Raw genomic sequence first — 56120 nt, 5'->3', positions numbered from 1 at the left:
CTCCATATCCGCAATGGCCGAAAATTGGGACTGTCCGCCGGGCCGACGATGGTAGACCACCAGCATCTGCGCCACCGCATGGGACAACGCCGTGCCGAAATCCTCTTCGATCATGGCCAACGCCATGTCGATTCCCGTGGTGACGCCGGCGGATGTCCAGATGCCGCCCTCTTTCGTGAAGATCCGATCGCCATCCACCTTCACCCGCGGGTACTCCCGCTGAAGACGGGTGGCGTATTGCCAATGCGTCGTGGCACATCGGCCATCCAACAGACCGCTCGCCGCCAAGATAAAGGCGCCAGTACATACGCTGGCGACGCGACGTGTGCCTTGGGCCACCAGGTGCTTCAAATAGCCGCACGTTTCGAGCAACGCCTGATCAGGGTATGCGCCCAGGCCTGCGCCCGTCACGATCAAGGTGTCATAGGCGGAAAACCCGGCCTTTTGCGTCGACACTTCCAGGCCGGACGAACTTGAAACGGGCCCTTCGACAAGCGAGATCACCTGGCAATGGTACGAGGCCCCGCCCAATAGCCGTCCGGCCACCTCGAAGGCCGCCAAGGGCCCCGTCAGATCCTGAATCTGAAAGTCGGGAAATACGAGAAAAGCGACGTCGCGCGAAGCGCGGGGCGCATGGGATGACATCCGGTTCATAACTCCCTTTCATCGCGGTCGAAAGCTGGCCAGGCCACGCATGAGGCAGAGGCACCGCGTCGCCCCGTGTCTATGGTGCACCGTATTCGCTATGTCTTGAATGACATATATCCCTCAAAAAACGACATCCCGATTCGCTGGATCCATATCGCTTCCGTGGGAGAGTCGATATGGCGCTAAAGGAGGGAAGTACGTCCTTTTGCCGCAAGGCCGCAATCCGGAGAATCTCTGTACGTTGCAAAAGCACACAACGACTTCGCGTCATTTTTCAAGGCGACACCTCACATGACACACACAACGTCCAACGACCCGGGGAGTGCGGCCGCATGACCCGCCAACGCCCACTCGGCCCCCCTGGAACCAAGCCGGTCATCCTGCGCGCCGCACTCGTGACAGCGGGGCTCGCAACCGCCGCAGCATGCATCTTGTCTCTACTGCCAGGCAAAGAATCGCAAGCGGTGGCTCCTGAAGCGCTTCCCGCGGTATCCATCGCAACACCGGTCCAGCGTACCGTGATCGAGTGGGATGACTATGTCGGCCGTTTTGAGGCGAGTCGCCGGGTGGAGGTTCGCCCCCGGGTCTCGGGGCAGATTGTCGAGGTTCACTTCAAGGACGGAGAAATCGTCCAACAAGGCCAACTGCTTTTCTCCATTGACCCCCGCCCCTACAAAGCCGCTTGCGCGGAAGCGCAAGCGGGCCTGGCAAGCGCAACGAGCGAGCTTGCCCTGGCTCGAGCCGACCTTGCGCGTGCGCAGCGGCTGGTGGGTGACAGCGCAATTTCAAAGGGCGATATCGATCAGTTGCGCGCGCGCGTGCAGGCAGGCGCCGCACACGTCGACGCCGCGCAGGCTCGCGTTGCCCTGAAATCGCTTGAGCTCGAGTTCACCGAAGTTCGCTCGCCCATCGCCGGCAGGGTTTCCGACCGACGGGTCGACCCTGGCAACTTGGTCGTGGCCTCGGAGGCCGGCAATGGCAGCTACATGACCACCATCAATGCACTGGACCCGATCTATTTTTCATTCGATGCCTCAGAAGCCCTGTACCTGAAAGCCATGCGCGCTCGAGAGCCGGGCGCCCCGCAAGCGCGGGTCGAAGTACGCCTGCAGGATGAGCCGGACTACACGTGGCACGGAAAGCTCGACTTCACCGATAACGGAATCGATCCCCGCTCAGGGACCATACGGATGCGCGCGGTGATCGAGAATCCCAAGCAGTTTCTGACACCGGGCCTGTTCGGAAACATGAGATTGGCGAGCGGACCCGGGGTGCCTGCCTTGCTGATTCCCGATGCCGCCATCCAGACGGACCAGACTCGCAAGACGGTCCTTACCGTTTCCGCCGAAGGCACCGTGTTGGTCAAGACCATTGAGCTTGGTCCGCTTGTCGACGGACTCAGGGTCGTTCGAGCCGGGCTCGCTGCAGACGATCGCGTGGTCGTCGCCGGTCAGCAACTCGCCATTCCAGGCTCGAAGGTGCAAGCCACGCCGGCAGCGGCTTCCCGCCAGACCGGAATGGCGAACTCGAACCCTCCCATTTCCCGCAGCACGCCGACATTCACGTCCTCGTGATGCGGCGGCAGTTGCCCCAAAGGAAACATCGTCATGCGCTTGTCGCGCTTCTTCATCACCCGCCCGATCTTCGCCACGGTGCTGGCGATCGTCATCACGATTGTCGGCGCGATCTCCTACTTCACCCTTCCGGTGGCCCAGTACCCGGACATCATCCCTCCCACCGTCGTCGTGTCCGCCACCTACCCTGGCGCGTCCGCGGAAACGGTCGCGGAGACCGTCGCGGCCCCGATCGAACAAGAAATCAACGGCGTGGAGAACATGCTTTACCAGTCCAGCCAGTCAACGGCGGACGGCAAGGTGTCCATATCGATCACCTTCAAAGTGGGCACCGATCTCGATGCGGCCCAGATGCTGGTTCAAAACCGGGTCGCAGCGGCGGTGCCTCGCCTGCCAGAAGAGGTGCAACGGCTAGGCGTCACCACCCGCAAGACGTCGCCAAGCGCGTTGATGGCAATCAACCTCGTCTCTCCGGACGGGTCGCTGGATCAGGCCTATCTTTCGAACTACGCCCTCACTCAGATACGCGACAGGTTGAGCCGTATCGAGGGCGTTGGTGAAGCCCGGGTCTTCGGCAGCCGCGAAGTTGCCATGCGCGTCTGGATCGATCCGCGCCGCGCTGCCGCGCTTCAGTTGACGGCGGGAGAGATTGTCGGCGCCCTGCGCGCCCAGAATGTGCAAGTCGCCTCCGGCGCCCTTGGCCAGCCGCCCAATCCGAGTTCCGATGCCTTCCAGCTCAATATCCGGACACAGGGGCGATTGAGCGAACCGGAGCAGTTCGCAGACATCGTCATCCGAACGGACCCTGCCGGACGCCAGACCCGCATTCGCGATGTTGCACGCGTTGAACTGGGCGCGGATGACTACGGCACAAATGCATACCTGTCGGGAAAGCCGTCCATCATGATCGGCATTTTCCAAAGACCCGGCACCAACGCACTTGAAACCGGCATCAACCTGGAACGAGAGATGCAGGCGGCGGCAAAAGCCTTTCCTGCGGGACTCGAATACCGGATCATGTGGAATTCGACGCGTTTCATCGCGCAATCCACCGAAGCGGTGCGGGAGACGCTTTTCGAAGCCGCGGCGCTGGTCGTGCTCGTGATCTTCGTCTTCCTGCAGAATTGGCGCGCCGCCCTCATCCCCGTCGTCGCCATCCCCATCTCCCTGGTGGGAACATTTGCGCTGCTTGCCTTATTTGGCTACAGCCTGAACAGCCTGTCGTTGTTCGGGCTGGTCCTGGCGATCGGCATCGTGGTGGACGATGCGATCGTCGTGGTCGAAAACGTGGAAAGAAATCTGGCGCTGGGCCTGACGCCGCTGGAAGCGGCCCGCACGTCCATGGACGAGGTTTCAGCCGCCCTGGTGGCCATCGTGCTGGTGCTGTGCGCGGTCTTCATTCCCACGTTCTTTCTGACCGGCCTGTCCGGCGCGTTCTACAAGCAGTTCGCGCTGACCATTTCCGGCGCAACGGTCATTTCGCTCATATTGTCGCTGACGCTTTCACCGGCATTGGCCGCGACCTTGCTGCGTGCGCATACGACGGTGAAAAGCAGCAACGGGCTCATCCGGCGCATGCAGCTTGCCGGTGACGGATTCAACGAACGCTTCGATCGACTCAGCGCCCGTTACGGTCAATTGACACACTGGCTGGTGGCGCATCCCAAACGCGTATTGGCGAGCTACGGCGGACTTGTTCTTGCCACGGCTGGAATCTTCTGGGTCACCCCGACCGGCTTCATTCCCGCCCAGGACCAGAGTTATCTGATATCGATCACGCAATTGCCGCCCGGCGCATCCCTGGCGCGCACCGATGCGGTGCTGCAAGAAGTGTCCAAGCGCCTGCTGACGATCGAAGGGGTCCGTGGCACGATCATGCTGCCCGGATACGACGCCGCATCGAACACGAATTCGCCGAATACCGCCACCGCCTTCATACCGCTCAAACCGTTTGAAGAACGCTCCCGGCCCGCCAGCGAGATCCTTGCCCAAGCGCGCAAAGCCGTCGCGGACATCAATCAAGCGAGAGTGCTCATCATTCCGCCGCCGCTGATCGACGGCATCGGGTCGGCAGGCGGCTACCGGATGATGGTGCAGGATCGTGCCGGCCATGGCTACAAGGCGCTGGGAACAGTTTCCGATCAGCTCATGGCAAAGGCGAACAGCACCGAAGGGCTGTCGCAGGTCTTCTCTTTCTTCAACACATCGACACCTCGGATCTTCGCCGACATCGACCGGCGCAAGGCAGAGCTGCTGGGTGTGCCCCCGGATCGGGTGTTCGAGGCGCTTCAGGTGTACCTGGGTTCATCCTACGTGAACGACTTCAATCTGCTGGGGCGCACGTTCCGGGTGATCGCCCAGGCTGAACAAGGCCAGCGCAACAGCGAGGCCGACATCGCAAACCTGAAGACACGATCCGATAGCGGCGCGATGGTGCCGATCGGTTCAGTCGCAACATTCAAAAGCGAAACCGGGCCATTCAGGGTCGTGCGCTACAACCTGTTCCCGGCGGTCGAGGTGGACGGAGACACGGCGCCCGGCTCTTCCACGGGCGCCTCTCTGGCCACCATGGAGAAACTGGCGCATCACGCGCTGCCAACGGGATATGGCTATGAATGGACCGGCATCGCCTTCCAGCAGAAGATCGCCGCAAACACGGCAGGCCTCGTGTTCGCGCTGGCGGTTGTCTTCGTGTTCCTGGTGCTGGCCGCGCAGTACGAAAGCCTTACGTTGCCGCTGGCCATCATCCTCATTGTACCGATGTGCCTCCTCGCTGCCATGGTCGGTATCAATATTCGCGGCATGGACAACAACGTACTGACGCAGATCGGACTCGTGGTGCTGATCGCCCTTGCCGCCAAGAACGCGATCCTCGTGGTCGAGTTCGCGAAGCAGGCCGAAGCGCAAGACGGCCTGAGCCCGGCTGCCGCGGCGGTACGGGCGGCCCAGACCCGACTACGCCCGATCCTGATGACGAGTTTCGCTTTCATACTCGGAACAGTGCCGATGCTCATGGCATCCGGTGCGGGCGCCGAGCTGCGGCAAGCGCTGGGAACTTCCGTCTTCTTCGGCATGGTCGGCGTCACCGTCTTCGGCTTGCTGTACACGCCCACGTTTTACGTCGTTTGCCGCAAGCTCGCGGATCGGCTGTCCCGCCGGTTTCGCGTCACCTCGTTGGAGCCGCGGCAGGAATGAACAGGAAATATCAAGTGATTCGATCTCACACTCTCTCGATGTTCGTCATGCCGCTTGTCCTGAGCGCATGCGCAGTCGGCCCGGACTACAAGGCGCCGGTCATTCCCACGTTGGCGGCGGGCCCGTTCCTGTCGCAGGACGATGCGACGACGTCAGACAGGACGCCCGTCTCGGCAGACTGGTGGAAGCTATACCACGACCCGGTGTTGGACGGACTGGTGCAAGACGCGCTTGCCGCCAACACCGATGTGCGCATGGCAGTGGCCCGGCTTGCCCGTGCGCGCGCCCAGCTACGGGAAACGTCCGCGGATCAACGACCGACCAGCGACCTTGGCGCCAGCGCAAACCGCCAACGACAATCCGCGATCCAATCTTCGCCCGAACTGGGTCGCGAGCATACTGTTGTCGATCTTGGCTTCTCGGTAGCATATGAAGTTGATCTTTTCGGCCGTGTCCGACGAAACGTCGAAGCTTCGCGTGGGGATTATCAGGCGGCGCAGGCAGAGCTGGATGCCGTACGGGTTTCAACCGTGGCGGCCACGACCCAAGCCTATCTGGGCGCCGCCAGCGCGGCCCATCGCCTGGCCGTGGCGCAGCAGATCGTCAAGTTGCTGGATCGATCGGTCAGCGTGACGGCCAGCCGGGAGCAAGCGGGCTTGACCACCCCTCTGGACACCGCCCGTATCGCTGCCCTGAGAGATCAAAGACGTGCCGAGATTCCACAGATCGTGACCGAGCGCCAGGCCGAGCTGTTCCGCCTCGCCTTGCTGACTGGCCGCGCGCCCAAGGATCTTCCCAGGGAGGCTGGCGCCCTGTCGGCGCCGCCCCGAATCCTGCAGCCGATTCCGGTAGGAGATGGCATGAGCTTGCTCGCGCGCCGTCCGGACGTGCGCGCCGCTGAACGGCGGCTGGCGGCCGAGACCGCGCGGATAGGCGTGGCGACATCGGCGCTTTATCCGCAGGTTTCCCTGGGCGCCTCAGTGGGGTCCACAGGGTTTGGTGTTGGCGACTTTTTTGGAGCTGGCCCTTTGCGCTGGCTGGCCGGGCCACTCGTCTCGTGGTCATTTCCGAACCAAGCGCTGATCCGCTCTCGTATCGATGCCGCGAACGCGCAAGCCCAGGCGGCGTTGGCGGCGTTTGACGGCACCGTGCTGCTGGCATTGAGCGAGACGGAAACCGCGCTTTCGAACTATGCCCGAAGCCTGGATCGCCAAGTGGCGCTGGCCGCCGCCCGGGACCAGGCGCAGAACGTTGCGCGGATCGTCCGGGCGCAAGCGCGAGAAGGACGCGCCGACAGCCTTGCCTTGCTGGACGCAGAGCGCACGTACGCCGACGCGCAGGCCGAACTTGCGCAAAGCGAGGCGCGGGTGGTGAATGCACAGGTCGACCTGTTCAAGGCACTCGGCGGAGGCTGGCAGTCTGGCGCAACGGACCGTGTCGTTTCCCGGTAGCCGGCGGTCTTACGCCAGCGGTTCAGGCATGCCATTGTTGAATGACATTGCCATGTTCGTGGAGGTTGCCAGGCGGGGGAACTTCAGCCTGTCAGCCACTGCGCTTGGCGTCCCGCCCTCGACGCTTTCGCGACGGGTGAGCGAACTCGAACGCGATCTGGGGGTGCAGTTGCTCCAGCGAAGCACCCGCAAGATAGGCCTGACCGAGGCCGGCGCATTCTACTTCGAACGCTGCCGTGACCTGGTCGATGAAGCGCGAGTCGCGCACGAACAGCTGCAAACGGACACTGCGCGTCCAGGGGGCCGACTGCGCGTATCGCTGCCGGCGTCATTGGCTCAGCATTTCCTCCCCGCAGTCATCAACGCCTTCCATGACCAGTATCCGGACATCCATTGTCAGTTCGAACTGGGCAATCAGCGTGTCGATCCCATCAGCAACGCCTTCGACCTGGCGCTACGCTTTGGCGAGCAGCCGAACTCCAGCCTGATTGCCCACACTATCAGTTCGATGACTCCACGCCTGTACGCATCGGCCGCATATATAGCCAGACATGGGCCTCCCGGCTCACCGACAGAGCTCACTGGCCATCAATGCCTTGTTGGCGCGCTGAGCGGCGAATGCGAATGGGAGTTACGGTCCGGGGTGCGAGTCGAGCGGATCAGGGTGTCGGGAAAAGTGGCGGCCAGCGACTCCGGCATTATTGGCGCCTTGCTCTCGGAGGGACTCGGCATCGGCCCGCTGATGAATTTCGAGGCAGCGCAGATCGGCCGCGGACAGCGCCCTCTCACTCCTGTCATGCGGGAATGGGCGTTGCCCCAGGTGCCTCTTTTCGCCCTGCTTCCTGCTCGGACAGTACCCGCACGGGTGAGGGCCTTCCTGGATTTCATTTACCCACACCTGCAGGAACGTTGAAATCGGAAGATCCCCAACTTGCGCTTGATGCCAGACGTGCCGATCAATGCGCAAGAGGTCCGCCCGTCGCATCGATCGCCATCGCGGCACTGACGAGAACAACAACGGCAATGGAAACCGCGAACACCCGGCGCGCCCAGCGCGCATCGTCGCGCGCCGAAAATCCGTCCATGGCCGTTTTGAGCCAGAGGATTCCGCTCAGCAGGACCACAGCGATATAGAGATTGCCCGCGTATCCCAACGCCGCGAGGGAAAGCGCGGCCACGAGAAACCCGACGATATACACGACAATCTGCCGCTTCGCTTGGCGACGCCCCTTTACGAGAGGCAAGACGGGAATGGACGCCGCCGCGTAGTCATTCCACCTGAAGATGGCGATGGCGTATGAATGGGGGACTTGCCATATCCCATAGATCACAAAAAGACAGAGCGCGGCCGAGTCGATCGTTCCACTCACCGAGCAATAGCCTACGACGGGCGGAACCGCTCCCGCCACGCCGCCCACCAGCGTGGCCTGAACCGATCTTCGTTTGAGGCAAAGCGAGTACAGGCCAACGTAGACGACATATCCGATGAACATCAACACCAGCGGCTGGCCTTGCCGCGTCGCGACATGCAAGAGCCAGAATCCGGCGGCGGCAAGAATCCCCGCAAAAGCCAGCGCTGAACCGAGGGAAATCCGGCCGGTTGCCATCGCGCGGGCCTGAGTGCGTTCCATGACGCGGTCGATGTCACGATCAATCACATTGTTGGCCGTGCATCCTGAGCCGATCACCAGGGCCACGCCCAGCATTACCAACGCGCCGTGGCTCACATCCACAACGCCGCGCGACGCCAGCAGATAGCCGCCGGCCAGGGTTATCAGGTTCCCGGCCACGATGCCAGGCTTGATCAACTCGAGATACGTTCGATACATAGATTGTCGCCGAGCCGCACTCGGCTGCGGACCAAAAGCATCCAAAACCAAGCTTTATAGCTTGCGAAGAGGATGGCTCAACAGTGAGCTATCGGACATGGACCCCGCGAATTCCGACAAAGCTGTCGGTCGATCCCGCTGATACCGCCACAAGCGCAACCTCCGCCCCCAAAAACGAACCGGCCCGCGCGAAGCGGGCCGGTTTTCCTGGAACGCCCCGGCCACTTGGCCCCGGGCGCCACGTATCAGGCTGACACCAGCTGCCAAGCCAGCCGCGCCGCCGCGCGGGCGCCGTGGCCATCCACGTCAAAACGCGGATTGAACTCGGCCAGGTCGGCCAGGCGCAGCTTGCCGCTGGCTTTCACCCGCAGCACGATCTCTTCGATCACCGCCATCGGCACGCCATAAGGCGCGGGCGCCGACACGCCGGGCATGACCGCCGCGGGCAGCACGTCCAGGTCGATCGTCAGGTACACGTGGCGCGCCCGGGCCAGCAACGCATCGACGTTGGCCAGCCTTGCCTCCAGGTGGCGTTCCTGCATGTCGCGGTCTTCCACCCAGATCGCGCCCACTTCGGCAGCCCGCGCATACAGCGCCGGGGTATTGGCCAGCCGCGACACGCCCAGGCAGGCGTACTGGAACGCCAGGCCCTGCGCCTCGCAGTAGTGCGCGATCTGGTCGAACGGCGTGCCCGAACTTCCCGGGCGGCCGGTGCGCAGGTCGAAGTGCGCATCCAGGTTCAGCACCAGCACGGGGCCGGCGTCGTCCCGGCCCGCCAACCAGCGCGCCAGGCCCTGGAAGCTGCCCCAGGCGATCTCATGGCCACCGCCCAGCACCACCGGGCGGGCGCCCTGTTGCAGCAGGTCGGCCACGGCAAGGCCCAGGCGTTCCTGGGCGTCTTCCAGCTGGTCGCCGTCGCAGGCCACGTCGCCCGCATCCAACAGGCGCGTCAAGCCGTGCGCCGGCAGGCCGGCCATGAACTTGCGGATGCCGGCCGGGCCGGCGGCCGCGCCGACACGGCCCTGGTTGCGCGCCACGCCGGCGTCGCAGGCAAAGCCCAGGATCACGGCTTCGCCCTTGGCGGCCGCCTGGCCCGCCGCGGATTCGACGATATGCGCCAGGCGGCGCGTGTCGCCGCGTTCGGCGCTATCGTCACGGGCGGTCCACAGGCCTTTGTCCAGTTGCGCCGTCGTCATGCCGCCCCCTGCCCTGCACTCAGCACCGCCTGCAGGAATTCGCGGGTGCGAGCCTCGCGCGGCTGGCTGAAGATGACCTCGGGCGGGCCCGATTCCAGGATCACGCCGCCGTCCATCACGGCCACCACGTCGGCCACGTCGCGGGCAAAGCCCATTTCGTGGGTTACGACCATCATGGTCATGCCTTCGCGGGCCAGCAGCTTCATCACCTGCAGTACTTCGCCGACCAATTCGGGATCCAGCGCGGACGTCGGCTCGTCGAACAGCATGACCTTGGGCTGCATCGCCAGCGCGCGGGCGATCGCCACGCGCTGCTTCTGGCCGCCCGACAGGCTGGCCGGCATTGCCGACATCTTCTGCGACAGGCCGACCTTGGCCAGCAGGTCGGCGGCCAGTTCGTTGGCCTCGTCGCGGCCCATGCCACGCAGCTTGCGCGGCCCGACCGTGACGTTTTCCAGCACCGACAGGTGCGGGAACAGGTTGAAGCCCTGGAACACCATGCCCACCTGCATGCGCAGCTGGTTCAGCTGGGCTTCGGGCAGCAGTTCGCCGTTGTCCTGCAGCGTCTGGCCGCAGATGTCCACGGTGCCGCCCTGCGCCACTTCCAGCCCGTTGCAGCAGCGCAGCAAGGTGCTCTTGCCCGAACCACTGGGCCCGATCACCACCACCACCTGCGACGGCAGCACGTCAAAATCGATGCCGCGCAGCACGGCGTGATCGCCGTAGGATTTTTCCAGGCCGCGGATGCGGATCATTTCTTTCGGGTTTCCGAAGTTCATTGCACCATCCCCCCGGCACGCAGGCGTTGTTCGATCTGGCGCAGGATCACCATGGCCACCGTGGTCAGCACCAGATAGATCAGCGCCACCACCAGATAGGTTTCCAGCGAGCGGTACGACACGCTGATGATCTTCTGCCCTTCGTGCATCAGGTCATGGATGGTCAACAGCGACACCAGCGCGGAATTCTTGATCAGCGCGATGAACTCGTTGCCCAGCGGCGGAATCATGCGCACCACGGCCTGCGGCAGGATGATGATGCGCATGGCCTGGCCCGACGACATGCCCAGCGAACGGGCCGCTTCGGTCTGGCCGCGGTCCACCGACTGGATCGCGCCGCGCACGATTTCCGACACATAGGCGCCGGAATACATGCCCAGGCCCAGCACGCCGCAGGCGAACGCCGGCAGCGTCACGCCAAACTGCGGCAGGCCGAAGAACCAGATGAACAGCTGCACCAGCAGGGGCGTGCCGCGAAAGAACAGCAGGTACGTGCTGCACAGGTTATAGATAATGCTGCGTTGCGGGTTGAGCCGGCCCACGCCGACCAGCAGGCCGATCACGCAGCCCAGCAGCAGCGCGCCGGCGGTCACCTCGATGGTGACCAGCGCGCCGCGCAGCAGCGAGTCGTAATCGGCAAAGACAGGGGCAAAGTCCAGGTTCATTTCGCAGGCGCCTCGAACCACTTGTTGACGATGGCCTGGTAGCTGCCGTCGGCCTTGATCTTCTTGAGCGCCTCATTCAGGCCGCGGGTGAGCTCGGGCTTGCTCTTGGGCACGGCGATGCCGTAGTCCTCGGTGGTGATCTGCTCGTCCAGCACGGCCAGGTCGGTCGTGCTCTGCGCGAACAGCTTGGCGGCGGGCTTGCCCGTCACCGCGGCGTCGGCGCGGCCGATCTGCACCAGGTTGAACATCTCCTGGTTCTTCTCGACTTCCACGCGCTGCACCGACGGGTAGTGTTCCTTCAGGTAGTTGACCGACTTGGTGCCGACCTGCACTGACACCTTGCGGCCGTCCAGGTCCTTCAGGCCCTTGATGTCGCCGCCCTTCCTGGTCAGGACGACCAGGCCGCCGGCGTAGTACGGGTCGGTGAAGTCCACCACCTTGCTGCGCTCGGGCGTGATGTAGATGGCGGACACCGCGATGTCGGCGCGGCCGGCCTGCAGGGCGGGAATCAGGCCCTTGAAATCGATGTCGATCCATTCGACCTTCTTGCCCATGGCGGCGGCCAGGGCCTCGACCAGTTCGATGTCAAAGCCCGTGCGCTTGCCGTCCTTGACGAATTCCATGGGCGGGAAGGTGGCGTCGGTCACGGCGCGAATGGTTTCCTGGGCGCAGGCAGAGCCGGCGGTCCAGGCCAGGCCCAGCGTCAGGGCGGCGGTCAGCAATGTGCGGCGAGTGGTCATGGCGGGTCCTAAAAGGAATGGATGGGTATGGGATTACGGCGATCGGTACGGGTAAGGCCGGCAGCGTCTAGAGATGAGGCAGAAATAGCAGGGACAGCAAGGAATTCGAAACGGCGCGGCGTCAATGCGCCTGCAACTTGGTGGAAATGCGGCGGGCCGCGGCCACGGTCAGGTCGATGAAGGCCTGCGTGCGCTGGCCGGCGCGGGTGGACGGGGCCATCAACGTAATGGAGGCCACCGCCTGGTGGGCGCGCTGGAAGATCGGCACGCTCACGCCCCAGACGCCGGCATCGACTTCGCTGTCGGTCACGGCATAGCCCAGGGCGCGGATGGCTTCCAGCTCGTCGGCCAGGCGCGCGACGTCCACGCCCGGCTCCCTGGCCAGCAGGGCCAACGCGGTTTGCAGGCGCGCGGCGGGCATGAAGGCCAACAGCGACTTGGCCGAGGCCCCGCGGGCCAGCGGCAGGCCACGGCCCTTGGTGAAGGAACAGCGCAGCGGATGCTGGCTTTCGACCATGTCCAGGCACACGGCCTGGTCCTTGACGGCCACCAGCAGGCCGATGGTCTCGCCCGACGCGGCGGCCAGCGCCGCCATGTCCGGCTGCGCCTCGTGGATCAGGAAGGAAGACTGGTCAAAGCCCCAGGCCAGTTGCACGCACAGCGGGCCGGGGCCGTATTCGCCATCGTGCTCGGCCACGAAGCCCCAGCGCTTGAGCAACCCGACCTGGCGGTACAGCGTGCTTTGGGCCAGGCCGGTCTTTTCCGCCAGCGCGGCGATGCTCAAGGGGCCGTCGTGCCGGGCAAGCGTGGCCAACACATATAAGACGCGATCCGCGCCTGCCCCAACCGACTGATCCGACATGAAAAAAGCACTCCCGGCATTGATGAAGCGCAGATTATCAATTTATGGCGTTTGAACCAGAAAATATTCCCATCCGATGAGAATACCCAGGGAAAACCCCGAATTTCATCGGCCAAAAAATCCCGGCCAGCGCCCCGCCGGACAAGCCATTCCCCAAAGAAAAAACCCGCCGGAGGGCGGGTTGTCACGACGCGGGCAGCCGGCAAGGCTCAGGGCGACGCGGGGGTGTCGTAGTTGTTCAGTCGCACGCCCGACACCCCGCCCACGCTGGGCGATCCCGGGGCGGCCTTGGGGCTGGCGTTGCCCGTGGCCGGCGCGGGTTGGGCCATCGGCGGCGGCGCGTCGACGGCGGCGGGCAGGCTTGCGGGGGCGGCGTCCTGCGTCGCCGTGGCATCGGCCGCATCCGGTTCCGGCTCAGGCGGCGCGCTGGCGCGGCGAGCGCGCTTGGCGGATTCCTGCTGGGCGATCAGCTGTTGCAGCTCGGCCGCCAGCGCGGTGGACTTGCCGGTGCGGGCCCAGTCCGAGGCATCCTGCCCCTTGGTGTCGCGTGTGGTGATGTCGGCGCCCGCCTTGAGCAGCAGGTCCACCATCGGCTTGTTGCCGGACAGCGCCGCCATCATCAGCGGCGATTCGCCGTTGGGCGCCGGCGCGTTCACCATCGCCTTGTTGTCCAGCAGCAGCCTGGCCATGGCCATCTGGCCCTTGGACGCGGCGTAGTGCAGCGGCGTCCAGCCCAGGCGGTTGACCTGGGCGCCGCGCGCCATCAGGCTGCGGGCACGGTCGACCTGGCCGGCGATGGCCAGGTACATCAGCGGGGTTTCGCCGGCCGGATTCTCGGCATTGACGTCGGTGCGCGGGTCGGCCGCCAGCACGTCGAACACCTTCCAGGCGCCGTCCACCACGGCCCGCATCAGGGCCGGCTGGCCATTGCGGTAGCGCTGGTTGGGGTCGGCGCCCTGCGCCAGCAGGGCGTTGACGTCGTCCGGGTAGTCATTGGCGACGTACACCCACCAGTCAGCCGGATTGGCCGCCTGCGCCATCGGCGCCGACAGGCCGAGGCACAGCGCCAGCAAGGCGTTGCGGCCATACGCAACAAGGCGGCGGGACAAGACGGTGCGGACGGTCATGGCACTCCTGATAATTGACTTTAAATAATTTAGATTAAATTATCTTTTTATCTTGTTGAAAAGATTAAAGAAATTTTCCGTTGAAGCCTTGGCGACCTCGGCCACGCTGATGCCTTTCAAGTCGGCGATCTTCTCGGCCACGTGAATCACCTTGGACGGGTCGTTGATCTTGCCGCGGTATGGCACCGGCGCCAGGTAGGGCGAATCGGTCTCGATCAGCAGGCGGTCCAGCGGCACCTTGGCAGCCACCTCGTGCACCACGTGCGCGTTCTTGAACGTCACGATGCCCGACAGCGAGATATGGAAATTCTGGTCCAGCGCCGCCTGGGCCACTTCCCAGGTTTCGGTGAAACAGTGCATCACCCCGCCTACCTCGGCCGCCCCCTCTTCGCGCAGCATGCGCACGGTGTCTTCGGCGGACGAACGCGTATGCACGATCAGCGGCAGGCCTACGTCACGGGCAGCGCGGATGTGGCGGCGAAAGCGCTCGCGCTGCCAGTCCAGCGGCTCGGACAGGCGGTAGTAGTCCAGCCCGGTCTCGCCGATGGCCACCACCTTGGGGTGGGCCGCCAGGCGCACGAGTTCGGCGGGTTCGGGGTCGGGCGTGTCTTCGTAATCAGGATGCACGCCCACCGAGGCCCACAGGTTGGCTTGCGGCTCGACCAGCGACATCAGCCCCGGCCACTCGGGCAGGTTGACGCTGACCACCAGCGCATGGGTCACCTGGTTGGCGGCCATCCGGTCGAGAATGGCCGGCAGGTCGGCGGCCAGCTCGGGAAAATTCAAATGGCAGTGGGAATCGACGTACATGGAATTCGGATTCGGGTTGCGCCGCCCGGGTAAGCCGGATGGCGGCGGGTTACGCCTGGCAGGATAGCACCACGCGCTGCAGCGTCGCGTGGGCGAAAAGCTTGGCATTCAAGGGGTGCGTGGCCAGCGCACGCTGGCGCGTCAGCCAGCGCGCCGATTCGGCCACGCGCGCGGTATTCATCCGCGCGGCCACCTGGGCGACTCCGGCGGCCAGCGCCGGAAAGTAACGCACCGGCGCACCGGCCGCGGCCAGCATCAGGTCCGTGTACAGGCGCTGCAAGGCGTCGATCCACTCGGTCGGCGCGGTCTTTTCCAGCGTTTCGGCCAGCGTGCCGACGTCGGGCGCCTGGCCCTTGGCCAGCGGGCCGATCAACTGGGACAGCCACGGCGGGCAGGCGGTTTCGGCGTGCTGTGCCAGGCGCAGCGCGGCCAGCGGCGCGCCGCCCGCAGCGGCCAGCCATTCGCGCGCCGGCTCCACGTTCTGGTCGCGCAGCCATTGCAGGGCGGTGTCCGGGTCCGGGGCCGGCAGCGGCAGGCGGCGGCAGCGCGACACCAGCGTGGGCAGCAGCCGGTCGGGCGCGTCGGCCACCAGCAGGAAAACGGTGTGCGGCGGCGGCTCTTCCAGCACCTTGAGCAGGGCATTGGACGACACCACGTTCAGCGCGTGGGCCGGGTATAGCAGCGCCACCCGCCAGCCGCCCCGGTGGGTCGCGGTGTTGAACCAGGATTCCAGCGAGCGGATCTGGTCGATGCGGATTTCCTTGGACGGCGCTTTCTTGGCCGCGCCGGTGGCCGGTTCGGCATCGTCGGACGCTTCAGCGGCATCAGCGCCCTCTTCGACCGCCACGGCCTCGGGCCGAATGCGGCGCAGGTCGGGGTGGTTGCCGCTGGCGAACCAGGCACAGGCGGCGCAGTGGCCGCAGGCCAGGCCGTCCTGCGGCGTTTCGCACAGCAGGCTGGCGGCGGCGGCAATGGCGAAGTCCAGCTTGCCGATGCCGGCCAGGCCGTGCACCAGCCAGGCATGCGCGAAGCGGTCGCGGTTGCCCAGCCAGGCCCGCGCGGTGTCCATCTGCCAAGGCAGGAACTGGGGCGCGCTCATGGGCGGGCTGCCACCAGCTCGCGCAGGCCGGCTTCCAGGTCGGCGCGGATTTCCGCAATGGTGCGGGTCGAGTCGATCACGCGGATGCGGCCCGGATCGGCCGCGGCGCGCGCCTGGTAGGCCGCGCGCGTGCGCTCGAAGAAGGCGGCGCCCTCGCGCTCGAATCGATCAGGTTCGCGCGCATCGGCCAGCCGCGCCCGCGCCACGTCCAGCGGCACGTCGAACAGCCAGGTGCGATCGGGCTGGCCCGCCTGCATCCAGGTTTCCAGGGTGGCGACGCGCTCGGCGCCCAGGCCGCGGCCCCCGCCCTGGTAGGCGTAGGTGGCGTCGGTATAGCGGTCGCAGACCACCCAGGCGCCGCGCGCCAGCGCCGGCTCGATGACTTGGCGGGCATGTTCGCAGCGCGCGGCAAACATCAGCAGCGTTTCGGTATCCAGGCCCATCGTGTCGGTCAGCACCAGCGCGCGCAGCTTTTCGCCCAGCGGCGTGCCGCCGGGTTCGCGGGTCGAGACGACCTCCAGGCCCTGCGCGCGCAGGAAATCGGCGATCCAGCCGGTGTGGGTGCTTTTACCCGCGCCGTCCACTCCCTCCAGCGTGATGAAGCGTCCGCGTGAGGTCATTGGTCTTGTCCTTGTGCTGGGGCCGGATCGGCATCCGGCGTCGAAGTGGAAGCCGGGGCCGGTGCGGCAGCAGGCGCCCCCGCCGGCGTCGGCGTCGGCGTGGCCGCGGCAGGCCGACCCGCCGGGGTCTGGCCCAGGATGTAGCGGGACACGTTGCGGTTGTGCTCGTTCAGGTTGACCGAGAACTCGCTGGTGCCGTTGCCCCGCGATACGAAAAACAGGAATCTATGCTGCTCGGGCTGCACCGCCGCCAGCAGCGCCGCCCGCCCCGGGGCCGCGATGGGCGTGGGCGGCAGGCCCGGACGCGTGTAGGTGTTCCAGGGTGTGTCGGTCTGCAGGTCGCGTTTGCGGATGCGGCCCTGGTAGGCGTCGCCCATGCCGTAGATGACGGTGGGGTCGGTCTGCAGCAGCATGCCGATCTTCAGGCGGTTGGTGAACACGCCCGACACGCGGCGGCGCTCCGGCCCGTGGCCGGTTTCCTTTTCGATGATGGACGCCAGCACCAGGGCTTCATAGGGCGTAGCCACCGGCAGGTCGGCCTGGCGCTTGGACCAGGTGTCGTCCAGGATGCGCTGGCCTTCCTGGTAGGCCCGGCGCAGCAGGTCGAAATCGGTGCTGCCCGGCGTGAAGATATAGGTATCGGGAAAGAACAGGCCTTCCGGATGCTTGATGCTGGACCCCAGGCGTTCCATCAGCGCTTCGTCGCTGATGTCGCCCAGCGTCTGCTTGACGTCCGGGTTCTCGCGCAGCGCCTGGCGGATCTGGCGGTAGGTCCAGCCTTCCAGGAAGGTGATCTGGCGCTGGGTCATGTCGCCACGCGCCATGCGTTCCAGCAGCAGCCAGGGCGTATCGCCATTGATGGCCTGGTAGCCGCCGGCCTTGATCAGCTTGTCCTGCTCGGAAAGCCGCGCCATCCAGACGAAACCGGGTTCCCAGACGGGGATGCCCGCGGCATTTAGCGCGCGCACGACGGTGCGCGGACTGCTGCCCGGGTCCACCACGAAATCGATCCTGTCGGCCGACAGATGCAGGGGTCGGTGCATCCAGCTCCAGGCGGCGCCGACCGCGGCGGCGGCGGCGGCCAGCACGAGCAGCAGGAAAGACCACAGGACGTAAAAACGGAGTCGCTTCTTCATAAGTGTGGGGAGTTTAATGGATCGCGCAGGCCTGTCGCGGCAAAACCAGGGTCGGAGCGCTTGTTGCACCCCTTTGGCCGTCCGGGACATGGGCCTCTGGCAGGGGGAAGACGGCTATCATCAAGCCTTTGATGACGAGTCACGGGCCTTTGCCGCCATGCATGCTTTCTATTCTTCGATCCCTGTGCGCGCAGAAGGTTGCGCCCAATGCGCGCCTTTGGAAGATTTTGCCGTATTCGCCGCCGCCGGCGCCGATGCACTGACCTTCCTGCACGGCCAGTTGACGCAAGACGTCACGGGCCTGCCGCTGGACGCCGCCCGCCTGGCCGGCTACTGCACCGCCAAGGGCCGCCTGCTGGCCACCCTGGTGATGTGGCGCGCCGCCCCCGCCGCCGACGACGCCCCGCAGCTCTATGGCCTGGTGCGCCAGGACCTGTCAGCCGCCCTGCTCAAACGCCTGTCCATGTTCGTGCTGCGCGCCAAGGTCAAGCTGGCTCCAGCCGCCCTGCAGGTGGCTGGGGTGCAGGCCGATGCCGCCCAGGTGGCCGCACTGGAAGCCGCCGCGGGCGCACTGCCGCGCGGCGCCTGGCAGCGCGTCGACCTGCCGTCCGGCACCTGGATCGCCGCGCCCTCGGCGGGCGCCGCCCTGCGCTGGTGGTGGATCGCCTCGGACGAACAACTGGCCGCCGCCGCGCCGTTGGCGGCCGTGCTGGGCCTGGCGCCGGCCGCCCAATGGCACGCCGCCGACCTGGCCGCCGGCATCCCCTGGATCACCACGGCCACGCAAGACGTCTTCATTCCGCAGACGGTCAACCTGGACCTGATCGAGGGCGTCAGCTTCACCAAGGGCTGTTACCCCGGCCAGGAAGTGGTGGCGCGCAGCCACTACCGCGGCACCGTCAAGCGCCGCATGGCCTACGGCACCATCGCCGACACCGCGCTGGCGGACGGCGCGCTGGCCGGCACCGACGTGTTCGATGCCACGCAGCCCGGCGAACCCACCGGCCGCGTCGTCGATGCCGCGGCCACGCAAGGCGGCGTCTCGGTGCTGTTCGAAACCACCCTGGCCGCACTGCCCGAAGGCGACCTGCGGCTGGGCGCGGCCGACGGCCCGCGCATTGCGGCCCAACCGCTGCCTTATTCCATAACGCCGTAAACGCGGCCCTACACCACGGTGCCGAACACGGCGCCCACGCCCGCCGTCACCGCCATGGCCAAGGCGCCCAGGATGGTCACGCGCAGCGCCGCCGGCCCCTTGGGCGCACCCCCGGCGCCCGCCGCCAGCGCGCCCAGGGCGGCCAGACAGGCCACCGACGCACCGATCACCCAGACGATCAACTGCGGCAGCGGCGCCACGGCGGCCACCGCCAGCGGCAAGGCCGCCCCGCCCGCGAACGAGGCGGCCGAAGCCACCGCCGCCTGGACGGGCCGCGCGCGGTTATGCATCGAAATGCCAAGCTCGTCGCGCGCATGGGCATCCAATGCATCGTGACGGGTCAATTGACGTGCCACCTGCCCTGCCAGGTCTGGCGACAGGCCACGGTCCACATAGATGCCTATCAGTTCTTCCAGCTCTTCGTCGGAATTGCGCTTGAGCGACCGCTGCTCCATGCGCAGGTCGGCGGCCTCGGTGTCGGCCTGTGATCGCACGGATACGTACTCGCCCGCCGCCATCGACAGCGCTCCGGCCACCAGGCCGGCCAGGCCCGAGGTCAGCACCGCGCCGTGGCTGGCCTGCGCCGCGGCGACGCCGGTGATGAGGCTGGCGGTGGACACGATGCCGTCATTGGCGCCCAGCACGGCGGCGCGCAGCCAGTTGCTGCGGAAGATGCGATGGTGTTCTTTCGAGGGCATTGCCGAAGACCTGTTCAGGGCGCGACAACGCTCGCGGCGAACCGCCGCGAGCGGGGATCAGCGCGGCGTCACGCGCACCGCGGTGAGCAAGCCTATCACGCAAAGCGTGGCTTGTTCGCCGTCATACGCATGCACCTCGACCTGGCAGACGGACAAGCGCTTGCCGGGCTTGACCACGCGGCCGCTGGCCACGTAGCGGTCGCCCTTGGCGGGCGCCAGGAAATTCATCTTGAACTCCGAGGTCAGCACGTCTTCGCCCGGCTGGAACAGGCTGAAGGCGGCATAGCCGCCGGCCGAATCGGCGATGGTGGTGGATATGCCGGCATGCAGGAAGCCATTCTGCTGGCAGAGATCCTGCCGGTAAGGCAGCACGATATCCACCCTGCCCGGCTCGACCACGTCCAGGCTGGCCCCGATCAGCTGCATGATGCGCTGCTGGTCGAAGCTGGCCTTGACGCGCTGGGCCGGGTCCGCGCAAGACGGATGCGCCGCCATGTCAGTCCTGTTCGCGCTTGACCAGGTTGACGATGCTGGAGAAGTCCAGCTTGCCCGAGCCGCCCGAGCTGTGCAGCGAATACAGGTTGCGCGCCAGCTCGCCCAACGGGATCGAGGCGCGCGCCGACAGCGCGGCCACGGCCGCCAGGCCCAGGTCCTTGAGCATCAGGTCCACGCCGAAACCGCCGGCATAACCCTTGGAGGCCGGCGCGTGTTCCATCACGCCGGGCCAGGGGTTGTAGAGCTCGGTGGCCCAGTTGCGGCCCGAGCTCTTGGCGATGATGTCCGACAGCACCTTGGGATCCAGCCCGTTGGCCACGCCCAGCGCCAGCGCTTCGGACGTGCCGGCCATCAGGATGCCGAGCAGCATGTTGTTGCAGATCTTGGCCACCTGGCCGGCGCCCGCCGGGCCCGCGTGGAAGATGTTCTTGCCCATCTTTTCCAGCACCGGCCGGGCGCGGTCCAGCGCGGCGACCTGGCCGCCCACGATGAACGTCAGCGTGCCGGCGGCGGCGCCGCCCGTGCCGCCGGACACCGGCGCGTCGATCATGGCGATGCCGCGCACCTCGGCCGCCTGGGCCACCTTGCGGGCCGAATCCGGCGCGATGGTGCTGCACTCGATGACCAGCGCGGAAGACGCGATCTTGCCCAGCAGGTCTTCGCCCAGGTACAGGCCTTCGACGTGCTTGCTGGCGGGCAGCATCGAAATCACCACCTCGGCGCCCTTGACCGCTTCCGAGGCCGACACGGCCGCCTTGGCGCCCGCATCGGTCAGGACCTTGACCGCCGCCGGCACCAGGTCGAACACCGTCAGGCTGTGTCCGGCCTTGACCAGGTTCAACGCCATGGGCGAGCCCATGTTGCCCAAACCGATAAACGCGATACTGCTCATGATGTCCTGTCTCCTGTTGCTATTGCTGTAGGTATGAAATCATCGTGTGCTGCGTAATGCGGGCCCGCCGCGCGTGCACGGCGGGCGGATGTCAGCGGCCTTCCTTGCCCAGGTCGTCCAGCGGATGCGGCTGGCCGTCGGGCCAGGGTTCCTCGAAGAACTTCTGCACCCAGGCCTCGCTGGCCATGTCCAGCGTCGCCGGGTTCCAGCGTGGCTTCTTGTCCTTGTCGATCAGCAACGCGCGGATGCCTTCGGCGAAATCGCCGTGGGTCGCGCAGTGCAGCGCCGCCACGTATTCGGTGCGGAACACGTCATCCAGCGACCGCAGCCGCATGCGTTGCTGCAGCGCAAACGACAAGCGCAGCGACCCCGGCGAACCGGCCAGCATGGTGGTCGCGGCACGCGCCAGCCACGGGTCGGCATGGTCTTTCAGGGTGGCCAGTTCTTCGACGATCTCGTCCAGGCGGTTGCCGCTGCACATGCTGTTGATCTGGAACGAATGCTGGCGCAGATGGCCGCCTTCCAGCGGGGTCTGCGGTTCCAGCGCGGTCAGCGCGCGGCGCAGCAGGCCATCGTTGATCGAGCGCGGCGGAATCGCGTCTTCGGCGCCGCCCGTGGCCTGCCCGGCCCAGGGCTGCTCTTGCAGCGATGCCAGCAGCTTGGGCCAGTCTTCGTGGTTCAGGCGGAAATCCGCCAACCCCGCGAAGAACGCGTCGGCGGTGTTCATCTGCGCCCCCGTCAGGGCCAGGAACACCCCGATACGGCCAGGCATGCGATTCAAGAGCCAGCTGCCGCCCACGTCGGGGAACAGGCCGATGGACACTTCCGGCATCGCCAGGCGCGACGATTCGCTGACCACGCGATGGCTGGCGCCCATCATCAGGCCGATGCCGCCGCCCATGACGATGCCATGGCCCCAGCACAGCACCGGCTTCGGATAGCTGTGGATGCGGTAGTCGAGCCGGTATTCGTGCTCGAAGAAGCGGCGCGCGTAGGCGTTGCCCCAGGGGCCCTTGCCCGCGTTCTCGGTCATGCTGCGGTACAGGCCGTGCAGGTCGCCGCCGGCGCAGAAGGCCTTGTCGCCCGCGCCTTGCAGCACCACCAGCGCCAGGCCCGGGTCGCGCGCCCAGGCATCCAGGCGCTCGGCCAGCAGGTCCACCATGTCCAGCGACAGGCCGTTCAGGGTCTGCGGCGAATTCAGCGTCGCAATCCCGAAGCGCATCCCGTTGGCGGCGGTTCTTTCTTCGAACAGCACCGGTGCAGTCATCTTATGTCGGCTCCTTTTTCCAACAATTGGCGGGCGATGATCACACGCATGATCTCGTTGGTCCCTTCCAGAATCTGATGTACGCGAGTATCGCGCACCAGACGCTCCAAGGGATAGTCCCGCAGGTAGCCGTAGCCGCCGTGGATCTGTTGCGCATCCAGGCAGATCTGGAAACCCATGTCGGTGGCAAAGCGCTTGGCCATCGCGCAGTAGGTGGCCGCGTCGGGCGCACCCGAATCCAGCTTGCAGGCCGCCAGGCGCACCATCTGGCGCGCCGCGACCAGGTGGGTGGCCATGTCGGCCAGTTTGAACTGCAATGCCTGGAATTCGGCCAGGCGGCGGTTGAACTGGCGCCGTTCGTCCATGTAGCGCCGGGCCGCGTCCAGCGCCCCCTGCGCCGCGCCCACCGAGCAGGTGCCGATGTTGATGCGGCCGCCGTCCAGCCCCTTCATGGCGATCTTGAAGCCTTCGCCCTCTTCGCCCAGCAGATTGGCGGCCGGCACGCGCACGTTCTCGAACACGATGGGCCGGGTGGACTGGCTGTTCCAGCCCATTTTTTCTTCCTTGCGGCCGTAGCTGATGCCTGCGCTGTCGGCGGGCACCGCAAAGGCGCTGATGCCGCCGGCGCCCTCGCCGCCGCTGCGGGCCATGACCACCAGCAGGTCGGTATCGCCGCCGCCCGAAATGAAGGCCTTGGCGCCGTTGAGCACGTAGTGGTCACCCTGGCGCTGCGCACGGGTGGACAGCGACGCGGCATCGGACCCGGCGCCCGGCTCGGTCAGGCAGTACGAGGCCAGCTTCTGGCCGCTGGCCAAGAGCGGGCCCCAGGCCTCGCGCAGGGCCGGCTGGCCCCACTTGCCCACCATCCAGGTGGCCATGTTGTGGATCGTCAGGAAAGCCGTGGTCGACGGGTCCACCGCCGCCATTTCCTCGAACACCAGCGTGGCGTCCAGGCGCGGCAGGCCCAGGCCGCCGATATCCTCGCTGGCGTAGATGGCGCAAAAGCCCATCTCGCCGGCCCGCGCAAACGCGTCTTTGGGGAAGATGCCTTCGGCGTCCCAGCGCGCCGCGTGGGGCGCCAGTTCACCTTGCGCGTAGTCGCGCGCGGCCTGCGCGAACGCGCGCTGTTCGTCGGTCAGTTCCAAGTCCACAGCCTGTCTCCTGGTGTTATGGGTATTGTCTGTTGGCGTTGCTGCCGTCTCGTGAACGCCAGCCTGCCGATTTTGACATGACGTTGACGTAAACGTAAGTGCGGTGACGTCAATGTTACGCCGGAAGCGCCGACGGAATTTGTCCTATTGATGACAATGTGGCGGCCGCGCGCCGGGCAAGCGCGCCCAGCCGCGGCCCGCACGTGCTGACTACAGCAACCCGGCCGGGCGCACCCGCCCGTTGCGGGCGGTCTTGGCACGCCGGTGCTCGGCCCGGCGGCGCCGCGATTCCTTCGGATCGAAGGACAGGCCGCGGTAGATCTCGACCCGGTCGCCATCGGCCAGCAGCGTCTGCGGCTCGGCCACGCGGCCAAACACGCCCACGCCACGCTCCCAGGGTTGCACCACCGGAAACGCCTGGGCGAAGCCGCTGGCTGCCAGGGCATCGGCAACCGTGGACCCGGCCGGCAGGCGCAACTCGCGCAGCCACACCTGGGCCGCCAGGGCATAACAGACGCTGACGCCGATCAGGCCGTCCGCGGACGCCTCATTCGCCATACTTGGCCTGCGCCCGCTTGGTGAAGGAATCGATGAAGCTGGTGGCGATGCGGTTGAACACCGGACCCACCACCATTTCCAGCGCGCGGTTCGAGAACGCGTATTCCATGGTGAACAGGACCTTGCACGCGTCTTCGGCCAGGGGCTGGAATTCCCAGTGCCCCACCAGGCTGGAAAACGGGCCGTCGACCAGTTCAAGGTCGATACGATCCGGATAGACGTGCGTGTTGCGCGTGGTGAAGCGCTGCTTCATCCCCGCGAAACTGATCAGGATGGAGGCCTGCATGCCGTGCTCGTCGCGGGTCTGCACCTCGGCGCCGCCACACCACGGCATGAACTCGGGGTACTTTTCCACGTCGGCCACCAGGTCGAACATCTGGGCGGCGCTGTAAGGCACCAGGACGGATCGCTGTACTTTGTGCATCGACTATCGCAAATGGCTAGAATGACAGGATTTTACCGGCACCGCGCCCTCCAGGCCAAAATGGCGGTATCCCGACGATCGCCGCGTCGACGGCAACGTTGGCCGCCCCGACAAGATGGGCCAAGAAGAAAGATGGGCAAAACAAGATGAGCATTATCGATAACCGCAAGGCCTCGCACGACTATTTCATCGAAGACCGCTATGAGGCCGGCCTGGTCCTGCAAGGCTGGGAAGTCAAGGCGATCCGCGACGGCCGCGTGCAGCTCAAGGAAAGCTACGTCATCGTGCGCGACGGCGAACTTTACCTGCTGGGCATGCACGTCAGCCCCCTGCCCACGGCGTCCACCCACATCCACCCCGACGCCATGCGCACGCGCAAGCTGCTGCTCAAGGCCGAGGAAATCAGCAAGCTGATCGGCAAGGTCGAACAACGCGGCTACACCCTGGTGCCGCTTAACCTGCACTACAAGAACGGCCGCATCAAGCTGGACTTCGCGCTGGGCCGCGGCAAGAAGCTGTTCGACAAGCGCGACACGGCGCGCGAAAAAGACTGGCAGCGCGAGAAAGAACGCATCATGAAGCACGACACCCGTGCGCCTCGCAAGGCCGACTGAGGGCCGGCTCACACTGCCCTGCGGCTCGCACCAGCCGGGATCGACCCCTAGGCCGCCACCGGCAGCGCGGGTAGCTCCGCCGCCGCACCGCCCGGCCCCACCACGCGGTTGCGCCCGGCCTGCTTGGCCGCATACAGCATGCGGTCAGCGCGTTCGAAACAGGCTTGCAGGTTTTCACCGGGCAGCCAGTCCACCACCCCCGCGCTGAACGTATACGCGATCGTGCTGCCGCCGTGCGCACAGGGGGTGCGCCGCACGGAATCCAGCAGCCGGTCCGCCACGTCCATCACCGCGTCGCTGCGCATGTCGGCAAACAGCACGCTGAACTCCTCGCCCCCTACCCGGCCCACGTGGTCGCCCGTGCGCAGCGTGGCCGTGGCCAGCAGGCCGAAATGGCGCAGCACCGCGTCGCCCGCCGCATGGCCATGGGTGTCGTTGATGCGCTTGAAATGATCGATATCCAGCACCATCAGCGCCAGCGGCCGGCGCGTGCGCAGCGCCTGGGCGCAATACCGTTCGGCCTGCAGCCACCAGGCCTTGCGCGACATCAGCCCGGTCAGGAAATCGGTGCTGGCCTCCTGTTCGCGGTCAGCCAGCATGCGGTCGTGGATGATCATGATGGTGCCCAGCGTCAGGCACGGCATCGCCAGCACGCCCAGCGTCATGAACAGGATGTTCCAGGCGGTGGGTTCCAGCAGCGACTGCGCCGGCGCCACGCCGGAAGCGAAGACCAGCGACCGCAGCCCGCAGGTCAGGCCCGAGATCATCGCCACCGACCACACGAAGTAATAGCTGTAGCGCGAGCGGTTCGCCGGCATGCCGCGGCGCACGCCCACGGCCACGCCGAACATGAAGCCCATCTGCAGCGTCGACATCGCCACGATGCGCGGCGCCACCTGGCTGTCGATATAGGTGTAGCCAGCCACCACCAGCCAGGCGACCGTGCAGGCCACCCCCATCAGATGACGCGGCACCCGTTGCCCCATCAGGCGGCGGATGCCGGTGTAATAGGCGCACAGCGCCGCCGCAATCAGGGCGTTGGGCAGCAGGATCGACAGCCAGCGCGGCGCCTCGGTGACCTGCAGGCCGAATAAAAAAAACGCCAACAGCGTAAGCAGGTTGGCGCGTATGGTCTCGGGTATCCCCGCCATGCCGCTGCGCGCCAGGGACCCCAGCACGCAAAGCGACAACACCCCCGCCAGTACTGCTATCGACAGCAAATGAACGGGAGCGATCATGGGCGGTGCGCCAGACGGCGCGCGGGTCAGGTGTTGCGGGTGGATTTCACGATGGTCATGGCGGACGCGATCATGCCGCCGACATCCGCCAGGTTGGCCGGCAGGATCAGCGTATTGCCTTCCTTGGCCACGTTGCCGAAGGCTTCGACGTAGCGCTCGGCCACCTTCAGGTTCACCGCTTCCATGCCGCCCGGCTGGCGCACCGCGTCGGCGACCTGCGTGATGGCCTTGGCGGTGGCTTCCGCAATCGCGAGCACGGCGGCCGCTTCGCCCTGGGCCTGGTTGATCTGGGCCTGCTTCTCGCCTTCCGAGCGGGCAATGGCGGCTTCGCGTTCGCCGGTGGCGATGTTGATCTGCTCTTGGCGACGGCCTTCGGACGCCGCGATCAGCGCGCGCTTTTCACGCTCGGCGGTGATCTGCGCCTGCATCGAACGCAGGATCTCATTGGGCGGGGTCAAGTCCTTGATTTCATAACGCAGCACCTTCACGCCCCAGTTCAGCGCGGCCTCGTCCAGCGATGAGACGATGTTGCTGTTGATGGAATCGCGCTCTTCGAAGGTGCGGTCCAGTTCCATCTTGCCGATGACCGAGCGCAGCGTGGTCTGCGCCAGCTGCGTGATGGCCGAGATGTAGTTCGACGAGCCGTACGAGGCGCGCATCGGGTCGGTCACCTGGAAGTACAGCACGCCGTCCACCTGCAGCTGGGTGTTGTCGCGCGTGATGCAGACCTGGCTCGGCACGTCCAGCGGGATTTCCTTGAGCGAATGCTTGTAGGACACGCGTTCGATGAACGGAATCACGAAGCCGGCGCCCGGCGACAGCACGCGGTCGAACTTGCCCAGTCGTTCGACCACCCAGGCATGCTGCTGGGGAACGATGGCGATCGCCCTGATGACGATCAGGATCGCCAGCGCGACGATGACGAGCAGGACGATAGTGGAAGTATCGATCATGATGTAGAGCCTCTTCTGGGGTGAATGCGGTGGCGCTCCTGCCCGCGATAGCCAGGGCGCCTGCTGCTGCCGGCTCCGCCTGGGGCGGGCCTGGGTCTTGCATGGAGGCCGCCCGCGCCGCAAGGTGTACTTGCCGCGAGGGGCCTCCTTTGAGGGGAATGCCTTCTTGAGGGTTCCTTGTCAGCGCGCGGCGCCGGCCAGGTCGCCCTTGGGCGTCAGGACCAGGCATGTGCCGCGCATTTCGGTAATGGTGTGTTCGCCGGCGTGGGCCGGTTGCCCCTCGGCCAGTTGCGCCTGCCAGTGCGCGCCGCGGTACCAGACTCGCGCCGAGCCGTCGGCGGCCCAGGCTTCGACCTTGACGGTCTGGCCGATGTCCAGGTTGACGTCCGCGTTGCGGGCGGCATTGACCTCGCGCTTTTTCAGCACACGCGTCTTGCGCAGCAGCAAGAGGCCCAGCAGCAGCACCACGCCGCAAGCCACCAGTTGCCATTCCAGGCCCGCCAGCAGCCACGCCGCGACGCCGCCGGCGGCCAGTCCCAGCGCCACCAGCAGCAAGTAGAACGTTCCCGTCGCCAGTTCCCCGATGAGGGCCAGCGCGGCCAGTCCCAGCCATATCCACATAGTTGAATTCGCCTGAAAGGATGAGTCGTTCAGCGGATTGTACGGATTTCCAGGACGCAACGGGGGGCATCCGGCCCCATTGCGGACAATTGCCTGGATTATGATGTGTGCTGGCGTTCGCCATCCGGCCCGATCCGGCGCCCGGCATCTTCAACGCATAAGCCTCCATGACCGCTGCAATACCCTCAGTCCGCCCCGTCCTCATCCTGCACACGGGCGACCCGGACGACACGCTCAAAAGCCAGTTCGGCGGCTATGCCGAACAACTCGCCCGAGCCTCCGGCCTGGCCCCCGACGCGCTCGACATCGTCGCCGTCCACAATGGCGAACGCCCTGGCGCCCCCGGTCGATACCGCGCCGCCCTCATCACCGGTTCGCCCGCCATGGTCACCGACCTGGAACCCTGGAGCGAAGACACCGCTGCCTGGCTGCGCGAAGCCGCTGCGGCCGGCCTGCCCATGTTCGGCATCTGCTACGGCCACCAGTTGCTGGCGCACGCGTTGGGCGGCAAGGTCGGCTACAACCCCGCCGGCCGCGAAGTCGGCACCCAGACCGTCGAACTGCTGCCCGCCGCCGCCGGCGACAAGCTGCTGGCCGGCCTGCCCCCCACGTTCCCCGCCCAGATGCTGCATGCCCAGACCGTGCTGCAGCCGCCGCCCGGCTCTGCCGTGCTGGCCCGCTCCGATCTGGACGAACACCAGATGATCCGAATCGGCCGCAATATCTTCTCGACCCAGTTCCATCCCGAATTCGGCCCCGACTTCGTGCGCGCCCACCTCGAACGCTTCGGCCGCCGCTATGCCGCCGAAAACCTCGACGTGCCGGGCCTGTCCGCCAACGTGCGGGCCACGCCCGTGTCCGGCGAACTGGTGCGCCGTTTCCTGGACGCCTACGCACCCGCCTGAGGCCCCGGTGCCGGGCAGCGCGCAATGCCGCCGTCCGGCCCGCAACAACCGGAGTGCGGCACGGGGCGGCCTTTGAGAACATACCCAAAAGCGCGTCAATTCCCGCGCCCAGGAGCCCCCTCATGACCCAAGCCGCCCCCTTGAGCAAACAGCACGCCGCCGCCGTCGAACGCGCCTGCCGCGCGCTCGAAGCCGAGCAGCCGCCCGACCTGAACACGCTGGCCGAACAGGCCGGCATGAGCCGCTTCCATTTCCATCGCATCTTCAAGGCGGCCACGGGCATCACCCCCAAGGCCTACGCCAACGCGCTGCGCGCCGACCGCGCGCGCCAGCAATTGCGGCAAGGCGCCAGCGTCACCGACGCCATGTACGGCGCCGGTTTCAATTCCAGCGGCCGCTTCTACGAGGCCGCGCCCGCCATCCTGGGCATGACCCCCACGGCCTTTCGCAACGACGGCGCCGGCGTCGAGATCCGCTTCGCGGTCGGCCAGTGCTCGCTGGGCGCGCTGCTGGTGGCCGCCAGCGACACCGGCATCTGCGAAATTGCCCTGCACGACGACCCCGAACAACTGGTGCGCAACCTGCAGGACCGTTTCAAGGCCGCCCGGTTGATCGGCGCCGACCGCGAATTCGAACAATGGATGGCGGCAGTGGTCGGCTTTGTCGAAAACCCGTCCGTCGGCCTGCACCTGCCGCTGGACGTGCGTGGCACTGCCTTCCAGCGCCGCGTCTGGGAAGCCCTGCGCGACATCCCCGTGGGCGCCACCGCCACCTACACGGACATCGCCGAGCGCATCGGTGCGCCCCGCGCCGTGCGTGCCGTCGCCCGCGCCTGCGCCACCAACAACATCGCGCTGGCCATCCCCTGCCACCGTGTCGTGCGCACCGACGGCTCACTGGCGGGCTACCGCTGGGGCATCGAGCGCAAGCGCGAACTGATCGAACGCGAAGCGCTGGCGGCCTAGGGCGGGTTGCTGGCGGCCGGCTTCCCGGCAGCCAGGTCCCGGACAGGCCAGGCCCTTGCTTGATTCCTGCCAGCTCAGTGCCTGGCCCCTACGCCGCAAACGCCGCCAGCACATCCAGCACCGCGCCCACCGCATCACCGGGGGCCGGTGCATTGCGATACGCCAGCGCCATCGGCCGCATGAGCGGCGGCGACAGCGGGCGAACCCGATCCGGCTCGTCGCCCACCTCTTCCAGCGGCAGGATCGCCACGCTCTGGTTCGCCGCGGCCAGCCGCTTCAAGGCCTCGGGGTAGCTCAGCGCCAGGTAGGGCCGCGGATTCAAGCCGGCCTGGCCAAACCATGATGCGATCAAGCCGTGCATCTGCGTGCCCGGCGCAAAGGACGCCCAGCGCCGGGTCGAGAGCCACTCGGGCGTGACCGTCTCCGGCGCATCCCAGTCTGGCGGCATCAGCGCCACCATGGGGTCGCTGCGCCAGGGCGCCAGCGTCACCCGCGCCGCGGCCGGCTGGGGGCTGGCGACGATGCCGATATCCAGCGTATCGGCCTGCAAGCGCAGCATCGCCTCGGCAGACCCCACCGCTTCCAGCTTCAGTTCCACCCCGGGATTGCGGCGGCCCAGCGCATCGAGCATCAGCGGCAGCCGCCGCATCCCCACGCCAGCGGACACGCCGACCCTCACCACGCCGCCCCCGCCTGCCGCGCAGCGGCGCACCAGGTCGATCAGGTCATCGCTGGCCGACAGCAGCTTGCGCCCCGCCTGCACCAGCGCCAGGCCCGCGGGCGTCAATTCGGCCTGCCGGCGACCGCGCGCGACCAGCGCGACCTGCATGCGCGCCTCCAGCTCTTTCACGTGCAGGCTGATGGTGGGCGGGGCCAGGTGCAAGGCCTGCGCAGCCGCGGCGAACGTGCCCAGGTCCGCAATGGCCACCAGGGTCTGGATCTGGTCCAGGTTGAGATTACGCATCAGTTTTTCTGACCAATCAGGTCAATAAAGTCAACTTTACGGATGCTAACCCATCGCCGAACATCCGGCCATGCACAACGACACCCCGCTTTCCCCCCAACGCGCCCCGGCCGAACAGACCGCCACGGACTTGCCGCCAGACCGTCCCGCCGGGCGCCTGCGACGCTGGGCAAGCGCTGCGCGCGCCAGGCTGGCACGCGCCGAGAAACGCATCATCGAACGCTTCAGGGTCCCGCCCAGCGGGGCCTGAAACCGGCCCCCGGATCGACCCTCCCCGATCCTTGGAACCGCCGTAAACGCACCTCCTGGAACAGACGCGAACAGCCATAAAAAAACCCGCGCCGAAAACGGCGCGGGTTTTGAAGATCGACTGGCGATTACTGCTTGGCCAGGCGCTGCCACGTATCGACAACGGTGTCGGGGTTGAGCGACATCGACAGGATGCCCTCGTCCTTGAGCCATTGCGCGAAGTCCGGGTGGTCGCTGGGGCCTTGGCCGCAGATACCCACGTACTTGTTGGCGGCCAGGCAAGCCTTGATCGCACGGCGCAGCATGAACTTCACGGCCTCGTCGCGTTCGTCGAAGTCGGCGGCCAGCAGTTCCATGCCGGAATCGCGGTCCAGGCCCAGCGTCAGCTGGGTCATGTCGTTCGAGCCGATCGAGAAACCGTCGAAATACTGCAGGAACTCGTCGGCCAGGATGGCGTTGGACGGCACTTCGCACATCATGATCAGCTTCAGGCCGTTTTCGCCACGCGCCAGGCCGTGCTTGGCCAGCAGGTTCACGACCTTCTCAGCCTGACCCAGCGTGCGCACGAAGGGCACCATGATCTCGACGTTGGTCAGGCCCATGTCATCGCGCACCTTCTTGAGGGCTTCGCATTCCATGCGGAAGCACTCGGCGAAGTCTTCGGCGATGTAGCGCGACGCGCCGCGGAAGCCCAGCATGGGGTTCTCTTCCTCGGGCTCGTAGCGCGAACCGCCCACCAGCTTGCGGTACTCGTTGGACTTGAAGTCCGACATGCGCACGATGACCGGCTTCGGGTAGAACGCGGCCGCGATGGTGGCCACGCCTTCGGCCATCTTCTCGACGAAGAACGCGCGCGGGCTGGCATGGCCGCGAGCAGCCGATTCCACGGCCTTCTTCAGTTCGCCATCCACGTTCGGGTAGTCCAGCACCGCCTTGGGGTGGATGCCGATGTTGTTGTTGATGATGAATTCCAGGCGAGCCAGGCCCACCCCCCCGTTGGGGATCTGGGCAAAGTCGAACGCCAGCTGGGGGTTGCCCACGTTCATCATGATCTTCAGATCGATGGCGGGCATGTCGCCGCGGCGCACTTCCTCGACTTCGGTCTCGATCAGGCCGTCATAGATGCGGCCTTCGTCGCCTTCGGCGCACGACACGGTCACGGCCTGGCCTTCCTTGAGCAGGTCGGTGGCGTTGCCGCAACCCACCACGGCCGGAATGCCGAGTTCACGCGCGATGATGGCCGCGTGGCAGGTACGGCCGCCGCGGTTGGTCACGATCGCCGAGGCGCGCTTCATGACAGGTTCCCAGTTGGGGTCGGTCATGTCGGTGACCAGCACGTCGCCGGGCTGCACCTTGTCCATGTCGGAGATGTCGCCGACCACGCGCACCGGGCCCGCGCCGATCTTCTGGCCGATCGCGCGGCCGGTGATCAGGACCTGGCCGGTGGCCTTCAGGCGGTAGCGCTGCTGCACGTCGTTGGCGCCCTGCTGCGACTTCACCGTTTCGGGGCGCGCCTGCAGAATGTAGATCTTGCCGTCGACGCCGTCGCGGCCCCACTCGATGTCCATCGGGCGGCCGTAGTGCTTTTCGATGATGACGGCGTAGCGGGCCAATTCATTGACCTCGTCGTCGGTCAGCGAATAGCGGTTGCGCTCGGACACGGGCACGTCCACCGTGCGCACGGCACGGCCTTCCGGACGCTCGGGGTCGAATTCCATCTTGATCAGCTTCGAACCGATGCGGCGGCCGACGATGGGGAAGTGGCCTTGGGCCAGCGTGGGCTTGAAGACGTAGAACTCGTCGGGGTTGACGGCGCCCTGCACCACGGTTTCGCCCAGGCCGTACGACGAGGTGATGAACACCACGTCCTGGAAGCCCGATTCGGTGTCGATGGTGAACATCACGCCGGCGCTGCCCTTGTCGGAACGCACCATGCGCTGGATGCCGGCCGACAGGGCCACATCGGCGTGGGCGTAGCCCTTGTGCACGCGATACGAAATGGCGCGGTCGTTGTAGAGCGAGGCGAACACGTGGCGGATCTTGTCCAGCACGTCATCGATGCCGACGACGTTCAGGAAGGTTTCCTGCTGGCCGGCGAACGAGGCGTCGGGCAGGTCTTCGGCGGTAGCGGACGAGCGCACGGCGAACGAGCCCTTGCCGTCAGCGTCGAGCTTGGCGAAGGCGTCGCGGATCTGCGATTCGAATTCCGACGAGAACGGCGCCTCGATGATCCATTGACGAATCTGCGAGCCGGCGTTGGCCAGTTCGCGGACGTCTTCAGGGTTCAGCGTGGTCAGGCGTTCGGCGATGCGCTTATCCAGGCCCGAGGCCTTGAGGAAGTCGCGGAAAGCATCAGCGGTCGTGGCAAAGCCGCCCGGCACGCGGACACCCGCGCCAGACAGCTGGCTGATCATTTCGCCTAGTGATGCGTTCTTGCCTCCTACCGAGTCCACGTCCGTCATGCGGAGCTGCTCGAACAAAACAACATACGACATTGAAGTCACCTTTTACAATGGAATGAAAGCGAGTTTGGTCAATGCAGATTCGGCGCCCGGCAACTGCCCGGAAATCGCCGATCCGACTGCGCTGACCAAACTGGCCTTGGACCGCCCTTGGGGTGACTTATAGGGGCCTGATTGTACTCGTACGAGCACAGTCGGCCATCTGCCTGGTTGGAATTTTTTACACATGACATCTACCCCGATCGTACGCACGGTATACATCGTTTCCGACAGCACCGGCATCACTGCGGAAACCTTCAGCCAGTCAGTGCTTTCCCAGTTCGAGGAAGTCAATTTCAAGCCCGTGCGGCTGCCGTTTGTCGACACGCTGGAAAAAGCCGCCGAAGTCGCCGCACGCATCGACCGCAGCGCCCTGGAAGCCGGGGTGCCGCCCATCGTGTTCAGCACCTTGGTCAACCCCGACATCCTGGCCCGTGTTCGTCAGGCGAACGGAATTTTCCTGGACCTGTTCGGCACCTTCGTCAGCCACATCGAGCAGGCGCTGGGGCTGAAATCCAGCCATTCCATCGGCCGCTCGCACATGCAGGCCAATTCAGAAAAGTACCGCAACCGCATCGACGCCATCAACTTCAGCCTGGCGCACGACGACGGCCAGTTCGTGAACCAGCTGGACCAGGCCGACGTCATCCTGGTGGGCGTCTCGCGCTGCGGCAAGACCCCCACCAGCCTGTACCTGGCCATGCAGTACGCCATCAAGGCGGCCAACTTCCCCCTGACACCCGATGACTTCGAGCGGGGCACCCTGCCCTCGACCATCGCGCCGCACCGCTCCAAGCTGTTCGGCCTGTCGATCCAGCCCGAGCGCCTGTCCGAGGTGCGCAACGAACGCCGCCCGAACAGCCGTTACGCGCAGCTGGAGCAATGCCGCTACGAAGTCGCCGAAGCCGAACGCATGATGCGTCGCGAAGGCATTTCGTGGCTGTCCACCACCACCAAGTCGATCGAAGAAATCTCGACCACGGTGTTGCAGGAAGTCGGCCTGGACCGGGGCTGAAAATGCCCAGGGCGCGCCATTGGCGCGCCCTGGGCCGGCCGACGGATCCGCCAGCTGCGATCAGCGACGCAGCTTGACGCGCTCGCGCGAGTCGGCGCCCCAGTACCGCAGTGGCGCCATTTCTTGCTGCGCCACCGTCTCGGAATCCTCCAGGCGCATGGCCTGCGCACCCATGCTGGAAGAATTGCCCCCCACGCCCTCGACACTCAACCGCACGTAGCGCGTCTGGCCCGGCGCCAGGTCGAACGTCAGCGATTCGTTGTCGCGCAGGGTATCCACACGGTAGGTCCCTGCCGGACGATTCACGAAGAAGAAGCTGCCCGGCTTGGAACGCCCGACCTTCACCTCATTGACGCGCAGGTAAGGCTGGCTCGCAACCACACTGATCGGCGCCGGGGGCTGGTAGAAATAGATCCGGCCGGTGTCCGGCACCATCACGGGCATGTTCGCCGCCACATCCCGATAGCGGGCGCCACCGCAACCCGCCAACAATCCCGCCGCGACCGCGACGGCGGCCAGCATCTTGATCCCGCGATTCATTGCTTTTTCTCCTCTGCTGCATGGTGTAGATCAGTTATTGCCGCTGCGGTATGGGCAGCGCCACAGGGCGCGGCAATTCGATATAAGTGCCGTCGCCGGGCAGGTAGAACCCCACCAGCTTGCCGGAAGAGGCCACGAGATTGGCCTCGGCCTGCCGCGGCAACGGGATCGTGAACGCCTCCCCTAAGGCACGGTACACATCGCCCTGCACAATGGCGCCGATACGCTTCCACGGCACCCCCGACGCCAGCGTTACGGCCGCCCCGTCGGGCAGCGAAGCGACGACATCGCGCGACAGTTGGACGGCGCCAGGCCCCTCGACAGCATCCACCGGCACCAAACTGACACGCTGCGGCTTTCCCCCGCCGCAACCGCCCAGCGCCACCATGCACAGGACGACTCCCAGCGCGCGACACGACAGGCGATACATGACCGGAGAGGACAGCATGGGTACCTCGATGCGAAGGATGTGGGCTTACTTATTGGAGCAATTTATTGGCGCAACGATGTAACCCGGCATCAATAGCGCAGCTTTTCGCGATCGCGCCAACCGGCGCCCCAATAGCGCAAACCGGACATGTCCTGCCGAGCCTTGTCGGCATCGTCCTCCAGGCGCAGCACCTGGGTGCCCGCCACGACTTCCGTGCGCACATAGCGGGTCTGGCCGGCGTCCATGGGTATGTCCAGCGCCGCCCTGCCCGCCTTCTTGTCGGTAGCGGTGGCCACGGTATGCGTGCCGGCGGGACGATCGACGAAGAAGAAGCGTCCCGGCTTGGAGCGACCGATCTTGCGGCCGTCGACCAGGATCGCGGGCTCGGCGGCGTTGCCGCTCCCGGTTGCCTGGGCGGGCTGGTAGATATAGATGCGGCCATTGCCGGCCTCGATGGCGGGAATCTGCGCGGCGATCTCGCCGTAGCGCGGCCCCGCGCAACCTGCCAGCAGCAGCGTGGCCGCGGACACGGCCAGGGTCAATCGGATCCAGCCCTTCATGCGCATTCCTCCTCGTTGGCGGGCGCAATGCCGTCGATAACGGCGCCGCGTCCCGGGCACGCAAGAGTATAAGCGGGGACAGGCCCCCGTAATGCGTAACGAAAAATAAGAGAGGACCGAATCAGCGTGCGGCCGCGGCAAGCGCCTGGCGCCGCTGTTCGAACAGACAGACGGCTGCGGCCGCGCCCACGTTCAGCGACTCCACGGCCGCCATGTCGTGCGGGATGCGCACCTTGAGCCGGGCGGCCGCCAGCAGCGACGGCGCCACGCCCTGCCCTTCGTGGCCGAACACCCACGCGCAGCGCTCGGGCAGGCGTGCGGCATACAGGTCCTGGGCGCCATCCAGCGCCGTGGCGACCAGCGGCACGCCCAGGCGCGAAGCCAACGCCTGCAGGTCCACGTGCTCGTGAATCGCCAGGGCGAAATGCGCGCCTTGCCCACTGCGCAGCACCTTGGGCGACCAGGCAGCCGCCGTGCCCGTGGCCAGGAACACGCGCTTGATGCCCGCGGCCGCGCTGGTGCGCAGCAACGTGCCGACATTGCCGGGGTCCTGGATACGATCAAACAGCACGCAGTTCTCGTCGACCGTGTCCGGCAACGCAGGACTGGGTGGCGTGACCACGAATGCCACGCCCTGCCCGCTTTCGACGCTGGCCAGCGCCTGCATCAGCCGGGCGTCCAGCGCCAGGCAGCGCGCGTCCGGCACCGAAGCGGCCAGCGCGGCGATGTCGGGCTGCGACAGGCGTTCGATGTCGAAGATGGCCTGATCCGGCGCGCCATGGTGCTGCAACCACGCCTGGCATAGATGCACGCCATCGAGCAGCACGGGCGCGCCGCGCTTGCCGGCGGTGCCGGCCAGCTTGACCAGCGCCTTGACCGCGGGGTTGTCGCGGGAACTGATGTGCTTCATGGCGTCGCGCCAAAGGCCTTGATGGGCGCGAAGCTGCGGCGGTGCTCGGCGCAGGGGCCATGCTCGCGCAGCATCTGCAGGTGCAGTGCGGTGCCGTAGCCCTTGTGCTGGTCGAACGCGTATTGGGGATACAGCGCATGCAGGCGCAGCAGATCGGCATCGCGCGCGGTCTTGGCCAGGATGGAGGCCGCCGAAATGGCCGGCACCAAGGCGTCGCCCTTGATCACGGTCTGGACCGTGCAGCCCAGCTTGGGCGCCTGGTTGCCGTCCACCAGCGCCAGCTGGGGCATGGTGGCCAGGCCCTGCACGGCACGCTGCATCGCCAGCAAGGTGGCGCGCAGGATATTCAGGCTGTCGATCTCCGCCACGCTGGCGCTGGCCACGCACCAGGCCAAGGCGTGCGCCTGGATTTCCAGCGCCAGGGCCTCGCGGGTGGCCGCCTTGAGCACCTTGGAATCGGCCAGGCCGTCGATGGGGCGCGCGGGGTCCAGGATGACGGCCGCGGCATACACCGCGCCCGCCAAGGGGCCGCGGCCAGCTTCGTCCACGCCGGCCGTCACCAATGCCGGCTGGGCCGGCATGGCGAACAGGTCAGGCTGCTCCACCGGCCACCTCCAGGATCGCCTGGGCCGCGAGCGCCGGCGTATCGCGCAGCAGCTCTTGATGCAAGGCGGTAAAGCGTGCCTCGATGCGGGCGGTATGGGCCTCGTCGGTCAGGGCCGTCCAGGTGGCTTCGGCCAGCTTCTCGGGCGTGGCGTCGTCCTGCAGCAGCTCGGGCACGGCAAAGTCGCGCAGCAGCACGTTGGGCAGGCCCACCCAGGGCAGATAGGGGCGTTCTTGCCCGGACTTCCAGGCCATGATGCGTCGCATCCAGGGCGAGAGCACGTACGAGATGACCATGGGGCGCTTGTACAGCGCCGTTTCGAGCGTGGCGGTACCGCTGGCCACCAGCACGGCGGTGCTGGCTTCCATGACGGACCAGGCCACGGGGGCCTGGCGTTCGCCCCCCTCGCCATGCAGGTCGTTCGCCGTGATGCAGCGCAGGCCCGGCACCGGATACTGGGCCAGGATCGCCTGGAATTCGGCGCGGCGCTGGTCATTGACCATGGGCACTACGCATTGCAGCGCCGGATCCCGTTTTTGCAGCAATTGGGCGGCTTGCAGGAAGCGCGGCGCCAACAGGCGAATCTCGGACGAACGGCTACCCGGCAGGATCGCCAGCACGCGGGCATTCTGGTCGATGCCCAGTCGCGCGCGCGCCGCGGCACGATCGGGCTGCATGGGCACTGCGCCAGCCAGCGGATGGCCGACGTAGGTCACCGGGATGCCTTCCTTGCGGTAGATCTCTTCCTCGAACGGAAACAGCACCAGCATGTGCGAGACCGATTCGCGGATCTTGTGGATGCGGTCGTAGCGCCAGGCCCAGATGGACGGGCCGACGAAATGCACCGTGGGCGTACCGGCCTCGCGCAGCTTGTGCTCAAGCCGCAGGTTGAAATCCGGCGCATCGATGCCGACGAAGACCGCCGGCGGCTCGGCCAGCCAGCGCTCGCGCACGTCGCGATAGGTGCGCAGCAGGCTGGGCAGGCGCTTGAGCGCGTCCACATAGCCGAACACCGTCAGCGCATGCATCGGATGCCAGGCATCGAAATCGCGGGCCTGCATCTGCGGCCCGCCGATGCCCTGGCAAAGCACGCCGGGGTCGCGTTCCTGCAGACCGGCAATGATGCGCCCGGCCAGCAGGTCGCCCGAGGGCTCGCCGGCCACCATGCCGATCCGCATGTTCATGGGCGGATGATGCCGCGGGAGGCGACGTCCAGGAAGTCCAGCAACGTCTGCAAGTGCTCGGCGACCTCGGGTTCTGCCTGTTGGCGAGCGCGCAGTTCGGCGCGCGCGTCATCCAGCGGCAGGCCGCGGCGGTAGATGATCTTGTAGGCATCGCGCAGCGCCGACACCTGAGCCGGCGTGAACCCGCGGCGCTTCAGGCCTTCGACGTTGATGCCCACCGGCCGGCACGGGTTGCCCGCAGCCAGCACGAACGGCGGCGTGTCCTGCATCAGCGAGCTGTTGCCGCCCGTCATGCTGTGCGCGCCAATGCGCGAGAACTGGTGCACGCCGGTCAGGCCGCCCACGATGGCCCAATCGCCCACATGGACGTGGCCGCCCAGTTGCACGGAATTGGCCAGGATCGTGTGGCTGCCCACATGGCAGTCATGCGCGATGTGCACGTAGGCCATGATCCAGTTGTCGTTGCCCAGCGTCGTGGCGCCGCCGTCCTGCACGGTGCCAGTGTTCAGCGTGACGAACTCGCGCACCGTGTTGCGATCGCCGATGACCAGGCGGGTAGGCTCGCCGTTGTACTTCTTGTCCTGCGGCATGCCGCCGATCGAGCAGTACCGGTAGAACCGGTTGTCGCGCCCGATGGTGGTCACGCCATCGACCATGCAATACGGGCCAAGCTCGGTGCCGGCGCCGATCGTCACATTGGGGCCCACGACGCAGAAGGCGCCGATGACCGCGCTGGGGTCGATTGTCGCCGCCGGGTCGACGACGGCGGTAGGATGGATGTTCCCTGCCATTTACTCTTCCAGAGTACGGATCGCGCACATGAGCTTGGCCGAGGCCACTTCCTGCCCGTCCACCGTCGCGCGCGCCTGGTATTTACAGATGCTGCGGCTCAGGCGCTCGGCTTCGACTTCGATGCGCAACTGGTCGCCCGGCACCACGGGGCGGCGGAAACGCGCGCCGTCGATACCGACGAGGTAATACGCGGTCTTGCTGCCTTCGCACTTCAGGCCGCCGTTTTCGTCGGTGAACGAAAACAGCGCCGAGGCCTGCGCCATGGCTTCGACGATGAGCACGCCCGGCATCACCGGATGATGGGGAAAGTGGCCGTTGAAAAACGGTTCGTTGATCGACACGTTCTTGATGGCGACGATGGACTTGCCGGGCACCATTTCGACGACGCGATCAATCAGCAGCATCGGGTAACGATGCGGCAGCCTCTCCATGATCCCCTTGATGTCGAGTTCCATTTTTCTGTGAATTCCTGCGAGTGAGATAAATCTAGCGGCGCCGGACACGCCAGGGCAGCGACGCGCGCGCCCTAGTCTTTTTCCAGCGTCCGCACACGGCGGCGCAATTGCGCCAACTGTTGTATCACGGCGGCGTTGCGCTGCCATTCGCCATGTTCCGCATACGGGTACACCCCGGTATAGCGGCCAGGCTTGGAAATATTGGACGTCACCGCGGTGCCGCCCGAAATATGCACGTCGTCGCCCAGCGTCAGGTGGCCGGACAGCATCGAGGCGCCGCCGATGGTGCAGCGCTCGCCGATGGTGGTGGATCCGGCCACGCCCACGCAGGCCGCGATGGCCGTATGGGCACCGATGCGCACGTTGTGGGCCACCATGATCTGATTGTCCAGCTTGACGCCGTCGGCCACGACCGTGTCTTCGAGGGCGCCGCGGTCAATCGTGGTATTGGCCCCGATTTCGACATCGTCGCCCACCGATACGCCGCCCAACTGCGGAATCTTGCCCCAGGCTCCCTTGCCCAGCGACGGATCCGGCGCAAAACCGAAGCCGTCGGCACCCAGTACGGCGCCACTGTGGATGATGGCGCGCGCGCCCACCTTCACGCCTTCGTACAGCGTGACATGGGCATGCAACCGGCTGTCGGGCCCGATCGAGGAGCCCACCCCGATGACGCATCCCGCACCCAGCACCGAACCGCGCCCGATGCGGGCCCCCGATTCGATGACACAGTTCGGGCCGATGCGCACGTCTTCTTCGATGGTGGCGTCAGGCGCGACCACGGCGGAAGGGTGCGTGACGGCCGGCAAGGCGGGCCGCCGGGCGGCATCGAACCATTGCGCCACACGGGCGTAGAGCAGATAGGGATGCTTGCAGACGACCAGCACGAACGGCGGCCGGGCATCACCGGCCTCCAGGGCCTCGGCCACGTCGGCCGAGACGATGACCGCCCCCGCCTGGGTGGTGGCCAACTGGCTCTGGTACTTGGGATTGGCCAGGAAAGTGATTTCCTGGCTGCCCGCCGATGCCAGGGTGCCGATGCCGCAGACACGCAGCGGGGCGGACCCCGCCGGTGCCCTGATGCGCCAGTCCATGCCCTGGGTATTGGCGGCGCTCAGCAGCGTGTCGAGCGTGGGCGCGCGGGCAAGATCCAGTAAAACCGGCATACGGCTGAGACTTACTTGCCCAGGCTCTGGATCACCTTGTCGGTGATGTCGATGCGCGGGTTGACCGTCACGGCGTCCTGGATGATCAGGTCGTAGTTTTCTTGTTCGGCGATACGCTTGATGGCCTCGTTGGCCTTCGTGACGATGCCGGAAAACTCTTCGTTGCGACGACGGTTGAAGTCTTCCTGGAATTCGCGGCGCTTGCGCTGCAGGTCGGTATCCAGGTTGGACAGTTCACGCTGGCGCTTGACGCGATCGGACTCGGACAGGACAGGCGCGTCCTTGTCGAACTTCTCGGCTTGCGTGCGCAGGCTGTTGTTCAGGCGCTGGAGCTCGTCGTCGCGCTTCTTGAATTCGGCTTCGATCTTGCTTTGCGCCGTCTTGGCAGGGCCAGACTCACGCAGGATCCGCTCGGTATTGACGAAGCCGATCTTGGTGTTTTGAGCCTGAGCGGGCACCGCCGCAACGGAACCCAGGATGAGCGCACCCACCAGGGCAATGGAGCCGCCCAGCTTGCCACGGCGCGTTGCGCGCGGCGAATTCGATGATTTAAGTGCGAAATCAGACATCATGAAAATCTCACCTTCCAGTAAGGCAAAGCCAAAGTGTGTATTGTGCCACTAAACGGCAAGGGAGCCGGGCCGCGGGCCCTCCCCCTTGTTTTCAAGCGTAACGCGACGATTAGAATCCGGTCCCGATCTGGAACTGGAAGGCCTGCTTGTCGTCGCCCGGCTTGGCATTGAGCGGACGGGCATACGACAGTTGCAACGGACCCATCGGCGACTGCCACGACAGGCCGATACCGGCCGAGAAACGCCAGCCGCAAGGATCGTCGACCTCGCTGCCCGGCTTGCCGTTGGTGCAAGACAGGCCACTGCCCGCGCCCACCTGGCCCGCATCGCTGAAGATGAACCAGCGCAGCGTGCGGTCCTTCGAGGCGCCCGGGAACGGCAGGTACAGCTGCGCGTTCGCCACGATACGGCGCGAACCGCCCAGGTAGTCGCCCGTGATCGAGTCGCGCGGACCCAGCGACGAACCCTCGTAGCCCCGCACGGTACCGATACCGCCCGCGTACACGTCCTTGATGATCGGGTAGTCCTTGCCGCCGTAGCTCTGGCCCCAATCGACCATGCCGTTCAGCGCCAGGGTGTACGAGCCGCCCAGCGGGATGAAGTACTGCTGCTGACCGGTCAGCATGTAGTACTTCAGGTCCACCGTCGAGAAGTCGCTCTTGAGGCGGGTATACGAACCCTTGGTCGGCGCCAGGGCGCTGTCGCGGGTGTCGTTGGACCAGCCCGCGGTGAAGATCACCGAGTTGGTGGCATCGCCATATTGGTCGACGAACTTGCGGTAGGCCAGCGGCGAATTCGAGAACAGGTCGATCTGGTTGCGCTCAAGGTTGGCGCCCAGGAAGATCCGGTCGTATTCCGAGATCGGCACACCGAAGTTCATGCCCAGGCCCATGGACTTGACGCGGTAGTCGCCGTCGTTGTTGTTCCAGGGCTCGGTCACGCGGTAGTACGCCGACGTGGTGCGGCTGATGCCGTCCTTGGTCCAGTACGGGTCGGTGTGCGACAGCACCACGGCACGGTTGGACTTGCTGGTGTTCAGCTGCAGCGTCAGGTTGGTGCCGCTGCCGAAGACGTTGTCTTCGCTGATACCGGCCGACAGAATGGCCTTTTCGGACGAGCCGTAGCCCACGCCCAGGTTGATCATGCCGGTGGGCTTTTCCTTCACGTCGACGTTGACGTCGACCTGGTCGGGCGAGCCCGGCACAGGGTCGGTCTTGACGTTGACGTCGCTGAAGTAGCCCAGGCGGTCGACGCGGTCGCGGGACGTCTTGATGTCCTTGGCGTCGTACCAGGCGGCTTCCTGCTGGCGCATTTCGCGGCGCACGACTTCGTCGCGCGTGCGGGTGTTGCCACCGATCTGGATGCGGCGCACGTACACACGGCGGCTCGGGTCGACGTAGAACGTCAGGTCGGCTTCGTGCTTGGCACGGTCCAGCTGCGGATTCGGGTTGACGTTGGCGAACGCGTAGCCCAGTTCACCCAGGTAGTCCGTGATGGCCTTGGCCGAGTCGTTGGCCTTGGCGGCCGAGAACGTCTCGTCAGGCTTGACCTTGACCAGGGCGTTGATTTCCTTGTCCAGGCCGATCAGGTTGCCCGCCAGCTTGACGCTGCGAACCTTGTAGGGTTCGCCTTCGTGCACGGTGATCGTGATGCGGATGTCTTTGCGGTCCGGCGAGATCGTGACCTGCGGCGGCTCGACCGAGAATTCCAGGTAGCCGCGGTCGAGGTAGAACGAGCGCAGGCGTTCGAGATCGCCCTCGAGCTTTTCGCGGGAATACTTGTCGGTATCGGTGTACCAGGTCAGCCAGCCCGGCGTCGTCAGCTTGAATTCGTCGAGCAGGTCGCTTTCGGAGAACGCCTTGTTGCCGACGAAGCGGATTTCCTGGATGCGTGCGACCGAGCCTTCGAACACGTCGAAGCTCACCCCGACGCGGTTACGCGGCAGCGGCGTGACGGTGGAAGTCACTTCAACGCCATACTTGCCCTTGGACAGGTATTGCTGCTTGAGTTCGTATTCGGCGCGCTCGAGCATCGAGCGGTCGAAAATACGGCCTTCGGCAAAACCCACCTGCCCCAGCGACTTGGTGATGGCCTTGGAATCGAACTCGCGCATGCCGTTGAAATTCACGGAGGCGATCGTCGGACGTTCCTGCACCACCACGACCACGACATTATTGTCGGTCTGGATCTGCACGTCGGTGAAGAAACCCGTGCCATACAGGCGGCGGATGGCTTCGGTGGCTTCTTCTTCGGTGAATTTCTCGCCGACTTTGACGGGGAGATAACCGAAGACGGTGCCGGCGTCGGTTCGTTGAATACCCTCTACGCGGATATCCCGCACGACAAAAGGGTCGAAGGCGTGGGCCATGCCTGGAAGCAGCAATGCGGCGATCAGACTCGGCACTATGCCCGGCAGTACACCCTTTTTGTGATGAAACATCCGGCGAAAAGACATCCTTGAGTATCCTCGGTCGTGCAAATGGCGGGGGATTTTATGCTAAATGGCGTTCAAGTGAATAAACGCGTGAAATCATTAAACAGCGCAAGCCCCATCAGGCTTGCCAATAAACCAATGCCTGCGCGCTGTCCAATATCGATCCATCGTGCGGGCGGAGGACTGCCCCGCACAATTTCGACGAGATAGTACAGCAGATGACCACCGTCCAGCATAGGAATCGGGAGCAAATTTAGTACCCCCAGGCTGATGCTGATCAACGCGATATAGGCGATGTACGCAACAATGCCGATCCGGGCGGTCTGGCCGGCGTAATCGGCGATGGTGACCGGACCGCTGACATTGCGCCAGGAAACGTCGCCCGTGACCATGCGGCCCATCATGCGCAGCGAGAACAGTGCGGTATCCCAGGTGCGGACCGCGCCGCGCCACAGGCTGTCGAACACGCCGTAGCGAACCGTTACCATGGGCACGTCGCCGCCCAGCTGGACACCCAGGCGGCCGATGACCTGGCCGTTGACGGTTTCGGCCCGCGGCGTGACGTTGACGGTGACGTTGGCGCCGTCGCGCGCCAGGGTCAGCGCCAGGACCTTGCCCGCGCTTTCCTGGATCTGCTTGACCAGCGCGCCGGTATCGGGGGTGGGCTGGCCGTCGACGGCCAGGATCAGGTCGCCCTGCCGCAGGCCGGCCGCCTGCCCTTCGCCGCCATCGTTGACGACGCGCACGGCGGGCTTGGGCTGGGCCAGGCGGATACCGGCGGCGGCCAGCGGGTCGCCGCCAGCCGGGTCCATGGCGTTGGCCGGCAGGGTCAGTTCGCGTTGATGCGAGCCGCCCGTGGCGGTGCCGACTTCGATCTGGGTGCGCCCCCCCGTGGCCATCAGGTCCATCAGGCGCCACCGGGCGTCGGACCACGATGCCACTTCCTGGCCATCGATGGAAAGGATGCGATCGCCGGCGGACAGGCCTGCGCGCGCAGCCGGCGTGTCGGCGGCGGGCTGGGCGATGACGGCGACCGGCTCTTCGGTGCCCGCCATGTTCAGGCCGGCGTACAGGAAGACCGCGAGAATGAGATTGAAGATGGGGCCGGCGGCGACGATGGCGATGCGCTTGCCGACGGACTTGTTGTTGAACGCGCCCGCCGCTTCGGACGGACTGGCGCCGGCCGGGGCTTCGTCCTGCATTTTGACGTAGCCGCCCAGCGGCAGGGCCGAGACGGCCCATTCGGTGCCGTGCTTGTCGACACGGCGCAGGATGACCTTGCCGAATCCGACCGAGAACCGCAATACCTTGACGCCGCAAAGCCGGGCCACCCAATAGTGCCCCAGTTCATGGAAGATGATCAGGGAGCCAAGCGCGACGGCAAAGGCCAGCAGGGTGAAAAGCATCGAGGTCGGAAAATCCAGGGATCGGGAATTGCGCTGCGGGGGTTGCCGTATTACGCCAGGCCGAGATTGCCGGCGTAGACGCGCGCCGCAGCATCCAGCGCCAGCACATCGTCAAGACTGTTGAGCGTAACAGATGATTGCCCCCCCTGCCACTCCAGGGTCGCCTCGATCACCCGGGAAATCCACGTGTAGGCCAGCCGGCCGGACAGGAAGGCATCCACGGCCACCTCGTTGGCGGCATTCAGGGCAATGCAGGCCGCCTGCCCCGCCCGCAATGCGGCGAACGACAGCGCCAGGCACGGGAAGCGCGCCAGATCGGGCTTTTCGAAGTCCAGCCGGCCCAGGCGGGTGAGATCCAGGGGACCGACCCCGCTGTCGAGCCGTTCGGGAAAGCCCAGGCCGTAGGCGATGGGGGTCCGCATGTCGGGCTGGCCCAATTGCGCGAGGATCGAGCCGTCGGTGTATTCGACCATGGAGTGCACCACGCTCTGCGGGTGCACCACGACTTCGATGCGGTCGGCGGGCATGGCGAACAGCCAGTGGGCTTCGATGACTTCAAGGCCCTTGTTCAGCATGGTCGCCGAATCGACCGAGATCTTGCGGCCCATGCTCCAGTTGGGGTGGGCGCAGGCTTGTTCCGGGGTGACCTCGTGCAGGTCTTCAAGGTCGCGACCGCGGAACGGACCGCCGGAGGCAGTCAGCAGCAGACGGCGCACGCCGGGCGCCGGCGCATCAGGCGCCCCTGCCCGGCCAGCGTGCGGCATGCATTGGAAAATGGCGTTATGTTCGCTGTCGATAGGCAGCAATTCAGCGCCGTTATCGCGTATGGCCCGCATGAACAGCGAGCCCGCGGCCACCAGGGCTTCTTTGTTGGCCAGCAGCACCCGCTTGCCTGCACGGGCGGCCGCCAGGGCGGCGGGCAGGCCCGCGGCACCCACGATGGCCGCCATGACGGAATCGCACTGTGGGTCCGCTGCCGTGTCCGCCAGCGCCTGCGCCCCCACGCGAATGTCCGGCATGACCTGGCCTGCGGGCCAGGCGGCGATGAACTGCTTGCGGGCCTGATCGTCCGGCACCACCACCACGGCGGCGCGACTGGCCAGCGCCTGCTCGGCGAGCCGCTGCATGCGGCTATAGGCGGACAAGACATAGACCGCCAGGCGGTCGGGGTGCCGGGCAATCACATCCAGCGTGCTTTCGCCGATCGAGCCGGTCGACCCCAGCACGACGACGCGTTGAAAAGCCGTCAAAACAAGACTCCAGACAAAAGTAGCGCGAATGGCGCGACGGGCAGGATCGCGTCGATGCGATCATAGACCCCGCCGTGGCCGGGCAGAAGCGTGCTGGAATCCTTGCGGCCCGCACGGCGCTTGAGCAGCGACTCGAACAGGTCCCCGACAATGGACAGCACGCCCAGCAGCGCGGCAATGGGCAAGGCCAGCCAGAACGACCAGCGCGCCACCAGGGCATGGCCGAACGTGCCATCCCACAGGCTGGACAGGCCGATCCAGACAACCGCGCCCAGCACGCCGGCGACCGCGCCGGCGATGGTCTTGCCCGGACTGACGCGAGGCGCCAGTTTACGCTTGCCGAACGCGCGGCCCGCAAAATAGGCCGCGATGTCCGCCACCCATACCAGGGCCAGCAGCGACACCACGAAAACGGCGCCACGCGCCATGAACAGCTGCGCCAGCACCACCCAGGCGACGAAGGCGGCGGGCACCGAAAACACGGACCATCCCAGGCTGGCGGGCGGCGCATCGGCACGCCCCCGAACCACCGCCACCACCGCCCCGATCAGCCAGACCACGGCGACAGCGGGCGTCAGGTAACGCAAGATCCAGGCGGGATCGGCCAGGCCGCTGCGATGGCCCGCGAGCCAGGCCGACGCCAGGGCCAGCATGGCCGCGAACAGCAGGACGGGAATGCCGACCGCGATGATCGACGCAGGCGGCTGGGGCAGCGTCAGGCGCAGCCATTCCCAGTTGGCGCAGGCGGCGGCCAGCGCCAGCAGGGCCACGAACCACCAGGGATTTGCGCTGATCATCGCGGCGGCCAGGATGGCGAGCAGGATGACGGCGGTAACGATACGCTGGCCCAACATAAGACGGTCTCCTCGGGGTCGACTCAGGGCTGCCGCTGGCGGATCGCCGCGAGCGGACCCAGCCGCTTTATTTTGCGCCGCCCTCGGCGAGCTGGGCGCTGGTGCGGCCGAAACGGCGCTCGCGCGTCTTGTACCACTCAAAGGCCTCGCGCAGCTCATCCGCGCCGAAGTCGGGCCAGTAACGGTCGGTGAAATAGAACTCCGCGTACGCCATCTGCCAGATCAGGAAATTCGAGATGCGTTGTTCGCCACCCGTGCGGATGAACAGGTCGGGTTCGGGCGCCCAGGCCATGGAAAGGTGGCGCGCCAGGCGCTCTTCGTCAACCAGGTGGGGCTGCTCGGCCAGGCCGGGTTCGGCGGCCAGCATGGCGCGGGTGGCCTGCAGGATGTCCCAGCGGCCGCCGTAGTTGGCCGCCACCGTCAGGTGCAGGCGATCGTTGTGGGCGGTACGGGCCTGGGCCGCGAAGATCAGCTCTTGCAGCCGAGGCTCGAAAGCGGTCAGGTCGCCGATGACGTGCAGACGCACGCCCTGCTCTTCGAGCTTGCCGATTTCACGCTCCAGCGCCTGCACGAACAGGCGCATCAGCAGTGAGACTTCTTCGGCCGGACGGCGCCAGTTCTCGGAACTGAAGGCGAACAGGGTCAGGTAGCGCACCCCGGCGCGGCCGCAGGCCTCGACCACGCGCCGCACGGCCTGCACGCCCTTGGCATGCCCCGCCGTACGCGGCAACAACCGCCGCGTCGCCCATCTGCCGTTGCCATCCATGATGATGGCCACGTGCTCCGGGATGTCGCGGATGTCGGGAACCGCCTGGGTAGAACTGGTTGCCATGGATCTGGGGGTGGAAATACGGGGGAAAAACCCGCGCCGTCCAGCCACCGCGCTCGAGCGAGCGCTGCGAGGCGATGAATGGGACGGCGCGAAGGCAAGAATCCTGGTGTCGGGGCAGGCCGTCGGGCCAACCACGGCGATGCCAAGGATTATACGGTCATGATTTCCGCTTCTTTCTGGACGACCATCTTGTCGATCTCGACCACGTTGCGGTCGGTCAGCTTCTGGATGTCGTCCTGGGCGCGACGCTCGTCGTCCTCGGAGATTTCCTTGTCCTTGACCAGCTTCTTGAGCGAATCGTTGGCTTCACGGCGCAGGTTGCGCACGGCGATCTTGGCGTCTTCGCCTTCGCTGCGCACGACCTTGGTCAGGTCGCGGCGGCGCTCTTCGGTCAGGGCAGGCATCGGCACGCGGATGTTGTCGCCCATCGAGATGGGGTTCAGGCCCAGGTCCGATTCACGGATGGCCTTTTCGATCGGGCCGGCCATGTGCTTTTCGTAGGGCTGCACGCTGAGGGTGCGGGCGTCCACGAGGTTGACGTTGGCGACCTGGCCAACCGGCACGGGCGAACCGTAATACTCGACCTGCACGTGATCCAGGATGCCGGTGTGGGCGCGACCCGTGCGGATCTTGCCCAGGTTGGCCTTGAGCGTGTCAAGCGACTTGGCCATCCTGGCTTCGGCGGATTTGCGGATTTCTGCGGCGCTCATGGATTTTCCTTTTCTTTAAACGTGTACCAACGTGCCTTCGTCTTCGCCGCTGACGACGCGCTTGAGCGCGCCCGACTTATTGATCGAAAACACCTTGATCGGCAGCTTCTGGTCGCGGCACAGCGCAAAGGCGGTGGCGTCCATGATTTCCAGGCGACGGACAATCGCCTCGTCGAAGCTGATGCGCGCATAGCGCGTGGCGGAAGGATCCTTGTTGGGATCCGCGCTGTAGATGCCGTCGACCTTGGTGGCCTTCAGCACGATCTCCGCGCCGATCTCGGCACCGCGCAGGGCGGCCGCGGTATCGGTCGTGAAGAACGGGTTGCCCGTGCCCGCGGCGAAGATGACGACCTTGCCTTCTTCGAGGTAACGCAGGGCCTTGGGACGAATGTAGGGTTCGACGACCTGGTCGATGTTCAGGGCCGACTGCACGCGGGTGTCGATACCCTTGTGCTTGAGCGCGTCTTGCAGGGCAAGCGCGTTCATGATGGTGGCCATCATGCCCATGTAGTCGGCGGTTGCGCGGTCCATGCCCTGCGCACCCGGGGCGACGCCACGGAAGATGTTGCCCCCGCCGATGACGATGGCGAGTTCGACGCCGGTGGCGGCGACTTCGGCGATCTCATCGGTCATGCGGACGATGGTGGCGCGATTGATGCCGAATGCATCATCGCCCATCAGCGCCTCGCCGGAAAGTTTGAGAAGAACCCGTTTGTATGATCTGCTGCTCATAGGTGATATCCCGAAGAACAATCCGACGAAAGTTTAAGACAAGAAGGGGGAAATCCCCCACGCCGCACCCGCCGGGCGGGCTGGCTGCCTTGAGGTGACGTGCACCTTGGGGCGGCGCGGCGCTGAAAAAAGGCCGGTCTAGAATAATCTAGCGCCGGCCTCCTGAGCACTACCCTGGGGTCAGGCGCGGCCGGCGGCGGCGGCGGCAACCTCAGCGGCGAAGTCGCTGGTCTTCTTCTCGATACCTTCGCCGACGACGAACAGCACGAACTTGCTGATCGAAGCGCCCTTGGCCTTGAGCATCTGCTCGACCGTGTGCTTGTCGTCCTTGACGAACGGTTGCGACAGCAGGGTGACTTCCTTCAGGAACTTGGCAACCGAACCGTCGACCATCTTGGCGACGATGTCAGCCGGCTTGCCCGATTCAGCAGCCTTCTGCTCGGCGACCGAGCGCTCGGCGGCGATGTCGGCCGGATTGACGCCGTCGGCGTTCAGGGCCTTGGGCTTGGTCGCAGCGATGTGCATCGCCAGGTCCTTGCCGACTTCTTCGGCACCGGCGTATTCCACCAGCACGCCGATCTTGCCGCCGTGCACGTAGCTGGCCAGCGCGTTCGGGGTCTCGATGCGCTCGAAGCGGCGGATCGAGATGTTTTCACCGATCTTGCCGATCAGGGCGGTGCGGGTCGATTCGATGGTGCCTTCGCCGTAGGGCAGCGCCGACAGCGCGGCCACGTCGGCCGGGTTCTGCGTGGCGACCAGTTCGGCCAGCTTGTTCACGAAGCCGACGAAGTCGTCGTTCTTGGCGACGAAGTCGGTTTCGCAGTTCACTTCGATGACGGCGCCCTTCTTGGCGTCGGCGGAAATGAACAGGCCGATCAGGCCCTCGGCGGTGACGCGAGCGGCAGCCTTGCTGGCCTTGTTGCCCAGCTTGACGCGCAGGATTTCCTCGGCACGAGCCAGGTCGCCTTCGGCTTCCGTCAAGGCCTTCTTGCACTCCATCATGGGCGCATCGGTCTTTTCGCGCAGTTCCTTGACCAGGGCGGCGGTAATTTCAGCCATGTTAGCTCCAAATTTTGCTAAGACATGCCCCGGCGGGCCGGGGCAATGGTGTGATTCGATGGGACGTCCGCGGGTGGCGGATCGGGAAGATGGGAGCCCACCTTCGCATAGCCGGCGAGGCGGGGGCGTACCGGATTAACGGGCCGCCCCCAGACACTAACCGCCGGACATGACAGCAGGCTTAGGCCTGGTTGTCCTGCACTTCGACGAACTCTTCCTGACCTTCACCGATTTCTTCGACCAGACCGTTCAGGTTCTGTTCGCGGCCTTCCAGCACGGCGTCGGCGATGCCCTTGGCGTACAGCGCGATGGCCTTGGCCGAGTCGTCGTTGCCGGGGATGACGTAGTCGATGCCGTCGGGCGAGTGGTTGGTATCAACCACGGCGACGACGGGGATGCCCAGCGTCTTGGCTTCGGCGATGGCAATCTTGTGGTAGCCGACGTCGATGACGAACATGGCATCGGGCAGACCGTTCATGTCCTTGATGCCGCCGATCGACTTGTTCAGCTTTTCCAGTTCGCGCTGGAACAGCAGGCCTTCCTTCTTGATCATGCGCTCGGCGCCGCCTTCGGCGACGACGGCTTCCATGTCCTTCAGGCGCTTGACCGAGGTCTTGACCGTCTTGAAGTTGGTCAGCATGCCGCCGAGCCAGCGGGCGTCGACGAAGGGCATGCCGCAACGGGCGGCTTCGGAAGCGACCAGCTCACGAGCAGCGCGCTTGGTGCCGACGAACAGGATGTTGCCGCCGCGAGCAGCCAGCTGCTTCACGAACTTGGTGGCTTCCTGGTACTTATCAACCGTCTTTTCCAGGTTGATGATGTGAATCTTGTTGCGATGGCCGAAGATGTAAGGGGCCATCTTGGGGTTCCAGTAGCGGGTCTGGTGACCAAAGTGGACACCCGCTTCCAGCATTTCGCGCATCAAAGACATAACTTTCTCCAAGGGTTGATTTCTTGCGCCGCACCTGCATCAGCCTGTGGCTGACACCCTGGGTGGTGTTGCGCGCGATTTCCCGCACCTGCGGGATGGACAATATTTTAACCGGGCCGGCCGATCACTGCCGCAATACTACGGCGTGGCCAGATGCGCCTTGCGACGCCGCCTGTTTCACGCCTTCTACTACGCTGCCGCGATAAACCCAGACGGCCGCCACGACGAAGAACCTTGCACCACATGCCTGCATTGCGCTTTCCGACCCGCCAGGAGATTCCTGGCAGTTTCTTCAAGGCGCGCCCGGACCTGTTTTGTTGGCAGCGACATCCAGCTCTTCGCGCCCTGGCCTTTTCAGCCAGACCGCGCATCAGCCGCCGGGGCATTTCTTCAAGAACCGCAGGCAAAAAGCCAACGTTTCCAAGAACTTAAGCCGGCACCCACACCGAACCTGCATCGCCGCTCGAAAACACGACCCGGGTTTGCGAACACGCCGTGCCCAGCATCTGCCGGCTTTCGCATCCAGACAATTTCGCGCGACCCCTGCTTTGCACCTGCCCCGCCCATCTCCAGGAACCTGGCGGCCTGACCGAATTCGTATCGCAACCTTCGCTTGCGGTAAAAATCCAGGCTTGCCACCGATCTCGCTGGTGATCAGCAGACAGGTGAAAATCAAAGAAAGATCGAAATTTGCCCAGGTGCATCTTGCCCTGGCACTTGCCGGGCGGGCTCTTGCCGCTACCCAGATTGCTCCCCAAAATTTTAGGGAAGCCTATAATTCTACTATTCTTTCAAGCAGACATTCAAGCGAGATCCGCCAGTTACCACATGGGCACCATTACTACTCCGGCCGAGCTGGCCAAGATGCGCGCCGCCTGCCAGGACGCCGCCAAAGTCCTCGACTTCATCACCCCCTTCGTCAAGCCTGGCGTCACCACGGGCGAACTGGACCGCCTGTGCCTGGAATACCTGACCGACGAACTGAAAGTGAAGTCGGCCACGGTGGGCTACGCGCCCCCCGGATACCCCCCCTTCCCCGGCGCCATCTGTACCTCGGTCAACCATCAGGTGTGCCATGGCATCCCTGGCGACAAGGCACTGAAAAATGGGGACTCGCTCAATATCGACGTCACCATCATCAAGGATGGCTGGTTTGGCGACACCAGCCGCATGTACGCCGTGGGCGAGCAGTCGATCCTGTCGCGCCGCCTGACCGACATCACCTTCGAATGCATGTGGAAAGGCATCCAGCAGGTGAAAAACGGGGCCACATTGGGCGACGTCGGCAACGCCATCCAGAAGCACGCCGAGGCCAACGGGTTTTCGGTCGTGCGCGAATTCTGCGGCCACGGCATCGGCCAGCGCTTCCATGAAGACCCGCAGGTGCTGCACTACGGCAAGCCGGGCACCGGCGTGAAATTGGTGACGGGCATGCTGTTCACCATTGAGCCGATGATCAACGCCGGCCGCCGCGAGATCCGCCAGCTGTCCGACGGCTGGACGGTCGTGACCCGCGACCACAGCCTGTCCGCCCAATGGGAGCATGCTGTCTGCGTCACCGACACGGGCTACGAAGTGCTGACCTTGTCGCCCGGCATGCCCCAGCCGCCCGCCTTCATTACCGAGCCCATCGTCATTCCCGCCGTCTGACCGGGCGGCTTGCCACCATGACCGCCGAAATTCTCACTGCCCTGCGCGAACGCATCCAGGAATCCCGGCGTGCCGCCGTGGCGCAGTTCCGCGAACACGAGCGTCCCGACACGCTGCTGGGCGACCTGCGCCGCATCGTCGATGCGGCGCTGCGCGACCTGATCAAGCACTGCCCGCTGCCGGCGGGCGCCACCCTGGCAGCGGTGGGCGGCTATGGCCGCGGCGAGCTTTATCCGCACTCGGACGTGGATCTGCTGATCCTGCTGCCCCACGCCCCCACCACCGACGACGAATCGGCCATCGAACGCCTGGTCGCCGCGCTGTGGGACCTGGGGCTGGAACCCGGCCACAGCGTGCGCACCATCGAAGACTGCGAACGCGAGGCCGACGCCGACATCACCGTCGAGACCGCGCTGCTGGAATCGCGCTGGCTGGCGGGCAGCCGTGCGCTCATGAAGAAATTCGACGCGGCCACCAAGTCGCGGCTGGACCCGCGTGCGTTTTTCCGCGCCAAGCGGGTCGAAATGCAGCAGCGCCACGCCCGCTACCACGACACGCCCTACGCGCTGGAGCCGAACTGCAAGGAATCGCCCGGGGGCTTGCGCGACCTGCAGGTCATCCTGTGGATGGCGCGGGCGGCCGGTTTCGGCAACAACTGGCGCGCAGTGGCCCAGGCCGGCCTGCTGACCTCGTCCGAGGCGCGCGACCTGCGCAAGGCGGAACAGGCCTTCAAGCGCCTGCGCATCGAGCTGCACCTGCTGTCGAACCGCCGCGAAGACCGCGTGCTGTTCGACCTGCAACCCGCGCTGGCCGAGGTCTATGGCATCCACGCCACCGCCACGCGGCGCGGCAGCGAACTGCTGATGCAGCGCTATTACTGGGCCGCGCGCCTGGTGACGCAGTTGAACGGCATCCTGGTGCAGAACATCGAAGAGCGCCTGTTTCCCCGTCCTGACAGCGATGCGCGCGACATCGACGACGATTTCCGCAACCTGCGCGACCGCCTGGATATCATTCGCGACGACGGCTTCGAGCGCAACCCGACGCTCTTGCTGCGCGCCTTCCTGGTGATGCAGCAGCACCCCGAGCTGACCGGCATGTCGGCGCGCACGCTGCGCGCCATCTGGCATTCGCGCCACCGCATCGACGCGCAGTTCCGCCGCAACCCGGTCAACCGCAAGCTGTTCCTGCAGATCCTGCAGCAGCCGCGCGGCATCGTGCACGAGCTGCGCCGCATGACCATGCTGAACATCCTGCCGCGCTACCTGCCGGTGTTCCGGCGCATCGTCGGCCAGATGCAGCACGACCTGTTCCATGCCTACACGGTGGACCAGCACACGCTGGCCGTGGTGCGCAACCTGCGCCGCTTCACGATGCCCGAGCACGCCCAGGAATATCCGCTGGCCAGCCAGCTGATCGCCGGACTGGACCGCCATTGGCTGCTGTACGTGGCGGCGCTGTTCCACGACATTGCCAAGGGCCGCGGCGGCGACCATTCCGAACTGGGCGCGCGCGAAGTGCGCAAGTTCGCACAAGACCACGGCATGGAGCCCGAAGACACCCGGCTGGTGGAATTCCTGGTGCGCCAGCACCTGCTCATGTCGGCCGTGGCGCAAAAGCGCGACCTGTCCGACCCGGCGGTCATCCAGGACTTCGCCGCCACCGTGAAGGACGAGCGCCACCTGACCGCGCTGTACCTGCTGACCGTGGCCGACATCCGCGGCACCAGCCCCAAGGTCTGGAACGCCTGGAAGGGCAAGCTGCTCGAAGACCTGTACAAGCTGACGCTGGCCGCCCTGGGCGGCGCCCACGCCGATGCCCATACGGTGCTGACCGAACGCAAGGAAGAAGCCGCCCGCCTGACGCGCCTGGCCGGCCTGCGCGACGATGCCCGCGAAGCCTTCTGGAACCAGCTGGACGTGGCGTACTTCCTGCGTCACGACGCCTCGGACATCGCCTGGCACACCCGCCACCTGTACCACCAGGTGGCGCCCGCCCAGGCCGTGGTGCGCGCCCGCCCCACCGAACAGGGCGAAGGCCTGCAGATCATGGTGTACACCCGCGACGTGCCCGACCTGTTCGTGGCCATCTGCGGCTATTTCGACGCCAAGTCGCTGTCGGTGCAGGACGCCCGCATCCACACCACCCGCCATGGCTGGGCGCTGGACAGCTTCATCGTGCTGCTGCCCGAAGGCGCCAGCGACCTGCGGGCACAGGCCACGCTGGTCGAGCATGAACTGGCCGAACGCCTGAAGGACCCCCGCGCGGCCCAGGCACAGCCCAGCCGCGGCGGCTATTACGGGCGAGGGCGCCAGTCGCGCATGTCGCGGGTGTTCCCCATCATGCCGCAAGCCGAACTGCAGCCTGACGAACGCAGCACGTCGTGGCGCCTGTCGGTCACCGCGACCGACCGCCCCGGCCTGCTGCACGCGCTGGCGCGCGTGTTCGCGCAGCACGAGGTGAACCTGCTGATGGCCAAGATCATGACGCTGGGCGACCGGGTCGAAGACGTGTTCATCGTCGACGGCTCGGCGCTGGCCCGCCCGCGCAGCCAGATGCAGTTCGAACGCGACATCCTGGACGCCTTGGCCGGCGACGACGCGCGCCAGCAGGCGGCCTGACGGCCACGGCCCGCATGCCGCCCGCCCGTGG

Annotated in this window: 54 protein-coding genes (1 of these 54 running past the window's edge); 11 read left to right on the top strand and 43 right to left on the bottom strand. The window is 65.9% G+C overall.

Annotated elements, in window-relative coordinates:
• Positions 1–654, bottom strand: partial view of a GlxA family transcriptional regulator gene (locus tag AC6LJ2_RS07950; protein WP_498151132.1) — the 5' portion only. Its footprint begins 417 nt before the window's first position; the window shows 654 of its 1071 coding nt (coding positions 1–654); its start codon is at positions 652–654; the stop codon falls past the left edge of the window.
• A gap of 326 nt (positions 655–980) precedes the next feature.
• On the opposite strand from AC6LJ2_RS07950, the gene AC6LJ2_RS07945 reads away from it, so the two are divergent.
• Genes AC6LJ2_RS07945 through AC6LJ2_RS07930 form a run of 4 tightly spaced genes read left to right on the top strand, consistent with a single transcriptional unit; the run spans position 981 to position 7781 of the window.
• Entirely contained in the window at positions 981–2222 is a 1242-nt protein-coding gene (locus tag AC6LJ2_RS07945) for an efflux RND transporter periplasmic adaptor subunit (protein WP_263912546.1), read from the top strand.
• A 33-nt stretch (positions 2223–2255) separates the two neighbouring features.
• On the top strand, positions 2256–5417 hold the full coding sequence (locus AC6LJ2_RS07940; protein WP_498151131.1) for an efflux RND transporter permease subunit: 3162 nt from the start codon (positions 2256–2258) through the stop codon (positions 5415–5417).
• Entirely contained in the window at positions 5414–6868 is a 1455-nt protein-coding gene (locus AC6LJ2_RS07935) for an efflux transporter outer membrane subunit (RefSeq protein WP_445658845.1), read from the top strand. The genes AC6LJ2_RS07940 and AC6LJ2_RS07935 overlap by 4 nt, the downstream gene beginning before the upstream one ends.
• A gap of 28 nt (positions 6869–6896) precedes the next feature.
• The gene (locus AC6LJ2_RS07930) at positions 6897–7781 is read left to right on the top strand and encodes a LysR substrate-binding domain-containing protein (RefSeq protein ID WP_263912543.1); all 885 of its coding nucleotides are present in this window, start codon (positions 6897–6899) and stop codon (positions 7779–7781) included.
• Positions 7782–7824: 43 nt separating this feature from the next.
• On the opposite strand, the gene cyoE is transcribed toward AC6LJ2_RS07930, so the two are convergent.
• From cyoE to mltG, 11 genes are all read right to left on the bottom strand, one after another.
• Entirely contained in the window at positions 7825–8697 is an 873-nt protein-coding gene (gene cyoE / locus AC6LJ2_RS07925) for a heme o synthase (RefSeq protein WP_263912542.1), read from the bottom strand.
• Positions 8698–8942: 245 nt separating this feature from the next.
• On the bottom strand, positions 8943–9893 hold the full coding sequence (hutG, locus tag AC6LJ2_RS07920) for a formimidoylglutamase (protein WP_263912541.1): 951 nt from the start codon (positions 9891–9893) through the stop codon (positions 8943–8945).
• Complete coding sequence (locus tag AC6LJ2_RS07915; RefSeq protein WP_445658841.1) at positions 9890–10672, bottom strand: amino acid ABC transporter ATP-binding protein; 783 nt, start codon at positions 10670–10672, stop codon at positions 9890–9892. Before AC6LJ2_RS07915 ends, hutG begins: the two co-directional genes overlap by 4 nt.
• A complete protein-coding gene (locus AC6LJ2_RS07910) occupies positions 10669–11337 on the bottom strand; it encodes an amino acid ABC transporter permease (RefSeq protein ID WP_263912540.1) in 669 nt (222 codons plus the stop codon). Before AC6LJ2_RS07910 ends, AC6LJ2_RS07915 begins: the two co-directional genes overlap by 4 nt.
• Entirely contained in the window at positions 11334–12077 is a 744-nt protein-coding gene (locus AC6LJ2_RS07905; RefSeq protein ID WP_263912539.1) for a transporter substrate-binding domain-containing protein, read from the bottom strand. The genes AC6LJ2_RS07910 and AC6LJ2_RS07905 overlap by 4 nt, the downstream gene beginning before the upstream one ends.
• A gap of 121 nt (positions 12078–12198) precedes the next feature.
• Positions 12199–12939 (bottom strand): IclR family transcriptional regulator, encoded by a 741-nt coding sequence (locus tag AC6LJ2_RS07900; RefSeq protein WP_263912538.1) that lies wholly within the window; start codon positions 12937–12939, stop codon positions 12199–12201.
• Positions 12940–13148: 209 nt separating this feature from the next.
• Positions 13149–13979 (bottom strand): ankyrin repeat domain-containing protein, encoded by an 831-nt coding sequence (locus AC6LJ2_RS07895; RefSeq protein ID WP_498151144.1) that lies wholly within the window; start codon positions 13977–13979, stop codon positions 13149–13151.
• Positions 13980–14105: 126 nt separating this feature from the next.
• Positions 14106–14876: a TatD family hydrolase gene (locus AC6LJ2_RS07890; protein WP_263912537.1), complete on the bottom strand. Its 771-nt coding sequence runs from the start codon at positions 14874–14876 to the stop codon at positions 14106–14108.
• Between the two features lie 49 nt (positions 14877–14925).
• Complete coding sequence (holB, locus tag AC6LJ2_RS07885) at positions 14926–15975, bottom strand: DNA polymerase III subunit delta' (protein ID WP_263912536.1); 1050 nt, start codon at positions 15973–15975, stop codon at positions 14926–14928.
• Positions 15972–16595 (bottom strand): dTMP kinase, encoded by a 624-nt coding sequence (tmk, locus tag AC6LJ2_RS07880; protein ID WP_263912535.1) that lies wholly within the window; start codon positions 16593–16595, stop codon positions 15972–15974. Before tmk ends, holB begins: the two co-directional genes overlap by 4 nt.
• The gene (gene mltG, locus AC6LJ2_RS07875) at positions 16592–17731 is read right to left on the bottom strand and encodes an endolytic transglycosylase MltG (protein ID WP_498151130.1); all 1140 of its coding nucleotides are present in this window, start codon (positions 17729–17731) and stop codon (positions 16592–16594) included. Before mltG ends, tmk begins: the two co-directional genes overlap by 4 nt.
• A 157-nt stretch (positions 17732–17888) precedes the next feature.
• On the opposite strand from mltG, the gene ygfZ reads away from it, so the two are divergent.
• Complete coding sequence (ygfZ, locus tag AC6LJ2_RS07870; RefSeq protein WP_263912533.1) at positions 17889–18887, top strand: CAF17-like 4Fe-4S cluster assembly/insertion protein YgfZ; 999 nt, start codon at positions 17889–17891, stop codon at positions 18885–18887.
• Between the two features lie 8 nt (positions 18888–18895).
• Here ygfZ and AC6LJ2_RS07865 read toward each other — a convergent pair whose 3' ends face one another.
• The 7 genes from AC6LJ2_RS07865 to AC6LJ2_RS07835 all read right to left on the bottom strand — a co-directional run bounded on the left by AC6LJ2_RS07865 (position 18896) and on the right by AC6LJ2_RS07835 (position 24372).
• A complete protein-coding gene (locus tag AC6LJ2_RS07865) occupies positions 18896–19585 on the bottom strand; it encodes a VIT1/CCC1 transporter family protein (protein WP_263912532.1) in 690 nt (229 codons plus the stop codon).
• Positions 19586–19642: 57 nt separating this feature from the next.
• Positions 19643–20080 carry a PaaI family thioesterase gene (locus tag AC6LJ2_RS07860; protein ID WP_263912531.1) on the bottom strand — a complete coding sequence of 146 codons (438 nt, stop codon included), beginning with the start codon at positions 20078–20080 and terminating at the stop codon, positions 19643–19645.
• Position 20081: 1 nt separating this feature from the next.
• The gene (gene mmsB, locus AC6LJ2_RS07855; RefSeq protein WP_498151129.1) at positions 20082–20972 is read right to left on the bottom strand and encodes a 3-hydroxyisobutyrate dehydrogenase; all 891 of its coding nucleotides are present in this window, start codon (positions 20970–20972) and stop codon (positions 20082–20084) included.
• A 91-nt stretch (positions 20973–21063) separates the two neighbouring features.
• Positions 21064–22239, bottom strand: coding sequence for an enoyl-CoA hydratase/isomerase family protein (locus tag AC6LJ2_RS07850; protein WP_263912527.1), 1176 nt, complete (start codon positions 22237–22239; stop codon positions 21064–21066).
• On the bottom strand, positions 22236–23390 hold the full coding sequence (locus tag AC6LJ2_RS07845; RefSeq protein ID WP_263912525.1) for an acyl-CoA dehydrogenase family protein: 1155 nt from the start codon (positions 23388–23390) through the stop codon (positions 22236–22238). Before AC6LJ2_RS07845 ends, AC6LJ2_RS07850 begins: the two co-directional genes overlap by 4 nt.
• Positions 23391–23600: 210 nt before the next feature.
• Positions 23601–23948 (bottom strand): RnfH family protein, encoded by a 348-nt coding sequence (locus AC6LJ2_RS07840; RefSeq protein WP_263912524.1) that lies wholly within the window; start codon positions 23946–23948, stop codon positions 23601–23603.
• Positions 23938–24372, bottom strand: a complete 435-nt coding sequence (locus AC6LJ2_RS07835) for a type II toxin-antitoxin system RatA family toxin (protein ID WP_006223413.1) — start codon at positions 24370–24372, stop codon at positions 23938–23940. Before AC6LJ2_RS07835 ends, AC6LJ2_RS07840 begins: the two co-directional genes overlap by 11 nt.
• A gap of 98 nt (positions 24373–24470) precedes the next feature.
• On the opposite strand from AC6LJ2_RS07835, the gene smpB reads away from it, so the two are divergent.
• Positions 24471–24986, top strand: coding sequence for an SsrA-binding protein SmpB (gene smpB, locus AC6LJ2_RS07830; protein ID WP_498151128.1), 516 nt, complete (start codon positions 24471–24473; stop codon positions 24984–24986).
• A 47-nt stretch (positions 24987–25033) separates the two neighbouring features.
• Here smpB and AC6LJ2_RS07825 read toward each other — a convergent pair whose 3' ends face one another.
• The 3 genes from AC6LJ2_RS07825 to AC6LJ2_RS07815 form a co-directional block, all read right to left on the bottom strand.
• Positions 25034–26224: a GGDEF domain-containing protein gene (locus AC6LJ2_RS07825; protein ID WP_445658834.1), complete on the bottom strand. Its 1191-nt coding sequence runs from the start codon at positions 26222–26224 to the stop codon at positions 25034–25036.
• Positions 26225–26250: 26 nt separating this feature from the next.
• The gene (locus AC6LJ2_RS07820) at positions 26251–27177 is read right to left on the bottom strand and encodes an SPFH domain-containing protein (RefSeq protein ID WP_025138819.1); all 927 of its coding nucleotides are present in this window, start codon (positions 27175–27177) and stop codon (positions 26251–26253) included.
• 180 nt (positions 27178–27357) lie between these two features.
• Entirely contained in the window at positions 27358–27798 is a 441-nt protein-coding gene (locus AC6LJ2_RS07815) for an NfeD family protein (RefSeq protein WP_445658833.1), read from the bottom strand.
• A 167-nt stretch (positions 27799–27965) separates the two neighbouring features.
• On the opposite strand from AC6LJ2_RS07815, the gene AC6LJ2_RS07810 reads away from it, so the two are divergent.
• Both AC6LJ2_RS07810 and AC6LJ2_RS07805 read left to right on the top strand, forming a co-directional pair.
• The gene (locus AC6LJ2_RS07810) at positions 27966–28703 is read left to right on the top strand and encodes a glutamine amidotransferase (RefSeq protein WP_498151127.1); all 738 of its coding nucleotides are present in this window, start codon (positions 27966–27968) and stop codon (positions 28701–28703) included.
• A 122-nt stretch (positions 28704–28825) separates the two neighbouring features.
• Positions 28826–29668 (top strand): bifunctional transcriptional activator/DNA repair enzyme AdaA, encoded by an 843-nt coding sequence (locus AC6LJ2_RS07805; protein ID WP_445658832.1) that lies wholly within the window; start codon positions 28826–28828, stop codon positions 29666–29668.
• 88 nt (positions 29669–29756) lie between these two features.
• On the opposite strand, the gene AC6LJ2_RS07800 is transcribed toward AC6LJ2_RS07805, so the two are convergent.
• Together AC6LJ2_RS07800 and ppsA are read right to left on the bottom strand one after the other, a co-directional pair.
• Positions 29757–30632, bottom strand: coding sequence for a LysR family transcriptional regulator (locus AC6LJ2_RS07800; protein WP_445658831.1), 876 nt, complete (start codon positions 30630–30632; stop codon positions 29757–29759).
• Between the two features lie 377 nt (positions 30633–31009).
• On the bottom strand, positions 31010–33376 hold the full coding sequence (gene ppsA / locus AC6LJ2_RS07795; protein WP_263912511.1) for a phosphoenolpyruvate synthase: 2367 nt from the start codon (positions 33374–33376) through the stop codon (positions 31010–31012).
• A 193-nt stretch (positions 33377–33569) separates the two neighbouring features.
• On the opposite strand from ppsA, the gene ppsR reads away from it, so the two are divergent.
• Entirely contained in the window at positions 33570–34397 is an 828-nt protein-coding gene (ppsR, locus tag AC6LJ2_RS07790) for a posphoenolpyruvate synthetase regulatory kinase/phosphorylase PpsR (RefSeq protein WP_263912509.1), read from the top strand.
• 60 nt (positions 34398–34457) lie between these two features.
• Here ppsR and AC6LJ2_RS07785 read toward each other — a convergent pair whose 3' ends face one another.
• From AC6LJ2_RS07785 to rpsB, 19 genes are all read right to left on the bottom strand, one after another.
• Entirely contained in the window at positions 34458–34937 is a 480-nt protein-coding gene (locus AC6LJ2_RS07785; protein WP_263912508.1) for a DUF2846 domain-containing protein, read from the bottom strand.
• 34 nt (positions 34938–34971) lie between these two features.
• Positions 34972–35385 carry a hypothetical protein gene (locus AC6LJ2_RS07780; RefSeq protein ID WP_498151126.1) on the bottom strand — a complete coding sequence of 138 codons (414 nt, stop codon included), beginning with the start codon at positions 35383–35385 and terminating at the stop codon, positions 34972–34974.
• A gap of 71 nt (positions 35386–35456) precedes the next feature.
• On the bottom strand, positions 35457–35927 hold the full coding sequence (locus tag AC6LJ2_RS07775; protein WP_498151125.1) for a DUF2846 domain-containing protein: 471 nt from the start codon (positions 35925–35927) through the stop codon (positions 35457–35459).
• 121 nt (positions 35928–36048) lie between these two features.
• A complete protein-coding gene (locus tag AC6LJ2_RS07770) occupies positions 36049–36837 on the bottom strand; it encodes a TrmH family RNA methyltransferase (protein ID WP_263912504.1) in 789 nt (262 codons plus the stop codon).
• Positions 36834–37442, bottom strand: a complete 609-nt coding sequence (rnhB, locus tag AC6LJ2_RS07765) for a ribonuclease HII (protein WP_263912503.1) — start codon at positions 37440–37442, stop codon at positions 36834–36836. Before rnhB ends, AC6LJ2_RS07770 begins: the two co-directional genes overlap by 4 nt.
• Positions 37429–38625, bottom strand: a complete 1197-nt coding sequence (lpxB, locus tag AC6LJ2_RS07760; protein WP_263912501.1) for a lipid-A-disaccharide synthase — start codon at positions 38623–38625, stop codon at positions 37429–37431. Before lpxB ends, rnhB begins: the two co-directional genes overlap by 14 nt.
• Positions 38622–39416, bottom strand: coding sequence for an acyl-ACP--UDP-N-acetylglucosamine O-acyltransferase (gene lpxA, locus AC6LJ2_RS07755; RefSeq protein ID WP_263912500.1), 795 nt, complete (start codon positions 39414–39416; stop codon positions 38622–38624). Before lpxA ends, lpxB begins: the two co-directional genes overlap by 4 nt.
• Positions 39417–39872, bottom strand: coding sequence for a 3-hydroxyacyl-ACP dehydratase FabZ (gene fabZ / locus AC6LJ2_RS07750; RefSeq protein ID WP_025138834.1), 456 nt, complete (start codon positions 39870–39872; stop codon positions 39417–39419). It lies immediately after the preceding gene.
• A gap of 71 nt (positions 39873–39943) precedes the next feature.
• Entirely contained in the window at positions 39944–41038 is a 1095-nt protein-coding gene (gene lpxD, locus AC6LJ2_RS07745) for a UDP-3-O-(3-hydroxymyristoyl)glucosamine N-acyltransferase (RefSeq protein WP_498151124.1), read from the bottom strand.
• Between the two features lie 11 nt (positions 41039–41049).
• Positions 41050–41610: an OmpH/Skp family outer membrane protein gene (locus AC6LJ2_RS07740; RefSeq protein ID WP_263912495.1), complete on the bottom strand. Its 561-nt coding sequence runs from the start codon at positions 41608–41610 to the stop codon at positions 41050–41052.
• 109 nt (positions 41611–41719) lie between these two features.
• Positions 41720–44065: an outer membrane protein assembly factor BamA gene (gene bamA / locus AC6LJ2_RS07735; protein ID WP_263912494.1), complete on the bottom strand. Its 2346-nt coding sequence runs from the start codon at positions 44063–44065 to the stop codon at positions 41720–41722.
• Positions 44066–44118: 53 nt separating this feature from the next.
• The gene (gene rseP / locus AC6LJ2_RS07730) at positions 44119–45450 is read right to left on the bottom strand and encodes an RIP metalloprotease RseP (protein WP_263912492.1); all 1332 of its coding nucleotides are present in this window, start codon (positions 45448–45450) and stop codon (positions 44119–44121) included.
• 50 nt (positions 45451–45500) lie between these two features.
• The gene (locus tag AC6LJ2_RS07725; protein WP_498151123.1) at positions 45501–46700 is read right to left on the bottom strand and encodes a 1-deoxy-D-xylulose-5-phosphate reductoisomerase; all 1200 of its coding nucleotides are present in this window, start codon (positions 46698–46700) and stop codon (positions 45501–45503) included.
• Positions 46697–47554, bottom strand: coding sequence for a phosphatidate cytidylyltransferase (locus tag AC6LJ2_RS07720; RefSeq protein ID WP_498151122.1), 858 nt, complete (start codon positions 47552–47554; stop codon positions 46697–46699). The genes AC6LJ2_RS07725 and AC6LJ2_RS07720 overlap by 4 nt, the downstream gene beginning before the upstream one ends.
• Positions 47555–47621: 67 nt before the next feature.
• Positions 47622–48386: a polyprenyl diphosphate synthase gene (gene uppS, locus AC6LJ2_RS07715; protein ID WP_263912489.1), complete on the bottom strand. Its 765-nt coding sequence runs from the start codon at positions 48384–48386 to the stop codon at positions 47622–47624.
• A 149-nt stretch (positions 48387–48535) separates the two neighbouring features.
• Positions 48536–49096, bottom strand: coding sequence for a ribosome recycling factor (gene frr / locus AC6LJ2_RS07710; protein ID WP_263912487.1), 561 nt, complete (start codon positions 49094–49096; stop codon positions 48536–48538).
• Between the two features lie 15 nt (positions 49097–49111).
• On the bottom strand, positions 49112–49828 hold the full coding sequence (pyrH, locus tag AC6LJ2_RS07705) for a UMP kinase (protein WP_025138843.1): 717 nt from the start codon (positions 49826–49828) through the stop codon (positions 49112–49114).
• A gap of 180 nt (positions 49829–50008) precedes the next feature.
• Positions 50009–50887 carry a translation elongation factor Ts gene (tsf, locus tag AC6LJ2_RS07700; protein WP_199164072.1) on the bottom strand — a complete coding sequence of 293 codons (879 nt, stop codon included), beginning with the start codon at positions 50885–50887 and terminating at the stop codon, positions 50009–50011.
• 181 nt (positions 50888–51068) lie between these two features.
• Positions 51069–51818, bottom strand: a complete 750-nt coding sequence (gene rpsB, locus AC6LJ2_RS07695) for a 30S ribosomal protein S2 (protein WP_025138845.1) — start codon at positions 51816–51818, stop codon at positions 51069–51071.
• 828 nt (positions 51819–52646) lie between these two features.
• Between rpsB and map the strand changes: the two genes are divergently transcribed.
• Entirely contained in the window at positions 52647–53468 is an 822-nt protein-coding gene (gene map, locus AC6LJ2_RS07690; protein WP_263912481.1) for a type I methionyl aminopeptidase, read from the top strand.
• 17 nt (positions 53469–53485) lie between these two features.
• Entirely contained in the window at positions 53486–56089 is a 2604-nt protein-coding gene (locus AC6LJ2_RS07685) for a [protein-PII] uridylyltransferase (protein ID WP_445658827.1), read from the top strand.
• Positions 56090–56120: the final 31 nt, after the last annotated feature.

The organism is Achromobacter sp. 1014246743 (assembly GCF_059760725.1).
This window is presented reverse-complemented; position numbering and strand designations above follow the sequence as displayed.

Coding starts and splice junctions, on each gene's coding strand:
- AC6LJ2_RS07945 (WP_263912546.1), top strand. CDS start 981: ATGACCCGCCAACGCCCACTCGGCCCCCCTGGAACCAAGCCGGTCATC.
- AC6LJ2_RS07940 (WP_498151131.1), top strand. CDS start 2,256: ATGCGCTTGTCGCGCTTCTTCATCACCCGCCCGATCTTCGCCACGGTG.
- AC6LJ2_RS07935 (WP_445658845.1), top strand. CDS start 5,414: ATGAACAGGAAATATCAAGTGATTCGATCTCACACTCTCTCGATGTTC.
- AC6LJ2_RS07930 (WP_263912543.1), top strand. CDS start 6,897: ATGCCATTGTTGAATGACATTGCCATGTTCGTGGAGGTTGCCAGGCGG.
- cyoE (WP_263912542.1), bottom strand. CDS start 8,697: ATGTATCGAACGTATCTCGAGTTGATCAAGCCTGGCATCGTGGCCGGG.
- hutG (WP_263912541.1), bottom strand. CDS start 9,893: ATGACGACGGCGCAACTGGACAAAGGCCTGTGGACCGCCCGTGACGAT.
- AC6LJ2_RS07915 (WP_445658841.1), bottom strand. CDS start 10,672: ATGAACTTCGGAAACCCGAAAGAAATGATCCGCATCCGCGGCCTGGAA.
- AC6LJ2_RS07910 (WP_263912540.1), bottom strand. CDS start 11,337: ATGAACCTGGACTTTGCCCCTGTCTTTGCCGATTACGACTCGCTGCTG.
- AC6LJ2_RS07905 (WP_263912539.1), bottom strand. CDS start 12,077: ATGACCACTCGCCGCACATTGCTGACCGCCGCCCTGACGCTGGGCCTG.
- AC6LJ2_RS07900 (WP_263912538.1), bottom strand. CDS start 12,939: ATGTCGGATCAGTCGGTTGGGGCAGGCGCGGATCGCGTCTTATATGTG.
- AC6LJ2_RS07895 (WP_498151144.1), bottom strand. CDS start 13,979: ATGGCGCAGGCGGCCAATCCGGCTGACTGGTGGGTGTACGTCGCCAAT.
- AC6LJ2_RS07890 (WP_263912537.1), bottom strand. CDS start 14,876: ATGTACGTCGATTCCCACTGCCATTTGAATTTTCCCGAGCTGGCCGCC.
- holB (WP_263912536.1), bottom strand. CDS start 15,975: ATGAGCGCGCCCCAGTTCCTGCCTTGGCAGATGGACACCGCGCGGGCC.
- tmk (WP_263912535.1), bottom strand. CDS start 16,595: ATGACCTCACGCGGACGCTTCATCACGCTGGAGGGAGTGGACGGCGCG.
- mltG (WP_498151130.1), bottom strand. CDS start 17,731: ATGAAGAAGCGACTCCGTTTTTACGTCCTGTGGTCTTTCCTGCTGCTC.
- ygfZ (WP_263912533.1), top strand. CDS start 17,889: ATGCATGCTTTCTATTCTTCGATCCCTGTGCGCGCAGAAGGTTGCGCC.
- AC6LJ2_RS07865 (WP_263912532.1), bottom strand. CDS start 19,585: ATGCCCTCGAAAGAACACCATCGCATCTTCCGCAGCAACTGGCTGCGC.
- AC6LJ2_RS07860 (WP_263912531.1), bottom strand. CDS start 20,080: ATGGCGGCGCATCCGTCTTGCGCGGACCCGGCCCAGCGCGTCAAGGCC.
- mmsB (WP_498151129.1), bottom strand. CDS start 20,972: ATGAGCAGTATCGCGTTTATCGGTTTGGGCAACATGGGCTCGCCCATG.
- AC6LJ2_RS07850 (WP_263912527.1), bottom strand. CDS start 22,239: ATGACTGCACCGGTGCTGTTCGAAGAAAGAACCGCCGCCAACGGGATG.
- AC6LJ2_RS07840 (WP_263912524.1), bottom strand. CDS start 23,948: ATGGCGAATGAGGCGTCCGCGGACGGCCTGATCGGCGTCAGCGTCTGT.
- AC6LJ2_RS07835 (WP_006223413.1), bottom strand. CDS start 24,372: ATGCACAAAGTACAGCGATCCGTCCTGGTGCCTTACAGCGCCGCCCAG.
- AC6LJ2_RS07825 (WP_445658834.1), bottom strand. CDS start 26,224: ATGATCGCTCCCGTTCATTTGCTGTCGATAGCAGTACTGGCGGGGGTG.
- AC6LJ2_RS07820 (WP_025138819.1), bottom strand. CDS start 27,177: ATGATCGATACTTCCACTATCGTCCTGCTCGTCATCGTCGCGCTGGCG.
- AC6LJ2_RS07815 (WP_445658833.1), bottom strand. CDS start 27,798: ATGTGGATATGGCTGGGACTGGCCGCGCTGGCCCTCATCGGGGAACTG.
- AC6LJ2_RS07810 (WP_498151127.1), top strand. CDS start 27,966: ATGACCGCTGCAATACCCTCAGTCCGCCCCGTCCTCATCCTGCACACG.
- AC6LJ2_RS07805 (WP_445658832.1), top strand. CDS start 28,826: ATGACCCAAGCCGCCCCCTTGAGCAAACAGCACGCCGCCGCCGTCGAA.
- AC6LJ2_RS07800 (WP_445658831.1), bottom strand. CDS start 30,632: ATGCGTAATCTCAACCTGGACCAGATCCAGACCCTGGTGGCCATTGCG.
- ppsA (WP_263912511.1), bottom strand. CDS start 33,376: ATGTCGTATGTTGTTTTGTTCGAGCAGCTCCGCATGACGGACGTGGAC.
- ppsR (WP_263912509.1), top strand. CDS start 33,570: ATGACATCTACCCCGATCGTACGCACGGTATACATCGTTTCCGACAGC.
- AC6LJ2_RS07785 (WP_263912508.1), bottom strand. CDS start 34,937: ATGAATCGCGGGATCAAGATGCTGGCCGCCGTCGCGGTCGCGGCGGGA.
- AC6LJ2_RS07780 (WP_498151126.1), bottom strand. CDS start 35,385: ATGCTGTCCTCTCCGGTCATGTATCGCCTGTCGTGTCGCGCGCTGGGA.
- AC6LJ2_RS07775 (WP_498151125.1), bottom strand. CDS start 35,927: ATGAAGGGCTGGATCCGATTGACCCTGGCCGTGTCCGCGGCCACGCTG.
- AC6LJ2_RS07770 (WP_263912504.1), bottom strand. CDS start 36,837: ATGAAGCACATCAGTTCCCGCGACAACCCCGCGGTCAAGGCGCTGGTC.
- lpxB (WP_263912501.1), bottom strand. CDS start 38,625: ATGAACATGCGGATCGGCATGGTGGCCGGCGAGCCCTCGGGCGACCTG.
- lpxA (WP_263912500.1), bottom strand. CDS start 39,416: ATGGCAGGGAACATCCATCCTACCGCCGTCGTCGACCCGGCGGCGACA.
- fabZ (WP_025138834.1), bottom strand. CDS start 39,872: ATGGAACTCGACATCAAGGGGATCATGGAGAGGCTGCCGCATCGTTAC.
- lpxD (WP_498151124.1), bottom strand. CDS start 41,038: ATGCCGGTTTTACTGGATCTTGCCCGCGCGCCCACGCTCGACACGCTG.
- AC6LJ2_RS07740 (WP_263912495.1), bottom strand. CDS start 41,610: ATGATGTCTGATTTCGCACTTAAATCATCGAATTCGCCGCGCGCAACG.
- bamA (WP_263912494.1), bottom strand. CDS start 44,065: ATGTCTTTTCGCCGGATGTTTCATCACAAAAAGGGTGTACTGCCGGGC.
- rseP (WP_263912492.1), bottom strand. CDS start 45,450: ATGCTTTTCACCCTGCTGGCCTTTGCCGTCGCGCTTGGCTCCCTGATC.
- AC6LJ2_RS07720 (WP_498151122.1), bottom strand. CDS start 47,554: ATGTTGGGCCAGCGTATCGTTACCGCCGTCATCCTGCTCGCCATCCTG.
- uppS (WP_263912489.1), bottom strand. CDS start 48,386: ATGGCAACCAGTTCTACCCAGGCGGTTCCCGACATCCGCGACATCCCG.
- frr (WP_263912487.1), bottom strand. CDS start 49,096: ATGAGCGCCGCAGAAATCCGCAAATCCGCCGAAGCCAGGATGGCCAAG.
- pyrH (WP_025138843.1), bottom strand. CDS start 49,828: ATGAGCAGCAGATCATACAAACGGGTTCTTCTCAAACTTTCCGGCGAG.
- tsf (WP_199164072.1), bottom strand. CDS start 50,887: ATGGCTGAAATTACCGCCGCCCTGGTCAAGGAACTGCGCGAAAAGACC.
- rpsB (WP_025138845.1), bottom strand. CDS start 51,818: ATGTCTTTGATGCGCGAAATGCTGGAAGCGGGTGTCCACTTTGGTCAC.
- map (WP_263912481.1), top strand. CDS start 52,647: ATGGGCACCATTACTACTCCGGCCGAGCTGGCCAAGATGCGCGCCGCC.
- AC6LJ2_RS07685 (WP_445658827.1), top strand. CDS start 53,486: ATGACCGCCGAAATTCTCACTGCCCTGCGCGAACGCATCCAGGAATCC.